At 72.5% G+C, this 56884-nt stretch carries 48 protein-coding genes, 1 tRNA gene, 1 pseudogene and 1 riboswitch (2 of these 51 running past the window's edge); of the genes and pseudogenes, 20 read left to right on the forward strand and 30 right to left on the reverse strand.

Annotated features, from left to right (window positions below):
- A protein-coding gene (locus AY578_RS13075) for an STAS domain-containing protein (RefSeq protein ID WP_019522686.1) crosses the window boundary here: on the reverse strand, nucleotides 1–72 show its 5' portion. The gene continues 306 nt to the left of window position 1, outside the view; only the first 72 of its 378 coding nucleotides appear in the window; it begins with the start codon at nucleotides 70–72; its stop codon lies off the left edge, out of view.
- A gap of 250 nt (nucleotides 73–322) precedes the next feature.
- On the opposite strand from AY578_RS13075, the gene AY578_RS13080 reads away from it, so the two are divergent.
- Nucleotides 323–1237 (forward strand): RNA polymerase sigma factor SigF, encoded by a 915-nt coding sequence (locus AY578_RS13080; RefSeq protein ID WP_026243486.1) that lies wholly within the window; start codon nucleotides 323–325, stop codon nucleotides 1235–1237.
- Nucleotides 1238–1324: 87 nt separating this feature from the next.
- Here the strand turns inward: AY578_RS13080 and hutI are convergent, their stop codons facing one another.
- The 4 genes from hutI to hutU all read right to left on the reverse strand — a co-directional run bounded on the left by hutI (nucleotide 1325) and on the right by hutU (nucleotide 6853).
- Nucleotides 1325–2497 carry an imidazolonepropionase gene (gene hutI / locus AY578_RS13085; protein ID WP_215188728.1) on the reverse strand — a complete coding sequence of 391 codons (1173 nt, stop codon included), beginning with the start codon at nucleotides 2495–2497 and terminating at the stop codon, nucleotides 1325–1327.
- 32 nt (nucleotides 2498–2529) lie between these two features.
- Nucleotides 2530–3873 carry a formimidoylglutamate deiminase gene (locus AY578_RS13090; RefSeq protein ID WP_019522683.1) on the reverse strand — a complete coding sequence of 448 codons (1344 nt, stop codon included), beginning with the start codon at nucleotides 3871–3873 and terminating at the stop codon, nucleotides 2530–2532.
- A complete protein-coding gene (locus AY578_RS13095) occupies nucleotides 3870–5072 on the reverse strand; it encodes an allantoate amidohydrolase (protein ID WP_136239197.1) in 1203 nt (400 codons plus the stop codon). The genes AY578_RS13090 and AY578_RS13095 overlap by 4 nt, the downstream gene beginning before the upstream one ends.
- Nucleotides 5073–5188: 116 nt before the next feature.
- The gene (hutU, locus tag AY578_RS13100; RefSeq protein WP_258902379.1) at nucleotides 5189–6853 is read right to left on the reverse strand and encodes a urocanate hydratase; all 1665 of its coding nucleotides are present in this window, start codon (nucleotides 6851–6853) and stop codon (nucleotides 5189–5191) included.
- Nucleotides 6854–6972: 119 nt separating this feature from the next.
- Between hutU and AY578_RS13105 the strand changes: the two genes are divergently transcribed.
- Complete coding sequence (locus AY578_RS13105) at nucleotides 6973–8370, forward strand: type III PLP-dependent enzyme domain-containing protein (RefSeq protein WP_215047941.1); 1398 nt, start codon at nucleotides 6973–6975, stop codon at nucleotides 8368–8370.
- A gap of 353 nt (nucleotides 8371–8723) precedes the next feature.
- Here AY578_RS13105 and AY578_RS13110 read toward each other — a convergent pair.
- Nucleotides 8724–9307, reverse strand: a pseudogene (locus AY578_RS13110) (hypothetical protein).
- Between the two features lie 147 nt (nucleotides 9308–9454).
- A complete protein-coding gene (locus tag AY578_RS13115) occupies nucleotides 9455–10297 on the reverse strand; it encodes a MurR/RpiR family transcriptional regulator (RefSeq protein ID WP_019522678.1) in 843 nt (280 codons plus the stop codon).
- A gap of 282 nt (nucleotides 10298–10579) precedes the next feature.
- Here AY578_RS13115 and AY578_RS13120 point away from each other — a divergent pair, with 282 nt between their 5' ends.
- On the forward strand, nucleotides 10580–12292 hold the full coding sequence (locus AY578_RS13120) for an LCP family protein (RefSeq protein ID WP_215188730.1): 1713 nt from the start codon (nucleotides 10580–10582) through the stop codon (nucleotides 12290–12292).
- Nucleotides 12293–12405: 113 nt separating this feature from the next.
- Nucleotides 12406–12831, forward strand: a complete 426-nt coding sequence (locus tag AY578_RS13125; protein WP_019522676.1) for a hypothetical protein — start codon at nucleotides 12406–12408, stop codon at nucleotides 12829–12831.
- 525 nt (nucleotides 12832–13356) lie between these two features.
- Here the strand turns inward: AY578_RS13125 and AY578_RS13130 are convergent.
- Nucleotides 13357–14745, reverse strand: a complete 1389-nt coding sequence (locus tag AY578_RS13130) for a cystathionine beta-synthase (RefSeq protein ID WP_019522675.1) — start codon at nucleotides 14743–14745, stop codon at nucleotides 13357–13359.
- Nucleotides 14746–14988: 243 nt separating this feature from the next.
- Between AY578_RS13130 and AY578_RS13135 the strand changes: the two genes are divergently transcribed.
- The 3 genes from AY578_RS13135 to AY578_RS13145 all read left to right on the forward strand — a co-directional run bounded on the left by AY578_RS13135 (nucleotide 14989) and on the right by AY578_RS13145 (nucleotide 18740).
- Nucleotides 14989–16017 (forward strand): SGNH/GDSL hydrolase family protein, encoded by a 1029-nt coding sequence (locus AY578_RS13135; RefSeq protein ID WP_137210459.1) that lies wholly within the window; start codon nucleotides 14989–14991, stop codon nucleotides 16015–16017.
- Between the two features lie 447 nt (nucleotides 16018–16464).
- Nucleotides 16465–17685 carry an acetyl-CoA C-acetyltransferase gene (locus AY578_RS13140; RefSeq protein WP_028959671.1) on the forward strand — a complete coding sequence of 407 codons (1221 nt, stop codon included), beginning with the start codon at nucleotides 16465–16467 and terminating at the stop codon, nucleotides 17683–17685.
- Between the two features lie 278 nt (nucleotides 17686–17963).
- Nucleotides 17964–18740 (forward strand): hypothetical protein, encoded by a 777-nt coding sequence (locus tag AY578_RS13145; RefSeq protein ID WP_019522672.1) that lies wholly within the window; start codon nucleotides 17964–17966, stop codon nucleotides 18738–18740.
- Between the two features lie 84 nt (nucleotides 18741–18824).
- Here the strand turns inward: AY578_RS13145 and AY578_RS13150 are convergent, their stop codons facing one another.
- On the reverse strand, nucleotides 18825–19136 hold the full coding sequence (locus AY578_RS13150) for a hypothetical protein (protein ID WP_086020106.1): 312 nt from the start codon (nucleotides 19134–19136) through the stop codon (nucleotides 18825–18827).
- A gap of 101 nt (nucleotides 19137–19237) precedes the next feature.
- Here AY578_RS13150 and AY578_RS13155 point away from each other — a divergent pair, with 101 nt between their 5' ends.
- Complete coding sequence (locus AY578_RS13155) at nucleotides 19238–19468, forward strand: DUF4287 domain-containing protein (RefSeq protein WP_006135890.1); 231 nt, start codon at nucleotides 19238–19240, stop codon at nucleotides 19466–19468.
- A gap of 102 nt (nucleotides 19469–19570) precedes the next feature.
- Here the strand turns inward: AY578_RS13155 and AY578_RS13160 are convergent, their stop codons facing one another.
- From AY578_RS13160 to AY578_RS13170, 3 genes are all read right to left on the reverse strand, one after another.
- The gene (locus AY578_RS13160) at nucleotides 19571–20482 is read right to left on the reverse strand and encodes a Bax inhibitor-1/YccA family membrane protein (protein ID WP_019522669.1); all 912 of its coding nucleotides are present in this window, start codon (nucleotides 20480–20482) and stop codon (nucleotides 19571–19573) included.
- A 211-nt stretch (nucleotides 20483–20693) separates the two neighbouring features.
- Nucleotides 20694–21869: a 4-hydroxybenzoate 3-monooxygenase gene (locus AY578_RS13165; protein WP_136239203.1), complete on the reverse strand. Its 1176-nt coding sequence runs from the start codon at nucleotides 21867–21869 to the stop codon at nucleotides 20694–20696.
- A gap of 141 nt (nucleotides 21870–22010) precedes the next feature.
- Nucleotides 22011–23423, reverse strand: coding sequence for an MDR family MFS transporter (locus AY578_RS13170; RefSeq protein ID WP_240801092.1), 1413 nt, complete (start codon nucleotides 23421–23423; stop codon nucleotides 22011–22013).
- A 67-nt stretch (nucleotides 23424–23490) separates the two neighbouring features.
- On the opposite strand from AY578_RS13170, the gene AY578_RS13175 reads away from it, so the two are divergent.
- The 5 genes from AY578_RS13175 (at nucleotide 23491) to AY578_RS13195 (ending at nucleotide 27976) form a co-directional block, all read left to right on the forward strand.
- A complete protein-coding gene (locus tag AY578_RS13175) occupies nucleotides 23491–24168 on the forward strand; it encodes a TetR/AcrR family transcriptional regulator (protein WP_202415013.1) in 678 nt (225 codons plus the stop codon).
- 80 nt (nucleotides 24169–24248) lie between these two features.
- Nucleotides 24249–25196 (forward strand): ABC transporter ATP-binding protein, encoded by a 948-nt coding sequence (locus AY578_RS13180; RefSeq protein WP_136239204.1) that lies wholly within the window; start codon nucleotides 24249–24251, stop codon nucleotides 25194–25196.
- On the forward strand, nucleotides 25193–25996 hold the full coding sequence (locus tag AY578_RS13185) for an ABC transporter permease subunit (RefSeq protein WP_019522664.1): 804 nt from the start codon (nucleotides 25193–25195) through the stop codon (nucleotides 25994–25996). Before AY578_RS13180 ends, AY578_RS13185 begins: the two co-directional genes overlap by 4 nt.
- A gap of 25 nt (nucleotides 25997–26021) precedes the next feature.
- On the forward strand, nucleotides 26022–27287 hold the full coding sequence (locus tag AY578_RS13190) for a sensor histidine kinase (RefSeq protein WP_019522663.1): 1266 nt from the start codon (nucleotides 26022–26024) through the stop codon (nucleotides 27285–27287).
- The gene (locus AY578_RS13195) at nucleotides 27284–27976 is read left to right on the forward strand and encodes a response regulator (RefSeq protein ID WP_019522662.1); all 693 of its coding nucleotides are present in this window, start codon (nucleotides 27284–27286) and stop codon (nucleotides 27974–27976) included. Before AY578_RS13190 ends, AY578_RS13195 begins: the two co-directional genes overlap by 4 nt.
- 70 nt (nucleotides 27977–28046) lie before the next feature.
- Here the strand turns inward: AY578_RS13195 and AY578_RS13200 are convergent.
- A tRNA-Leu gene (locus AY578_RS13200) sits at nucleotides 28047–28133 on the reverse strand.
- Between the two features lie 385 nt (nucleotides 28134–28518).
- On the opposite strand from AY578_RS13200, the gene AY578_RS13205 reads away from it, so the two are divergent.
- Both AY578_RS13205 and AY578_RS13210 read left to right on the forward strand, forming a co-directional pair.
- Nucleotides 28519–29289: an ABC transporter ATP-binding protein gene (locus AY578_RS13205; RefSeq protein ID WP_137210464.1), complete on the forward strand. Its 771-nt coding sequence runs from the start codon at nucleotides 28519–28521 to the stop codon at nucleotides 29287–29289.
- 56 nt (nucleotides 29290–29345) lie between these two features.
- Entirely contained in the window at nucleotides 29346–31877 is a 2532-nt protein-coding gene (locus AY578_RS13210; RefSeq protein WP_161107722.1) for an ABC transporter permease, read from the forward strand.
- A 74-nt stretch (nucleotides 31878–31951) separates the two neighbouring features.
- Here AY578_RS13210 and AY578_RS13215 read toward each other — a convergent pair whose 3' ends face one another.
- Together AY578_RS13215 and AY578_RS13220 are read right to left on the reverse strand one after the other, a co-directional pair.
- Nucleotides 31952–33265 (reverse strand): SAM-dependent methyltransferase, encoded by a 1314-nt coding sequence (locus tag AY578_RS13215; RefSeq protein ID WP_028959667.1) that lies wholly within the window; start codon nucleotides 33263–33265, stop codon nucleotides 31952–31954.
- 217 nt (nucleotides 33266–33482) lie between these two features.
- Nucleotides 33483–34871 (reverse strand): NAD(P)/FAD-dependent oxidoreductase, encoded by a 1389-nt coding sequence (locus AY578_RS13220; RefSeq protein WP_078504490.1) that lies wholly within the window; start codon nucleotides 34869–34871, stop codon nucleotides 33483–33485.
- A 538-nt stretch (nucleotides 34872–35409) separates the two neighbouring features.
- Here AY578_RS13220 and AY578_RS13225 point away from each other — a divergent pair.
- Entirely contained in the window at nucleotides 35410–35682 is a 273-nt protein-coding gene (locus tag AY578_RS13225) for a type II toxin-antitoxin system Phd/YefM family antitoxin (RefSeq protein ID WP_019522657.1), read from the forward strand.
- A complete protein-coding gene (locus AY578_RS13230) occupies nucleotides 35679–35948 on the forward strand; it encodes a type II toxin-antitoxin system RelE family toxin (RefSeq protein ID WP_019522656.1) in 270 nt (89 codons plus the stop codon). The genes AY578_RS13225 and AY578_RS13230 overlap by 4 nt, the downstream gene beginning before the upstream one ends.
- A gap of 28 nt (nucleotides 35949–35976) precedes the next feature.
- Here AY578_RS13230 and AY578_RS13235 read toward each other — a convergent pair whose 3' ends face one another.
- The 12 genes from AY578_RS13235 to AY578_RS13290 form a co-directional block, all read right to left on the reverse strand.
- Nucleotides 35977–36924: a Ppx/GppA phosphatase family protein gene (locus tag AY578_RS13235; RefSeq protein ID WP_028959664.1), complete on the reverse strand. Its 948-nt coding sequence runs from the start codon at nucleotides 36922–36924 to the stop codon at nucleotides 35977–35979.
- Nucleotides 36921–37454 (reverse strand): DUF501 domain-containing protein, encoded by a 534-nt coding sequence (locus AY578_RS13240; protein WP_019522654.1) that lies wholly within the window; start codon nucleotides 37452–37454, stop codon nucleotides 36921–36923. The genes AY578_RS13235 and AY578_RS13240 overlap by 4 nt, the downstream gene beginning before the upstream one ends.
- Nucleotides 37455–37483: 29 nt before the next feature.
- Nucleotides 37484–37960, reverse strand: coding sequence for an FtsB family cell division protein (locus AY578_RS13245; RefSeq protein ID WP_019522653.1), 477 nt, complete (start codon nucleotides 37958–37960; stop codon nucleotides 37484–37486).
- Between the two features lie 100 nt (nucleotides 37961–38060).
- Nucleotides 38061–39341 (reverse strand): phosphopyruvate hydratase, encoded by a 1281-nt coding sequence (gene eno / locus AY578_RS13250; protein WP_020700007.1) that lies wholly within the window; start codon nucleotides 39339–39341, stop codon nucleotides 38061–38063.
- Between the two features lie 268 nt (nucleotides 39342–39609).
- Nucleotides 39610–40314 carry a LysM peptidoglycan-binding domain-containing protein gene (locus tag AY578_RS13255; RefSeq protein WP_136239206.1) on the reverse strand — a complete coding sequence of 235 codons (705 nt, stop codon included), beginning with the start codon at nucleotides 40312–40314 and terminating at the stop codon, nucleotides 39610–39612.
- Nucleotides 40315–40318: 4 nt separating this feature from the next.
- A riboswitch (cyclic di-AMP (ydaO/yuaA leader) is annotated at nucleotides 40319–40487 on the reverse strand.
- A gap of 219 nt (nucleotides 40488–40706) precedes the next feature.
- The gene (locus tag AY578_RS13260; protein WP_258902380.1) at nucleotides 40707–41666 is read right to left on the reverse strand and encodes a LysM peptidoglycan-binding domain-containing protein; all 960 of its coding nucleotides are present in this window, start codon (nucleotides 41664–41666) and stop codon (nucleotides 40707–40709) included.
- A 217-nt stretch (nucleotides 41667–41883) separates the two neighbouring features.
- Nucleotides 41884–43152: a cytochrome P450 family protein gene (locus AY578_RS13265; protein ID WP_210635755.1), complete on the reverse strand. Its 1269-nt coding sequence runs from the start codon at nucleotides 43150–43152 to the stop codon at nucleotides 41884–41886.
- 143 nt (nucleotides 43153–43295) lie between these two features.
- Nucleotides 43296–44270, reverse strand: coding sequence for a nucleoside triphosphate pyrophosphohydrolase (locus tag AY578_RS13270; RefSeq protein ID WP_019522648.1), 975 nt, complete (start codon nucleotides 44268–44270; stop codon nucleotides 43296–43298).
- 19 nt (nucleotides 44271–44289) lie between these two features.
- Nucleotides 44290–44937: a SurA N-terminal domain-containing protein gene (locus AY578_RS13275; RefSeq protein ID WP_019522647.1), complete on the reverse strand. Its 648-nt coding sequence runs from the start codon at nucleotides 44935–44937 to the stop codon at nucleotides 44290–44292.
- A 162-nt stretch (nucleotides 44938–45099) separates the two neighbouring features.
- Entirely contained in the window at nucleotides 45100–46593 is a 1494-nt protein-coding gene (locus AY578_RS13280) for a protein kinase domain-containing protein (RefSeq protein WP_202415034.1), read from the reverse strand.
- A gap of 38 nt (nucleotides 46594–46631) precedes the next feature.
- The gene (locus AY578_RS13285; protein WP_137211318.1) at nucleotides 46632–47285 is read right to left on the reverse strand and encodes a hypothetical protein; all 654 of its coding nucleotides are present in this window, start codon (nucleotides 47283–47285) and stop codon (nucleotides 46632–46634) included.
- 180 nt (nucleotides 47286–47465) lie between these two features.
- Complete coding sequence (locus tag AY578_RS13290; protein WP_258902381.1) at nucleotides 47466–49643, reverse strand: N-6 DNA methylase; 2178 nt, start codon at nucleotides 49641–49643, stop codon at nucleotides 47466–47468.
- A gap of 203 nt (nucleotides 49644–49846) precedes the next feature.
- On the opposite strand from AY578_RS13290, the gene AY578_RS13295 reads away from it, so the two are divergent.
- A complete protein-coding gene (locus tag AY578_RS13295; RefSeq protein ID WP_026243482.1) occupies nucleotides 49847–50353 on the forward strand; it encodes a hypothetical protein in 507 nt (168 codons plus the stop codon).
- A 49-nt stretch (nucleotides 50354–50402) separates the two neighbouring features.
- Nucleotides 50403–51182, forward strand: coding sequence for a hypothetical protein (locus AY578_RS13300; RefSeq protein WP_019522642.1), 780 nt, complete (start codon nucleotides 50403–50405; stop codon nucleotides 51180–51182).
- 155 nt (nucleotides 51183–51337) lie between these two features.
- Here the strand turns inward: AY578_RS13300 and AY578_RS13305 are convergent, their stop codons facing one another.
- Nucleotides 51338–52087: an HNH endonuclease family protein gene (locus tag AY578_RS13305; RefSeq protein ID WP_161107740.1), complete on the reverse strand. Its 750-nt coding sequence runs from the start codon at nucleotides 52085–52087 to the stop codon at nucleotides 51338–51340.
- 193 nt (nucleotides 52088–52280) lie between these two features.
- Between AY578_RS13305 and AY578_RS13310 the strand changes: the two genes are divergently transcribed.
- Nucleotides 52281–52466 (forward strand): Rv0909 family putative TA system antitoxin, encoded by a 186-nt coding sequence (locus tag AY578_RS13310; RefSeq protein ID WP_019522640.1) that lies wholly within the window; start codon nucleotides 52281–52283, stop codon nucleotides 52464–52466.
- 78 nt (nucleotides 52467–52544) lie between these two features.
- On the opposite strand, the gene mfd is transcribed toward AY578_RS13310, so the two are convergent.
- Both mfd and AY578_RS13320 read right to left on the reverse strand, forming a co-directional pair.
- Nucleotides 52545–56078 (reverse strand): transcription-repair coupling factor, encoded by a 3534-nt coding sequence (gene mfd / locus AY578_RS13315; protein WP_258902382.1) that lies wholly within the window; start codon nucleotides 56076–56078, stop codon nucleotides 52545–52547.
- Between the two features lie 244 nt (nucleotides 56079–56322).
- Nucleotides 56323–56884, reverse strand: partial view of an ABC transporter permease gene (locus AY578_RS13320; protein ID WP_215049189.1) — the end only. The gene runs 2018 nt beyond the window's last position; 562 of the gene's 2580 nt are visible here — the last part of the coding sequence; its start codon lies off the right edge, out of view; its stop codon occupies nucleotides 56323–56325.

Consider the following 56884-nt stretch of genomic DNA (forward strand, 5'->3'; position numbering starts at 1 on the left):
ACTGGGGCCCTCTTCTCGCACCTCGACCAGAAGCCGGCCCGACTGTGCGCTGCCGACCGTCCCGCGGTCCATGCCGTCTCTCTCTCCCGAGGTCGTGGCTGTTCCTGACGTTCTCGAACATTACGCCTTCCGGCCACGCATCGACACTCTAACAATCACGCACAAACGGACATAACCGTACAGAACGCACTTGCGGCATGCTCCGAGCAGCCGGTAGGGCTAGTACGAACACGTACCCGACACGGCCGGCTTTGGAGGCGCCGCACACCGCAGTGCACGTATTGGCTTCGGCAGCCATATGCCGAGAACGATGGAGGACATCATGTCACCCCGGCTCGACGCATCGCCTACCCATGAAGCGACGTCGACACCCCCTCCGGAACATCTGGATCCCATCGAGCAGGACGACCTGGGAGTCGTCCCGGACGGTCTACTCGCCGGACTCCCGGAGATCCCCCCGTACGACGAGGTGGGCCCGGTCGACGCACGGGCTCTGTCCAAGACGCTGTTCGAGCGCCTGGAGTCGCTCGACGAAGGCAGTCACGACTACTCGTACGTACGCAACACGCTCGTCGAACTGAACCTCGCGCTGGTCAAGTTCGCCGCCTCCCGGTTCCGCTCCCGCAGCGAGCCCATGGAGGACATCATCCAGGTCGGCACCATCGGCCTGATCAAGGCGATCGACCGCTTCGAACACACGCGGGGTGTGGAGTTCCCCACTTTCGCGATGCCGACCATCATCGGCGAGATCAAGCGCTTCTTCCGCGACACCTCGTGGTCCGTGCGCGTACCGCGCCGTCTGCAGGAGCTGCGGCTGGACCTGGCCAAGGCCGGTGACGAACTGGCGCAGCAGCTCGACCGCGCGCCGACGGTGGCCGAGCTGGCGGACCGGCTGGGCATCACCACCGACGAGGTCGTCGAGGGCATGGCCGCGTCGAACGCGTACACCGCCTCCTCGCTGGACGCCCAGCCCGAGGAGGACGACGCCGAGGGCGCCCTGGCCGACCGGATCGGCTACGAGGACCACGGGCTCGAAGGCATCGAGTACATCGAGTCGTTGAAGCCGCTGATCGCCGAACTGCCGTCGCGGGACCGGAAGATCCTGTCGCTGCGGTTCGTCGCCGGCATGACCCAGTCGGAGATCGGCGAGGAGCTCGGCATCTCCCAGATGCACGTCTCCCGTCTGCTGTCCCGCACGCTGGTGAAGCTGCGCAAGGGCCTCACGGTCGAGGAGTGATCCCGGCCGCGTGACGTCCGTCCTCCAGAGGGCGGCCCGGTTCCTCCGGGCCGCCCTCGAGGAGTTTCAGGGTCTTCCCACCGCCTCTCAGACCTCCCGTACGCCCCTGCGCCACACGCCCGTGACCAGCGGGACGCCCGGCCGGTAGGCCAGGTGCACATGGCTGGGGGCGTCCAGCATCACCAGGTCCGCGTACGCGCCCGGGACGAGCCGGCCGACGTCGGTGCGCCGCAGCGCCGCCGCCCCGCCCGCGGTGGCCGCCCAGACGGCCTCGTCGGGCGTCATCCCCATGTCCCGCACGGCGAGCGCGACGCAGAACGGCACCGACGAGGTGAACGACGAGCCGGGGTTGCAGTCGGTGGACAGCGCCACGGTCACCCCCGCGTCCAGCAGCCGCCGGGCGTCCGGCCACGCGGCCCGGGTGGAGAACTCCGCACCGGGCAGCAGCGTCGCCACGGTCGAACTGTTCGCCAGCGCGTCCACGTCGGCGTCGGTGAGGTGGGTGCAGTGGTCGGCGCTGGCCGCATCCAGTTCGACGGCCAGCTGCACACCGGGGCCGTACGAGAGCTGGTTGGCGTGGATGCGCGGATACAGTCCCTTCGCCTTGCCGGCGGTGAGGATCGCGCGGGCCTGGTCGCCGTCGAAGGCGCCCTTCTCGCAGAACACGTCGATCCAACGGGCGTGCGGGGCACAGGCGTTCAGCATCTCGCCGGTGACCAGGGCGACGTAGCCGGCCGGGTCGTCGGCGAACTCGGGGGCGACGATGTGTGCACCCAGGTAGGTCACCTCGTCGGTGCGGGCGGCGGCGATGCGCAGGGCGCGGGCCTCGTCCTCGACGGTCAGGCCGTAGCCGGACTTGGTCTCGAAGGTCGTGGTGCCCTGCCGCAGCGCCTCCGCGAGGTAGCGGGTGAGGTTGGCCTCCAGTTCCGCGTCGCTCGCGGCGCGGGTCGCGGCGACGGTGGTGCGGATGCCGCCCGCGCTGTACGGGCGGCCCGACATCCGGGCGTTGAACTCCTCGGTGCGGTCGCCCGCGAACACCAGATGGGAGTGGGAGTCGACGAAGCCCGGAAGGACCGCGCGGCCGCCGGCGTCGACCCGGTTGTCAGTGGGGGGTGCTTTGCTGGATTCACCGGTCCACACGACGCGGTCGCCCTCGACGACGACGGCCGCGTCCCGGACCAGGCCGAGGGGGTCCGAGTCGCGAAGGGAGGGGTCGTTGGTGACCAGCGTGGCGATGTTCGTGATGACGGTGGCGCTCATGGTGTCCTCGTGGGTCGCGTGCTCATGGGTCGTCAGGCGCGCACGTCCTGGATCGCCCGCGCCAGGGCTCCGGGCACGTCGGGGACCAGCGTGTGCGCCCCGTCGCGCACCACGTGCCGGCCTGCGACGACCGTGTGCCGCACATCGGCGGCCGTCGCGGCGAATACGGCCGTCTCGGCGCCCAGCCGGGGCAGGGGCCCCGCTGTCCTGACCGAGTCCAGCGCGACGGTGGTGAGGTCGGCGCGCGCCCCGGCCTCGATGACGCCGGTGTCGTCCCAGCCGAGCGCCGCGTGCCCGTCGACGGTGGCCGCGCGCAGCAGGGCGGCGGCCGTCCAGTGACCGCGGGTGCGGGTGCGCAGCCGCTCGTTCAGCTCCATCGCGCGCGCCTCCTCGAAGAGGTCGACGACGGCGTGGCTGTCGGAGCCGAGGCTGAGCGGGGAGCCCTCGTTCTGCAGGGCCACGGCGGGTCCGATGCCGTCGGCGAGGTCGCGTTCGGTGGTGGGGCACATGCAGGTGCCGGTGGAGCTTCCGCCGATCAGCGAGACGTCCTCGGCGGTGAGGTGGGTGTTGTGCACACCGGTGGTGCGCGGGCCGAGGACGCCGTGCAGGGCGAGGAGCTGGGTGGGCGTGCAGCCGTGGATCTCGTGGCACGCCTCGTTCTCGGCGGTCTGCTCCGACAGATGCACATGGAGGGGGGCGCGCCGTTCCTCCGCCCACCCGGCGACGGTCGCCAGCTGGTCGGCGGGGACGGCCCGCACGGAGTGGATCGCCGCCCCGATCCGCGCGTGATCCCGTTCCTTGAGAACTGAACAGCGTTGTGCCCAGGCGTCCGCGGTGCCGTCGGAGAAGCGCAGCTGGTGCCGATTCGGCGGCTGTCCGAAGCCGGAGGAGAGGTAGGCGGTGTCGAGGAGGGTGATGCGGATGCCGGCCTCGGCGGCCGCGGCGATCAGCGCCTCGCCCATGGCGTTGGGGTCGGCGTAGGGGGTGCCGCCGGGCGCGTGGTGCACGTAGTGGAACTCGCCGACGGAGGTGATCCCGGCCAGCGCCATCTCGGCGTACACGGCGCGGGCGAGGGCGTGGTAGCTGTCCGGGGTGAGCCGGTCGGCGGTGGCGTACATGACCTCGCGCCAGGTCCAGAAGGTGCCGGAGCCGACCTGGACGGTGGAGCGCAGGGCTCGGTGGAAGGCGTGGCTGTGGGCGTTCGCCAGTCCGGGGAGGGTCAGTCCGCGCAGGATCTCGGCGCCGGGCGGGGGCGCGGGGACGCCGGTGCGGACGGCGGCGATGCGCCCGTCCGACACGTCGAGGGCGACGCCCGGCTCGACATGGGTGCCGAGCCAGGCGTGCTCCAGCCAGTACGTCCGCGGGGTGGCGGTCACGGGGCGGCCAGTCCTTCCAGTACGTCGGCGAGGGCGAGGACCCCGGCCACGCAGTCGTCCTCGGCGGCGAACTCGGCCGGGGAGTGCGAGACGCCGGTGGGGTTCCGTACGAACAGCATGGCGGTCGGGACGCGTCCGGCGAGGATTCCCGCGTCGTGTCCGGCGCCGGTGCCGAGGACGGGCACCTTCAGGGCGGCGTCCTTGCCGAGGATGCGGGCGAGCCGGTCCCGCAGGGCGTGGTCGAACTCGACGACGGGGGTGAAGGACTCGCGTTCCACGTCCAGCTGCACGCCGTGGGCGGCGGCGTGGGCGCGGGCGGCCCGCTCCACCCCGCCGACCACCGCGTCCAGGCGCTCCTGGTCGGCGGCGCGGGAGTCGAGCCAGCCGCGCACCAGGGAGGGCACGGCGTTGACGCCGTTCGGCTCGACGGCCATCTTGCCGAACGTGGCGACCCCGCCCGCCTGTTCGGCCTCGCGGCGGGCGGCGAGGACGGTCTCGGCGTAGGGAAGCATCGGGTCGTGCCGGTCGGCGAGCCGGGTGGTGCCGGCGTGGTTGGCCTCGCCGCGGAAGTCGAACCGCCAGCGGCCGTGCGGCCAGATCGCGGACGCGACGCCGACCGGGTCGCCGGTGAGGTCGAGCGCCCTGCCCTGCTCGACGTGCAGCTCGATGAACGCGCCGATGCGGGCGAGGCGTACGGGGTCGGGGCCGATGGCGTCCGGGTCGTGGCCGGCGGTCTCCATGGCCTGCGGGAGCGTGACGCCGTCGGCGTCGGTGAGCCGGTGGGCCTGCTCGACGGTGAGCGCGCCCGCGGTGAGCCGGGAGCCGACGCAGGCGAGCCCGAAGCGGGCGCCCTCCTCGTCGCCGAAGTTGACGATGCCGAGGGGCTTGGCCGGGCGGACGCCCCGGCGGCGCAGTTCGTCGAGGGCGGCGAAGGCGGAGACGACGCCGAGGGGGCCGTCGAAGGCGCCGCCGTCGGGCACGGAGTCCAGGTGCGACCCGGTGACCACGGCGTCCCCTTCGGCGGGGTCGCCGAGCCAGGCCCACTGGTTGCCGTTGCGGTCCACCTCGTAGGCGAGGCCGCGGCGGCGGGCCTGCTCACGGAACCAGTCCCGGCAGTCGGCGTCGGCCCCGGTCCAGGCGAACCGGCGGTAGCCGCCGCTGGCGGAGTTCCGTCCCACGGGGAGCAGTTGCCGCCACATCTCGTGGAACGAATCAGGCTGTGGGCAGTCGTTCCGCAGGGCGGAACGGGTGGGCACAGCCGAGCCCGCAGTCGGCGACGACCCGACTGCCCCCACCGGAGAGTTGCCGTTCCGGCTCACGCGGGGTCACCCTCACGCATGGGCACCCGCACACCCTTGGCGTCCGCCACCGACTCCGCGATGTCGTACCCGGCGTCCACATGCCGGATGACGCCCATGCCCGGGTCGTTGGTGAGCACGCGGCGGATCTTCTCGCCGGCCAGGGCGGTGCCGTCGGCCACGGTGACCTGCCCCGCGTGGATGGACCGCCCCATGCCGACGCCGCCGCCGTGGTGGATCGACACCCAGGAGGCGCCGGACGCCACGTTGACCATGGCGTTCAGCAGCGGCCAGTCGGCGATGGCGTCGGAGCCGTCGAGCATCGCCTCGGTCTCCCGGTAGGGAGAGGCGACGGAGCCGCAGTCGAGGTGGTCGCGGCCGATGACGACCGGCGCGGACAGTTCGCCGCTCGCGACCATGTCGTTGAAGCGCTCGCCCGCCTTGTCGCGCTCGCCGTAGCCGAGCCAGCAGATGCGGGCGGGCAGGCCCTGGAAGTGGACGCGCTCCCCGGCCATCGTGATCCAGCGGGCGAGGGACTCGTTCTCGGGGAACAGGTCGAGGATCGCGCGGTCGGTCTTCGCGATGTCGGCGGGGTCGCCGGAGAGGGCGGCCCAGCGGAAGGGGCCCTTGCCCTCGCAGAACAGGGGGCGGATGTAGGCGGGGACGAAGCCGGGGAAGGCGAACGCCCGCTCGTACCCGGCGAGCTGGGCCTCGCCGCGGATGGAGTTGCCGTAGTCGAAGACCTCGGCACCGGCGTCCTGGAAGCTGACCATCGCCTCGACGTGCGTGGCCATGGACTCGCGGGCGCGGGCGGTGAAGCCGGCCGGGTCCTTGGCGGCCGCGTCGGCCATGTCCTCGAAGGCCGTGCCGAGGGGCAGGTAGGCCAGGGGGTCGTGGGCGGAGGTCTGGTCGGTGACGATGTCGATCGGTGCGCCCATGGCGAGGAGCTGGGGGACGACCTCGGCCGCGTTGCCGAGGACGCCGATGGACAGCGGGCGGCGGGCGTCGCGGGCCTCGGTGGCGAGCTGGAGGGCGTGGTCGAGGGAGTCGGCCTTCACGTCCAGGTAGCGGTGCTCGATGCGGCGGTCGATGGCGCGCGGGTCGCAGTCGACGCAGATCGCCACGCCGTCGTTCATGGTGACCGCGAGCGGCTGGGCGCCGCCCATGCCGCCGAGTCCGGCGGTGAGGGTGATCGTCCCGGCGAGGGTGCCGCCGAAGCGCTTGGCGGCGACGGCGGCGAACGTCTCGTAGGTGCCCTGGAGGATGCCCTGGGTGCCGATGTAGATCCAGGAGCCGGCGGTCATCTGGCCGTACATGGTGAGGCCGAGCTGCTCCAGGCGGCGGAACTCCTCCCAGTTCGCCCAGTCGCCGACCAGGTTGGAGTTGGCGAGGAGGACGCGCGGCGCCCACTCGTGGGTCTGCATCACGCCGACCGGGCGGCCGGACTGGACCAGCATGGTCTCGTCCTGCTTGAGGGTCCTCAGGGTGCGGACCATGGCGTCGAAGGAGCGCCAGTCGCGGGCGGCCTTGCCCGTGCCGCCGTAGACGACGAGCTTGTCGGGGTGCTCGGCGACCTCCGGGTCGAGGTTGTTCTGCAGCATCCGCAGGGCGGCCTCCTGCTGCCATCCCAGGGCGCTCAGTTCCGTGCCGCGCGGTGCCCGGACGGGGCGGGGTCCTGACATGGGGTGCCTCCAGGGGCCAGGGGACGTCTGTAGATATTCACATCCTCACTGGCTGAATAGAGCTAGTCAATACAGGGGGTGCGTCGGCGCCGCCGTCCGGGGGATGTTTGGCTGGATGCATGCGCGCGAACGAGCAGATGAGTGACAGGGCGGGCGACGTGACGGCCGGGGCCGACCCGCGGGCCGCCGGGCGGGCGGCCCGCCGGGACGCCGCGGTGCGGGCGGCCGTGGAGCAGGGGTTCCTCGACACCGACGCGCCCCTCGTGGGGCTGCTGGACGTCACCGGCATCCGTGAGTCGGCGGCGGACCTGCGGGACGCCTTCGAGGCGGTGACCGCGCCCGGCACGCCGGTGCTGCACGCGTTCGCGGTGAAGGCGAGCCCGCTGGTGCCGGTGCTGCGGCTGCTGCGCGAGGAGGGCATCGGCGCGGAGGTGGCCAGCCCCGGCGAGCTGGCGCTGGCGCGCGCCGCGGGCGTGGAGCCGGGACGCACGGTGCTGGACTCCCCCGCCAAGACGCTCGCCGAGCTGCGGGAGGCGCTGGAGCTGGGCATCGCCGTCAACGCGGACAACCCGCAGGAGCTGGAGCGGATCGACGCGCTGGTGGCCGGCACGGAGGTGCGCTCGCCGCTGGGCATCCGGGTGAACCCGCAGGTCGGGGGCGGTTCCATCGAGGCGCTGTCGACGGCGACGGCCACCTCGAAGTTCGGTGTGGCGCTGCGGGACGAGGGCGCGCGGGAGTGGGTCGTCCAGGCGTACCTGGACCGTCCGTGGCTGACCCGGCTGCACGCCCACACGGGCTCCCAGGGCATCGCGCTGACGATGATGGCGCGCGGGGTCACGGAGACGTACGAGCTGGCGGAGGAGATCAACCGGCGGGCCGGACGGCAGCAGGTCGACACCCTCGACATCGGCGGCGGACTGCCGGTGAACTTCGCCTCCGAGGAGAGCCGCCCGACGTACGCGGAGTACGCGCGGCTGCTGAAGGAGACGGTGCCGGGGCTGTTCGACGGGCGGTACGGGCTGGTCACCGAGTTCGGCCGGTCCCTGCTGGCGAAGCACGGCACGGTGGTCACGCGCGTGGAGTACGCCAAGAGCGCGGGCGGCCGTCCGGTCGCGGTGACCCACGCGGGCGTGCAGGTGGCGACGCGCACGGTGTACGCGCCGGAATCGTGGCCGCTGCGGATCGCGGCGTACGACGCGAAGGGGCTGCCGAAGGAGGGCCCGGCGGTCGTCCAGGACGTGGCCGGCCCGGCCTGCTTCGCCGGCGACCTGCTGGCGCAGGGGCAGGAGCTGCCGCTGCTGGAGCAGGGCGACTACGCGGCCGCGCTGGACACCGGCGCGTACTACTTCGCGCACCACTACGCGTACAACTCGCTCCCGCGCCCGGCGATCGTGGGCTACGCCCAGTCCCCCTCGGGCGAGATCACCTTCGCGACGGTCCGCCCGGCCCAGCCGGTCGAGGAAATCGTCACGGAGTCGGGCGCAGCCCACACGGACGCCCTGACGGGCCTCCGCTGAGCCGCCCGGGCGTGACCGGCCGGGGCGGGGGCAGGCGCTCGTGCTCCCTTCGGGGCCCTGCGCCCCGGACAGCGCCCGCCCGAGAGCCTGGCCGGGTTCCTGCCCACCAGAAGGTGTGCGGGCACGGCCGCACACGAACACGGCGACGCGTGCCTCGTCGCCGACTCTCGCGCACGGCACGACTCACGTGCAGGCACGGCCGCGCCTGACCAGGAGGGTCCGGCCGAGCCATCTCGGCGAGAGGCGGGGACCGCTCGCCGAGGCGGCTCGGCGCACGGCAGCCAGGGCCTGCCGGGTCGGCCCGGCCGTGGGGGCCCGGGCGCGTGGTCCTCACCCGCGCCCGGGCCGGTCGCCTACGCCGCCGTCGCCAGCTTCCGGCGCGCGCCGCCGGGGCCGCGTCGCCCGCTGCGATGCCCGTCGTGCGGTAGGCCTTGACGGCGCGGCCGGCGGGGCGGCCCGCGCCCTTGCGGAGCCAGTCGACGCGGACCCACAGGAGTACGTCGTCGGCGCGCTCCAGGCGGCCGATCCACGCCGCCTTCAGCCACAGCCCCACACCGCACCCGGCGAGCAGCAGTCCGGCCGCGGCGGGCGCCGCGAGGGCCGAGCCGAGCGCTGCGACGAAGGCGAGCAGCAGCCACCAGCGGTGCGCCCGGCGCCAGTTGCGCGCGGTGACCGCGCGGTCCTGCAGCACGTCGTGCCGGCCCGCCCGGGCCGCCGCGCGGGCCAGTTCGCGGTACCGGCCCCGCCGCGTCAGCGCCACCAGCGCCGCGGCCACGAGGAACAGCACGGCTCCGCCGAGCGCGCCGATCCGCAGCCCGGTCAGACCCGGCACGAACGCCCCGGCGCCCGCGGCGACGACTCCCAGCCACCACAGTGGCGCGGCCCCGGCCCGTACGACGACGGCCACCCGGGCCAGCCCCTGTCCTCCGCGCGTCACGTCCAGCCTCCCGTCTTCCGATTCCTGAGGAAGTCCATCTGTGGCAAGTCCCTTACCTGTGGAACGCCTTTGAGGGAAGTCCCTGCCACGGACGCTAGCGGGGCAAGCTGAGACGATTCTGAGAAGACGCGGGGGACGGCTCCCGCGTCATTCCACGAACAGCCCGCGCGCCGCCGCCCGGGTGTCGAACTCCTCGAGCCGCGCCTGCGCGTCGGGCAGGTCGTCGCACATGGCCTCCAGCAGCACCCGCCCCAGCAGCATCGGCGCACACGCGGTGTCGAACACCAGCGCGGTGCCGACGGCGGCCGGCAGCAGCAGGTCGGACATCTTGGCGACGGGCGCGAAGGGCGAGTCGGCGACGGTGACGACGGTCAGCCCCGACTCCTTGGCGTGGACGAGCGCGTCGAGCACCTCGCGCGGATGCCGCGGCAGCGCGAAGCACAGCAGCGCCGACGCCCCCGCCCGCACGGCCCCGTCGATCCGGTCGAGCAGCATGGTGCCGCCCTCGTTGAGCAGCCGTACGTCCGGGTGGACCTTGGCGGCGAAGTAGGCGAAGCCGTGCGCCTGGGCGGCGGCGGCCCGCAGGCCGAGCACGGGCAGCGGCCGGCTCTCCGCGAGCACCCGTCCCGCGCGCCGCACGGGCTCGGGGTCGGCCAGCACCTCCGCGAGATGCCGCAGATTCTCGATCTCGGCCTCGACGGCCTGCTGGTACTCGTTGGACGAGCCGGTGTCCGGGGCCGGTTCGGCCGGCGCGACCTCGCGCAGGTACCGGCGCAGCGCGGGGTAGCCGTCGAAGCCGAGGGCGACCGCGAAGCGGGTCACGGACGGCTGGCTCACCCCGGCCAGCTCCGCCAGCTCCACGCTCGACAGGAACGGCACGTCGGCGGCGCGCCGCACCATGCTGTGGGCGATGCGCCGCTGCGTGGGCGTCAGCCGGTGCCCCTCGAAGAGCGCCTGGAGACGCGCCGCGGGGCTCTCGGTGCCGCTCATGACCTGACTCCCCCTCGGCCGTCCCCGGCCCATTCATCCGTCGTGACTTCTGCATGCCGTTATACAGGCGAACGCCGTACCGCGCCGGGCGGGCGCCGGACCCGGTACGGATCACGCCATGTCGCACCTCCGGGATGCTCTTCCCGGACACGTCCGGATCTCGACGATTTCGCCACGAGGTCCGCGCGTCCGGGAACGGCCGGATAGCGTAAGTCGTCGAACATGTAAGCAATTTGGACTCAGGTGCCCCACAGGGCACAGGGCGCAGGAGTGGGTGGGGGCGTGGACGCGCAGAGTCGTGGGCGGGCGGAAGGGGCCGATCCCGCCGACCAGTGGGTGCTCAATCCGCAGACCGGTGACTACGAACTGAGACTGGACGGCGGGCCGCCGCCGGCACCTCCGGCGCCCTCGGTGCCGCGCCAGCGCACCCCGCAGGCGCCCGGCCCGCGGCCCGGCGGCCCACGCGAGCGCGATCCGGGCCCGCCCGGCCGGGACGGCGACACCGCGCCCGACGGCCCCCGCGACACGCACCGCCGCAAACGCAAGCAGCCGCAGAGGTCCGGCCGGCGCAAGGCGCTGATGTGGACCGGGGGCGTGATGGGCCTGGTGCTCGTCGGCGGCTCGGCGTTCGCGTACTACTGGTGGGACCGCCTGGGCGGGAACATCGACACCGTCGACATCGGCGACGTCGGCAGCGCCACGGTCCTCGGGGACGGCCCGGCCAACATCCTCGTCATCGGCAACGACGTCCGCACCGGCGAGGGCAACGAGGCGTACGGCAACCGGGACAACGTCACCGGGCACGCCGACACCACGCTCCTGTTCCACGTCGCCGGGGACCGCTCCAACGCGACGGTGGTGAGCATCCCGCGCGACCTGATGACCGAGATACCGGACTGCGAGACCCGGCAGTCCGACGGCACGACGAAGACGATCCCCGGCTCGGACGGCACCACCCGGTTCAACGAGTCGTACGGCGTCGAGGGCCGCGACCCCGGCTGCACCATGCGCACGGTCGAGCAGCTGACCGGCCTGGACGTGGACCACTTCATGATGTTCGACTTCAACGCCGTGAAGACGCTGTCCACGGCGGTCGGCGGCGTCGAGGTGTGCCTGGAGGAGCCCCTGAAGGACACCTCGGGCGGCACCAAGCTCGACCTGCCGGAGGGCAGGAGCACCATCCAGGGCGAGGAGGCGCTGTCCTTCCTGCGCAACCGGCACGGTCTGAAGAACGAGAGCGACCTGGACCGGATCGGGATGCAGCAGAAGTTCGTCGCGTCGATGATGCGCCGCCTCAAGGAGGACACGCTCAGCAGCCCGTCGAAGCTGCTGGACGTCGCCGACGCGGCCACCAAGTCCCTCACCGTGGACAAGGGCATCGGCAGTCCCGCCAAGCTGCTCACCCTCGCCAAGGAACTCGGCAAGATCGACCTGAAGAACATCACCCTGATGACGCTCCCGGTGGTCGACAACCCGGACGAGCCGAAGCCCGTCACCGTCGTCCCGGACCCGGTGAAGGCGCCGCAGGTGTTCTCCATGCTCCAGGACGACGTGTCGTTCACCGAGGTGAAGAAGCAGCAGAAGAAGGCCAAGGACAAGCAGGCCGCGCTGCTGAAGGGCGCGCGGGCCGAGGCGTCCGCCGTGCGCGTCGACGTCTTCAACGGCGGCGGCCCGCAGGGCGCGGCCGGGGACACGGTCACCTGGCTGCAGACCAGCCAGGGGGTGTCCCGTTCGGCGAACCAGGGCAACGCACCCGCGAAGGTCACCCGCACCCAGCTCGTCTACGCCCCGGACCAGGCCGATCAGGCGCGCAAGCTCGCCGATCTCATGGGCCTGCCCGCCGCCGCGATGAAGCCCACCGCCAAGGCCGGCGGGGAGGCGCCGATGACGCTGACCCTCGGCCCCGACTTCAAGGGGGCCGGGGTTCCGGTCTCGACGCCCAAGAAGGTCGACGTCCCGCAGTCGAGGGCCGACGAGAAGATGTGCAAGGGCTGAGGCCGGGACGGCGTGCGGCACTTGGGGAACGGCGGTCCGCCCGAGGGCGGGAACGGGGGTTACCCCCAGTGCGGTCCGCCTCCCGCGTGCCTACCTTGTGAGGCATGACCGGAATGGACGCGCGGGACGCCGAGCTGAAGAAGGAACTCCACGCCTCCCTGCAGGCCCGCAGGGAACTGGGCGAGGACTACGAGTCCGCCCTGGTCGACTCGTTCCTGGAGAAGGTCGACCAGCGCATCGACGGCGCCGTGGAGCGCCGGGTCCGCCGGCAGCTCGCCGAGCAGCGGCTGACGTCGGCGCGGGACGCGCGGGAGCCGAAGACCACGGACTCCTGGGGCGAACGGTTCGGCTTCGGGATCGTGTCGCTGGTGCTGGCCGTGCCGCTGTCCGCGATCGGCGGAGGTGTGGCCCACCTGCCCGGCCTGCTGGTCGCCTGGGCGGGGATCGTCGGCGTGAACGTCGTCCAGGCCGTGCGCACCAACCCGGGTCTGTTCGGCGGCCGCCGCCCCGCGCGGGACGACGACGCCTGGGAGGACTGAGCGGCGGAACCGGCGTACGCGCCGGGAAAGAGATGTGCGCGGGGACCGCCGCACCCCCGTTGCCGGGGGGCGGGACGACGGCGGTCCCCGCGAACACGCGCTGCGCCACGGGCGTAGTGCGTTTCACAGGCGTCCATGGAGGTCCGGGAGCCGCTCCGGAGGTCCTTCGACGCCGTGTGAGCCGCCGGCCGGAACGGGGAGCCGCTCCCGTCCCGCCGACATCCACCACTGTGCCGGAGCTGTGTTAACCGAGTGCTGCGCGGGCGTGACGCGCTCGTACCACTTACGGGAAGTCCCGCACGGGACGGACCGCGCTCCTGAGGTCCGGGACCCGGGTGCGGGTCGTCCTGGGTTGCGCGCGCAGTTCCCCGCGCCCCTTCGGGGCGCGTCCACCGCATCCCGCCCAGGGGCGCGGGGAACTGCGCGCCAAGCCCCCCACCCCGCCGCAGACGGCATCGAACCCCATCGCCCCCAGGGGCGCGGGGAACTGCGCGATCGGTCACCCACCCGCCGCGGACGGCTACCTCACGCGCCGGTCTTGGCGAGGAAGGACAGCAGGTCCTGACGGCTCACCACACCCGTCGGCTTGCCCTCCACCAGCACGATCGCCGCGTCCGCCTTGCCCAGCACCGCCATCAGGTCCGCGACCGGCTCACCGGAGCCGACCTGCGGCAGCGGCGCCGACATGTGCTTCTCCAGCGGGTCGTCCAGCGACGCGCTCTTGCTGAACAGCGCGTCCAGCAGCTCGCGCTCCACGACCGAGCCGACGACCTCTGCGGCCATCACGTCCGGGTGGCCGGCGCCCGGCTTGACGACCGGCATCTGCGAGACGCCGTACTCGCGCAGCACCTCGATGGCCTGGCCGACGGTCTCGTCCGGGTGCATGTGGACGAGGGACGGGATGTGGCCGCCCTCCTTGTCGTCCAGGACGTCGGCGACGCGGGCGCTCGGACCGGAGTCCTCGAGGAAGCCGTAGTCGGCCATCCACTCGTCGTTGAAGATCTTGCTGAGGTAGCCGCGGCCGCTGTCCGGGAGCAGCACGACGACGACGTCGTCCTCGCCGAGCCGGGAGGCCACCTCCAGCGCCGCCACGACCGCCATGCCGCAGGAGCCGCCGACCAGCAGGCCCTCCTCCTTGGCGAGGCGGCGGGTCATCTGGAAGGAGTCCTTGTCGGAGACGGCGACGATCTCGTCCGCGACGTCACGGTCGTAGGCGGTCGGCCAGAAGTCCTCGCCGACGCCCTCCACCAGGTACGGACGGCCGGAACCGCCGGAGTACACCGAGCCCTCGGGGTCCGCGCCGATCACCTTGACGCGGCCGTCGCTGGCCTCCTTGAGGTAGCGGCCGGTGCCGGAGATGGTGCCGCCGGTGCCGACGCCCGCCACGAAGTGGGTGATCTTCCCCTCCGTCTGCTCCCACAGCTCGGGGCCGGTGGAGTGGTAGTGCGACAAGGGGTTGTTCGGGTTGGAGTACTGGTCCGGCTTCCAGGCGCCCGGCGTCTCACGGACCAGCCGGTCGGAGACGTTGTAGTAGGAGTCGGGGTGCTCGGGGGCCACCGCGGTGGGGCAGACGACGACCTCGGCGCCGTACGCGCGCAGGACGTTGATCTTGTCCGTCGAGACCTTGTCCGGGCAGACGAAGATGCACTTGTAGCCCTTCTGCTGGGCCACGATGGCGAGTCCGACGCCGGTGTTGCCGCTGGTCGGCTCGACGATCGTGCCGCCGGGCTTCAGCTCGCCGCTCTTCTCGGCCGCCTCGATCATGCGCAGGGCGATGCGGTCCTTCACGGAGCCGCCGGGGTTGAAGTACTCCACCTTGGCCAGGACGGTCGCCCTGATGCCCTTGGTCACGCTGTTGAGCCGCACCAGCGGGGTGTTGCCGACGAGGCTGATCATCGAGTCGTGGAATTGCACCGTTGTCTCCGGATGCTGCAAAAGAGGTGGTCGTGGTGGTGATGCCAGCCTAGGGCCTTTCGTCGGATCGCCCCGGCGCCGGCCGGGAACGCACCGCGCCTCACAGCGACCTGACCCAAACGAAAGACCCCCAGCCCTTCCCGGAGCCGGACCCGGCCGGGTCGTTCACTCCCCGTCGGGATTGGACCACCGTCCGTACGGGGCAAGCACTGGGTGTACGGCTACGAGGAGGTGGCGGCGAGCATGACGGGCTTGTCGAGGGCGCGGGTGGCCCGGCGCATCGCGGCCGGCGCCGCGTACGGCGGCGGGGGGATCGGGCTGGCCGGCGCGGCGGCCGTGGGGGTGCTGCTCGCGGAGATGCAGCTTGCCCGGCGCCGGGTGGGCAACGGCACGACTCCTCACGTGCCCAACGCGGACGGGCTCTACGGGGCCTCCTACACGGTGCCGGGTGAGCCGGCGCTGCGGCTGACGATGCTGGGCGACTCCACGGCGGCCGGGCAGGGCGTGCACCGGGCCGGGCAGACGCCGGGCGCGCTGCTCGCCTCCGGGGTGGCGGCGATCGCCGAACGGCCCGTGGGGCTGTCCACGGTGGCCGTGCCGGGAGCCTGCTCGGACGACCTGGACCGGCAGGTGAGCCGGGCGCTCGCGGACCCGTCGCGGGTGCCGGACATCTGCGTGATCATGATCGGCGCCAACGACGTCACCCACCGCATGCCGCCCACCCGCTCCGTGCGCCACCTCGCCGCGGCGGTGCGGCGGCTGCGGACGGCCGGCGCGGAGGTGGTGGTCGGCACGTGCCCGGATCTCGGCACGATCGAGCCGGTACGGCAGCCGCTGCGCTGGCTGGCCCGCCGCGCCTCACGGCAGCTCGCGGCGGCGCAGACGATCGGAGTGGTCGAGCAGGGCGGGCGCACGGTGTCGCTGGGCGACCTGCTGGGCCCCGAGTTCGCGGCGAACCCGCGGGAGCTGTTCGGCCCGGACAGCTACCACCCCTCGGCGGAGGGGTACGCGACGGCGGCGATGGCGGTGCTGCCGACGGTGTGCGCGGCGCTGGGGCTGTGGCCGGCGGAGGAGGAGCGGCCGGACGCGGCGCGCCGCGAGGGGTTCCTGCCGGTGGCGCGGGCGGCGGCGGAGGCCGCGTCGGAGGCGGGTACGGAGGTCACGGCGGCGATGCCGACGGGGCCTCGGGGCGCGTGGGCCCTCCTGAAGCGGCGTCGGCGCCGCCGGGTGACGGAATCCGAACCGGAACCGTCCACGCAGCCGTCCCCGTGACCCACCTCGCTTCTCCGCGGCGGCGGGTGCGGGTCGTAGGTGCCTGGTCGCGCGGTTCCCCGCGCCTCTGAGGGACGCCCCGGCTGCGGGCAGTCGTGCCTCCCCCAGTGCCTCAAGGGCCTGGGAGGTACCCCGAGGGCGATGGGGGTACCTCCCGCTCGAGCGAAGCCGAGAGTGGGGGAGGGTGGGCGCGGCGGCCCCCCGCCGACGCCGGGCGCGGGACCTCCGTGGCCGATCGCGCAGTTCCCCGCGCCCCTCGACAGGCGCTTCAGTCACGGTCGCCGAAAGCGAAGCCGTCCGAGGCGCCCTGGGGGCCAAAAAGCAAGCGCTTAGAAAGTTGCGGCCCATCTCACACCCCGACACCCGTGACCCCGGTCATACGTACGGGTAACTTCCCAACGGACGCCGCCCCGCGCCCCGCCGCACCCTCTTCACTCTGGAGCCGTGATGCCCGAAGCCGTGATCGTTTCCGCCGCCCGCTCCCCCATCGGCCGCGCCTTCAAGGGCTCGCTCAAGGACCTGCGGCCGGACGACCTGACCGCCACGATCATCCAGGCGGCCCTCGCCAAGGTCCCCGAGCTGGACCCGCGCGACATCGACGACCTGATGCTCGGCTGTGGTCTGCCCGGCGGTGAGCAGGGCAACAACCTCGGCCGGGTCGTCGCCGTGCAGATGGGCATGGACCACCTCCCCGGCTGCACGATCACCCGCTACTGCTCGTCCTCCCTGCAGACCTCCCGCATGGCGCTGCACGCCATCAAGGCCGGCGAGGGCGACGTCTTCATCTCGGCCGGCGTCGAGACGGTCTCGCGGTTCGTGAAGGGCAACTCCGACAGCCTCCCGGACACGCGCAACCCGCTGTTCGCCGAGGCCGAGGCCCGCACCGCCGAGGTCGCCCAGCAGGAGGGCACCACCTGGCACGACCCGCGTGAGGACGGCCTGGTCCCCGACCCGTACATCGCGATGGGCCAGACCGCGGAGAACCTCGCCCGCTGGAAGGGCGTCACCCGCCAGGAGATGGACGAGTTCGGCGTCCGCTCGCAGAACCTCGCCGAGGAAGCCATCAAGAACGGCTTCTGGGAGCGCGAGATCACCCCGGTGACGCTGCCCGACGGCACGGTCGTCAGCAAGGACGACGGCCCGCGCGCCGGCGTCACCATGGAGGGCGTCTCCGGCCTGAAGCCCGTCTTCCGCCCCGACGGCCTGGTCACCGCCGGCAACTGCTGCCCGCTCAACGACGGCGCCGCCGCGCTCGTCATCATGAGCGACACCAAGGCCCGCGAGCTGGGCCTGACCCCGCTGGCCCGGATCGTGTCCACCGGCGTCTCCGGCCTCTCCCCGGAGATCATGGGCCTCGGCCCGGTCGAGGCGAGCAAGCAGGCGCTGCAGCGGGCCGGCCTGACCGTCGACGACATCGACCTGTTCGAGATCAACGAGGCGTTCGCCGCCCAGGTGATCCCGTCCTACAAGGACCTGGGCATCCCGCTGGAGAAGCTGAACGTCAACGGCGGCGCCATCGCCGTCGGCCACCCCTTCGGCATGACCGGCGCCCGCATCACCGGCACGCTCATCAACTCCCTGCAGTTCCACGACAAGCAGTTCGGTCTGGAGACGATGTGCGTCGGCGGCGGCCAGGGCATGGCGATGGTCATCGAGCGCCTGAGCTGATCCCGCGCGCCGCTGCGTCATCGCACCGGCACACCGCGTGAGAAAACGGCCCGGCACCCCCGTCTTCCGGGGTGCCGGGCCGTTCTGTGATCCAAATTCCCCCAGGATGTGACCTACGCCTCGTTGGCAGGGCATTCGCGCAGGTCACGGCAGCCGCGCCGGGCCTGCACACCCCGTCGGACTGTCCGATTCGTGACGTTACGCACTGACAGATGGTTAGTCCGCCCTTCAAGCTGATGTAGGAAGTCGGGGGTCGACTGTGAACCGGGAGTACGTCAGTGAGCGCCATGCCGATCGCCCTGCTGATCACCACGGCCGCCACCGGCGCCGTGGGCGTCGCCGTCCTGCGCAGCGTGCTGGTACTGCGCCGACAGGTCACGGCACTGCACACCGAGCTGGCCAGGAGCCGGGCCACGGACCGTGCCCAGGTCCCGCCCGCCCGCTCGGCAGGACCGGACGAGATACGCGCCGCGGTCGCGGAGGCGCTCGCCGAGGAGCGCGAGCGCGAGCTGGCCGAGGCGCGGGCGTTCTGGGCCGCCCAGGAGGCCCGTGACGCCTCCGACGGCCCGTCCCTGCTGGGGCTGCCCGACAGTGAGCTGTTCCTGCCCCGGCAGGCCGATTTCGCGGGCCTGGAGCCGGCCGTAGAGCCCGGCGCCGACACCGAGGAGTACGCCGGGGACTCCCCCGAACTGGCCGCGGCCCGCCGCCGTCACCCCTCGCACCCGGACTTCGTGCCGCACTCCTCGCCGGTCGTGAGCGACCACGAGCGCACGGTGGAGGTGCTGGAGGAGCTGGCGGCCGCGCGCACCGAGCTGACCGACGTCCGGCCGGGCCCGCTGGGCACCCTGGACGTGTACGTGTTCGCCGACGGCACCACGCTGTGCATGACGCCGGGCCACCGCGAGACCGCGGACCGGCTGGCGGAGGCGCTGCGCGCGGGTGAGACGCCGTTCCTGCTGGGCGGCTCCGGCATCTCCGGGGCGTACACGCTGACGTTCGCGTGCGGCGAGGGCAGCGTCTACATCCTCGCGGACCGCGTCATCGCGTCGCTGTAGTTCCCCGAGGCCCTCGCCGGCTGCCTGACGCCTGCGGCGTTCCGCGGGCGCCCCTGTACCGCCCGGCGCACGACCCTCGCGGGGTCACACACCCGCGCGCTCGCGTGCCTCCTCCACGAGCCGGGCGGCTTCGGCCACTTCCTCGTCGCTTTTCAGCACGAGCGCGAAGTCGTGTCCGGCGACGGTGATCTGATCCGCGGCGGCGAACATGCCGGCGTCCGGCATCTCGCGCGGCTCGGTGCCCGGCTCCTCGACAAGCTGGGTGCGCCGCGCCAACTCCCTGGCCAGGGCGAGCGCCTCGGCCGCCGCCCCCCGCTGCAGCCGGCTCTGGGGCGCGGCCCGCAGACGGTCGGCGAAATGATCCACGGCACGGGTGAAGGGCGTCGTATCAACCACGCGGCGAGCGTACGCGGCGCGGCAGGACTGTTGCCAACGGACGGGTGCTCGGGCACGGTGACCTGAAGGACCGGCTTGTATCCCAGCGTCCGGAGGCGCCGATGTCCCAAGTCTTCTCCGCAGAGACCCATCGCAACATGCTCGCCCGCATCCCGCACTGCACCGGTCGTGAGATCTCCGACTGGCTGCGCACCGTCGACGAAGGCCCGGCGCTCGTCCGCTTCGAGGAGAAGGTCAGCTGGCTGAGGCACGAGTACGACCTGGCGTACGGCCACGCCAAGGCGATCGTGCACGAGTACGACCTGCGGAGGGCGGCGCGCAGGCTGCTCTAGCCGGCGCCCGGCCCGTCCCCTGGAACGGCCCCCGGGACACGGCGAAGGGCCCCGGTGGGAACCGGGGCCCTTCGTCATGCCGTGCGGTCGACGCCGGGGGCGTCAGTCGCTGTTGAGGATCGAGATGAGCCGCAGGAACTCGAGGTAGATCCACACCAGGGTCAGCGTGAGGCCGAAGGCGGCGAGCCAGGCCTCCTCACGCGGGGCCCCGTAGGCGATGCCGTCCTCGACCTGCTTGAAGTCCAGGGCGAGGAAGCAGGCGCCGAGGATGATGCCGATGACGCCGAACAGGACGCCGAGGGCGCCGCTGCGGAAGCCGAGGCCGTCGCCGCCGCCGATCACCGCGAACAGCAGGTTCACGGCCATCAGCAGGACGAAGCCGAGGGCGGCCGCCATGACGAAGCCGTAGAAGCGGCGGTTGACGCGGATCCACCCGGCCTTGTAGGCCACCAGCACACCGGCGAACACCGCCATGGTGCCGATCACGGCCTGCATGGCCGCGCCGTCGGCGATGCGGTTGTCGACGACGCTGGAGACGACGCCGAGGAACACACCCTCGAACGCGGCGTACGTGAGGATCAGCGCGGGCGAGGCCTTGCGCTTGAAGGACTGGACGAGCGCCAGGACCATGCCGATCAGCGCGGCGCCGATGCCGATGCCGTAGGAACGGCCGATGTTGGCGTCGTCGACCGGCAGCAGCGCCCAGGCGAGCGCCGCGGCGACGACGAGCACGCCGAGCGTGGTGCCCGTGCGCATCACGACGTCGTCGATGGTCATCCGGCCGGCCGCGGCGGGGGCCTGCGGCGGGGCGCCGTACTGCTGCTGCTGCGCGTACGGGTTCTGGGCGTACGGGTTGCCCGTCGGCTGTGCGTACGGGTTGCCCGTCGGCTGTGCGTACGGGTTGGCCTGCGTGGCGACTGCGGGGCCCCCGGCCTGCGGCGCGGTGTTGAAGCCCGCGTAGCCGTTGTCGCGGCCGAACCCCCGTCGCGAGAAGACCGGGTTACTGCTCCTCATTTCACTCCTCCATGGCCACTCGGTGCGGCCTTGGCTCAAGAGTAATAGGTAGGCAAAGGAATGACCCTAATGCTTGGGGAGGATCTTTCCCTCGTTGTGCTGCGCAACACGCTACGCGCCGCGGTGATTCCCTTCACTGCGGGTCACGGACCGGTACCGAGCCGGTACCTGCCCGGAACCGGCCGGAGACAGTGGCCGGCCATCCGCGTGATCAGCCGAAGGGGAATCCGGTGTAGCCCTCGGCGAGGTCGGCCGCGGCGGAGCGGGTGGTGGCGATGCGGTCCAGACGGGCGAGCTGCAGCCGGTCCTCGAAGGCGGTGGCGCCGGGGGCGCGGTGCAGCAGCGCGGTCATGTCGTGGGAGAACCGCTCGGCCTGCCAGACGCGGCGCAGGCAGGTCTCGGAGTAGGCGTCGAGCAGTTCGGCGGAGCCGGTGCGCCGTTCGTGTTCCAGGGCGCGGGCGAGGACGACCACGTCCCCGACGGCGAGGTTGAGGCCCTTGGCGCCGGCGGGCGGCACGATGTGGGCGGCGTCCCCGGCGAGGAAGAGGCGGCCGTACCGCATGGGCTCGTGGACGTAGGAACGCATCGGGGTGACCGACTTCTGCGTGACGGGGCCGCGCTCCAGGGTCCAGCTGTCGGCGGTCTCCAGGCGCCGGGCGAGCTCGTCCCAGATCTCCTCGTCGGTCCACTCCTCCGCTTCGGTGCCTTCCGGCACCTGGAGGTAGAGGCGGGAGACGGACGGGGTGCGCATGGACAGCAGGGCGAAGCCGCGGTCGTGGCGGGCGTAGACCAGCTCGTCGTGGGAGGGCGGCACGTCGGCGAGGACGCCCAGCCAGGCGTACGGGTAGACGCGCTCGAAGACGCGGGAGACGGCGGCGGGGACGGCGGCCCGGCACACCCCGTGGAAGCCGTCGCAGCCGGCCACGTAGGCGCACTCCAGCACCTCCTCGCGGCCGCCGCGGCGGAAGCGGATCCGCGGGGCGTCGGTGTCGACGTCCTCCACGGCGAGCACTTCCGACTCGAATAGGACCGGGGGACCGTCGGTCTCGGCGAGGGCGATGAGGTCCTTGCAGACCTCGGTCTGGGCGTAGACGGTGACGCGGCGGCCGCCGGTGAGGTCCGGGAAGTCGATGCGGTGACGGCGCCGGGCGAACCGCAGTTCGATGCCGTCGTGGGGCAGCCCCTCACGGTCCAGCCGCTCCCCCGCCCCGGCCGCCCGGAGCACGTCGGCGGTGCCCTGCTCCAGCACCCCGGCCCGCTGCCGCCGCTCCACGTAGGCGCGGTCGCGGCACTCCAGGACGACGCAGTCGATCCCCGCGAGCCGCAACAGCCGCGCCAGCATCAGCCCGGCCGGCCCGGCCCCCACGATCCCCACGGTGGTATGCATCGCTCGTCCCCCTTCACCCGCGGCCGAACGCGAGTTTCCGGGCGGGGGCGCCCGGGTGTCAACGCCCGGGCGGGAGGCCGGGGTGGGCCGGCCGGCCACCACGGGACCCCGTGCCGCTCACCCCGCGAGCCACCGGCGGCGTCAGCCGCGCGTGCCGCTGCCGCGGGGGACCGTGAAGGACACCAGCACCGCGAGGAGGGTGAAGCCGAGGGCCCACCAGAACGCGTGCTGGAAGCCGAGCGCGGGAGTCGACGCCGTGGTCGTCGCGGCCTGGAGCGTCACCGCGAGCACCGCCGTGCCGAACGAGCCGCCGAGCTGCTGGCCGATGCGGCTGATGACGCTCGCGTGCGGCACCTCGTCGCGGGCGAGCCCTTCGAACGCGAGGGCCATGAGCGTCACCGTCACCGCGCCGAGACCGAGACCGCGGACGAGCAGGAACGCGCTGATGAGCACGAGGTCCGTATGCTCCGTGGCGCCGAGGAACGGGACCGTGCCGATCGTCACGAGCACGAAGCCCGCGACCACGACCCACCGGGACCCGATCGTCTCCGACAGGCGTGCCGCCGGGGTCCGGCTGAGCAGCGTGCCCACGCCCTGCGGGATCAGCAGCAGGCCCGCGACGAGCGGTGTCATGCCGCGCAGCTGCTGGAAGTACAGCGGGATCAGCAGCATGGCGCCGTACAGGGCCACGCCCGACAGGAACAGCAGCAGCGTCGAGGACGCCAGCGGCAGGTGCCGCAGCAGCCGCAGGTCGACGAGCGACTCCGTCCTGCGGCGCAGGGCACGCCGGGTGAAGACGCCGATCGCCGCCAGGCCGGCCAGCAGAGGGACGAGCACGTCCTGGTGCAGGAACCCACCGTCCCTGCTGGCGTCGCTCAGCCCGTACAGCACGGCCGCCAGGCCTGAGGACATGAGGGCGAACCCGGTGACGTCGAGCTTCGCGGGGCGGGTCTCCTCGTCCTTGGGCAGGTACTTCAGCGCGAGGGCGATGCCCGCCATCCCGAAGGGGAGCGTGACGAGGAACAGCCAGCGCCAGTCGAGCCGGTCCAGCACGACCCCGCCGAGCACCGGACCGAGGATCGGGCCCAGCGAGGCCGGGATGCCGATGACGGCCATGATCCGCGCCAGGCCCTTGCCGCCCGCCGCCTGCATCACGAGCGTCGACATCATCGGCATGAGGATGCCTCCGCCCACGCCCTGGAGGACGCGGAACGCGATCAGCGAGGCGGCATCCCACGCGAGGGCGCTCAGCACGGACGCCACCAGGAAGACGAGCAGACCCAGGATCCACAGGCGCCTGCCGCCCAGACGCCGCTGGGCCCACGGGACGACCGGGATGACGACGGCGAGGGCCAGCAGGTAGCCGGTGCTGATCCACTGGATCGTGGACAGGGGGACGTCCAGGATCCCGGCGAGCGGCTCGACCGCCACGGCCACGATGGTCGTCCCGAACAGGACGCCCAGCGCCCCGACGACAACGGTCCAGGCGACCGGCCACACCCCCGGGGCGAGCTCTTCGGCCCTCGTGTCCGCTTCAGGTGCTTTCGTGGTCACTTGAAACCTCTTTAAGAGACACGGTGTATCTTCTCTAGGAGAGTACGTCGGACGAATAGGAAACGCAATGTCTCTTAAAGTTGAGGGTCCCGCAGGGGAGCCGGCTCACGCGCCCAAGCGGCGCCGCCGCGGCGCGGAGCTGGAGAAGGCGCTGCTGGACGCCGCCTGGGCCGAGCTGATGGAGTCCGGCTACGAGACGATGACCTACGACGCGGTCGCCGAGCGGGCGAGCACCAGCCGGGCCGTGCTCTACCGCCGCTGGCCCGCCAAACGCGAACTGGCCCTGGCCGCGGCCGCCTCCCGGCTGGGCGCGGACATCGCCGCGCCCGCCCCGGACACCGGCTCCCTGCGCGGGGACGTCATCGCGCTCATGCACGCCGCCAACGACGCCCGTGCGCGCGTCGCCATCCAGTTGGCCGCGCGCCTGGACGGCGCCGACCGGGACGCACCCACGCTCGCCGACCTGCGCACCAAGCTCACCGAGAGCCGCGGCAGCCGGATGCGGACCGTCCTCGAACGCGCCCGCGACCGGGGCGAGATCGCCACGGCGGACGTGCCGCCACGCGTGCGGAACGCCGCCTTCGACCTGCTGGCCAACGAGGTGCTGGTCACGCAGGCCTCCGCGGCCGACGAGGCGATCGAGGAGATCGTCGACCAGGTGTTCCTGCCCCTCGTCCACGCCGTGGCCGGACCTGGAGGACGCACGGCCGCAGAAGCCCGGTCCCGGCCGGCACCGCGGGACTAGTCCCGCGGTATCCGCGGGCCGCCGAACCGGATACCCCGGGCGGATGCCCGGGCACGGCCCCGTTCCTAGCGTGGTGAAACATGATCGTCGCTCAACATCTGACCAAGCGGTACGGCGAACGGACCGCCGTGGAGGACCTCTCCTTCACGGTGCGGCCCGGCGTCGTCACCGGCTTCCTCGGCCCCAACGGCGCGGGGAAGTCCACCACCCTGCGCATGCTGGTGGGGCTCGACCACCCCACCTCCGGCAGCATCACCGTCGGCGGGCGCCGGTACGCCGACCTGCCCGACCCGCTGCGCCACGTCGGCCTCCTCATCGACGCCAAGGGCGTGCACCGGGGCCGCTCCGCCCACGCCCACCTGCTCGCCCTCGCGCAGACCCACGGCATCCCCGAGTCCCGGGTGCGGAAGGTGCTCGACCTGGTCGGCCTGGGCTCCGTCGCGCACAAGCGGGCCGGGGGTTTCTCCCTGGGCATGGGGCAGCGGCTGGGCATCGCCGCCGCCCTGCTCGGCGACCCCGAGGTCCTCGTCCTGGACGAGCCGGTCAACGGCCTCGACCCCGACGGCGTGCTGTGGCTGCGCCGGCTGCTCGCCGGGTACGCGGCCCGCGGGCGCACCGTGTTCCTCTCCTCCCACCTGATGAGCGAACTGTCCCTGATCGCCGACGACCTGGTGGTGATCGGCCAGGGGCGGCTGCTCGCCGCCGGCACCGTCTCGGACGTGATCGCCTCCGTCGCCCCCGCGTCGGTACACGTGGTCACCCCGGCCGCCTCCGCCCTGGCCACCGTGCTCCAGGGCGCGGACGTCACCGTGACCTCGCTGGACGCGGAGACGCTGGAGGTCCAGGGCCGCCCGGCCCACGAGATCGGCGAGATCGCGAGCGCCCACCGCATCCCCCTCCACGAACTCTCCCCCCGGCGCATCACGCTGGAGGAGGCCTTCATGCAGATCACCCGCAACGCCGTCGAGTACGGCACACCCGGAAGCGCCGCACCCCGGACGTCCGCACCCCTGGAGTCCGTCCGATGACCGCCGCCACCCTGCCCGCGCCGGACCTCGGCACCGCCCGCGTCACCGCCAAGGGGCTGCTGCTCTCCGAATGGACCAAGCTCCGGTCGGTCCGCTCGCTGCTGCTGACCCTCGCCCTGTCCTTCGCCTTCGTGGCCGGACTCAGCGCCTATCTGCTGGTCGAGGGGCAGACGCTCGGCGACAGCGCCGCGGCCGGCATCCCGTTCAGCTTCACCGCCGTCTACCCGCTCGGGGTGCTGGCCCTGGTCGTCCTGGGCGTGCTCGTGGTGACCGGTGAGTACAGCAGCGGCTCGATCCGGGCGAGCGTCGTGGCCGCGCCCCGGCGCACCGGCCTGCTCCTCGCCAAGGCGGCCGTCCTGACCGGCGTGACCACGGCACTCGGCGCGGTCATGTCCGTACTGCTGTACCTGCTCACCCGGATCACCGGGGCGATCCCCTCCGCGGCGGGCATGTCGCTGTTCGACCCGAGGATGTTCTGGGGCGTGCTCGCCGGGACGCTCCTGCTGCCCTTCGGCGCGCTCTTCGGGCTGGTGCTCGGCTCGCTGGTCCGCAACGCCGCGGCCGCGATCACGCTGTACTTCGGCGTGTTCCAGCTCGGCCCGCAGATCTTCCCGGCGTTCCTGCCCGACGGGGTGTCCGGCTTCACCGACTGGATGCCGTTCGCCGCCATGGACGTCGTGCGCGGCGCCGGTCTCGCCGACGGCCCGTACGGCGTCGGCACGGCGGTCGTCGTCCTGGTCACCTGGGTCGCCGCGCTGGGCGGCGTCTCGTGGTGGCTGCTGAAGACCCGCGACATCTGACCCGGAAGGCGACAGACGAGTGCGCATGCGTGTCGCGGACGCCGCGGTGACCGATCCGCTCCAGGGGATGAGCGCCTTCGACCGGCGCCACCCCTGGGGGTGGGACCTCGGCCTGGCCCTGCTCGTCGCCGCCGTGTCCTTCCTCGCGAGCCCGCCGTCCGGTCTGCCCGGCTGGGCGGTGCTCGCCGCCGTGCACGGCGCCGTCGCCCTGCGCCGACGCCGCCCGTACGCCGCCCTCCTGACCGCCTCCGGCGGCACCCTGGTCTCCGCGGCGGGCGCCCTCTCTCTCGACGGGACGCCCACGTGGACGTACCTGGCCGTGTGGGTGGCGCTGTTCGGCGCCGTCCTGCGCGACGGCCGGCGGCACGTGACCGGGACCGCGGCCGGCGTCGTCGCGGTCCTCGCCGTGACCGCCCTCGTCGCCCCGCCCGGCTCCGGAGGGACGCCTCCGCGCGAGCGCTTCCTCCTCGTCCTGGCGGTCACCGCCATGGGCGCCGCCGCGGTGCTGCTCGGCCTGCTCGTGCGCGGCAACCGCGTCCGCCTCGCCGCCGAGCAGGCCGAGATCGCCCGCACCGCGGCGGTCGCCGAACGCTCCCGCATCGCGCGCGAGATCCACGACGTCATCGGCCACAACCTCTCGGTCATCACCGCCCTCGCCACCGGCGGCGGCGTGGCAGCCCGCACCTCCCCGGACGAGGCGGTGCGCGCGTTCGACGCCATCGGCGAGGTGAGCCGCACCTCCGTGCGGGAGGTACGGCACGTGCTGCGGGTGCTGCGCGAGGACGCCGGCGCCGACGGCACGCCCCTGAGCCCGCAGCCCCGGCTCGACGACCTGGCCGACCTCCTCGACGCACTGCGGGACGCCGGGCTCGACGTCGTCCTGCGGCGCACCGGAGACCTGCGCACCCTCGACACCGGCCGGCAGCTCGCCGTCTACCGCGTCGTGCAGGAGTCCCTCACCAACGTGCTCCGGCACGCGGGCCCCGCGCCCCGCGCCCGCGTCGACGTCGAACGCGCGGCGGACGCCGTCACGGTGACCGTCACCGACACCGGCGCCGCGCCGGCCGCCCCGAAGCCCGGCGGCCATGGTCTGCCGGGGATGCGCGAACGCGTCGAGGCGTACGGCGGCACGTTCGAGGCCCGGGCCACGGGCACGGGCTGGCGGGTGCGGGCGCGCCTGCCCCTCGACGACGCCGACGGCCTCGGAACACGCCCGGCGACGGCGCGGGGAACCGAGGAACCGACGACCGATTCCCGGGGGACGGAGGACCGGAGGATGAGAACCCCATGACGGACACGTCCCATGCCGTCCGGGTGCTGATCGCGGACGACCAGCCCCTTCAGCGGATGGGCACGACGATGTTCCTCGCCGGGCAGCCGGACATCGACGTGGCCGGGGAGGCGGGCGACGGCGGCGAGGCGGTACGGCTGGCGCGGGACGTGCGCCCGGACGTGGTGCTGATGGACGTACGGATGCCCCGCCTCGACGGCATCGCCGCCACCCGCCTGATCGTGACGGACCACCGGGGTCCCGAGGACGCCCCGCGCGTCCTGCTGCTGACGACGTTCGACCTCGACGAGTACGTCCTGTCCGGCATCGAGGCCGGAGCGAGCGGCTTCCTCACGAAGGACGCGGAACCGGGCGACCTGCTGTCCGCGATCCGCGCGGTGGCCGCGGGCGACGCGGTGATCGCGCCCAGCGCCACCCGGCGTCTCCTGAGCCGCCTGGCGGCGGGACGCCCGGACCCGGTCCCGCTCTCGGCGGAGGAGCACGCCGGGATCGCCCGGCTCACGGCGCGGGAACGCATGATTCTCATGGCGATGGGAGAAGGACTGACGAACGCGGAGATCTCCCGGCGGCTTCATCTAGCCGAGTCGACGGTGAAGAGCCACGTCGGCCGGATCTTCGGGAAGATCGGCGCCCGCGACCGCGTCCACGCCGTCATCCTGGCCTTCCGGGCGGGCCTGGTGCGGGTCTGACGGGACGCCGGACGCGTCTGTCGACGTCGCGTCCCTCACCTGGGGCGAAGGTCAGGCCGTGCGGCCGTGGTGGTGCCCGGAGCCGGACTTGAACCGGCACGCCCGCTCAGGGGCAGCGAGGTTTAAGCTCGCCGTGTCTGCATTCCACCATCCGGGCAGGCCGTGGGCTCCGCTTCGCGGTTCCGAGCCTATCGGTGACCCTCCCTCCGACTGCGGCGGGATGGACCGATCTTGTCTTATTTTATTGGCGCCTGAGGGTCCATCAGACACCCGAACGCACCGTCAGCACGTGCCACCAGCCTTGCGTGCGACGAGGCCCTCCGCACGCGGAATGACGGAATTTCACCGTCCGAACAGGGCGCCCCACCCGTTCCGGGGACCGACCCGGGTAGGGGGCGTCCGTCATCCCCAGGTATGACCCGGCGTCCGGCGCTCCCTCCCGAGTCGCCCCCCGGAACCGGAGCAGCGGGTGACTCCGCGGCGGCGAAGCCACGGAACGATGGTCGTGTCCTCGAAACACGCCGTCCCACAGGAGCTCATCCGTGACCACCGCCCCCCTCGCCGACCGGACCACCGCCGTGGCCGCACGCGCCACGGAGCTGTCGAAGATCTACGGCCAGGGCGAGACCCAGGTGGTCGCCCTGGACCGCGTCTCCGTCGACTTCCGGCAGGCCGAGTTCACCGCGATCATGGGCCCTTCGGGCTCCGGCAAGTCCACGCTGATGCACTGCGTCGCCGGGCTCGACACCTTCTCCTCCGGCTCCGTGCGCATCGGCGACACCGAGCTGGGCGCGCTGAAGGACAAGCAGCTCACGCGGCTGCGCCGGGACAAGATCGGCTTCATCTTCCAGGCGTTCAACCTGCTGCCGACGCTGAACGCCCTGGAGAACATCACGCTCCCCATGGACATCGCGGGCCGCAAGCCGGACAAGGAGTGGCTGGACACCGTGATCCGGATGGTCGGCCTGGCCGACCGGCTCGGCCACCGCCCGGCCCAGCTCTCCGGCGGCCAGCAGCAGCGGGTCGCGGTGGCGCGGGCGCTGGCGTCCCGGCCCGACATCGTCTTCGGCGACGAGCCCACCGGCAACCTCGACTCCCGCTCCGGCGCCGAGGTGCTCGGCTTCCTGCGCAACTCCGTGCGCGAACTGGGCCAGACGGTGGTCATGGTGACCCACGACCCGGTCGCCGCCGCCTACGCGGACCGGGTGGTCTTCCTCGCCGACGGCCGCATCGTCGACGAGCTGTACGGGCCGACGGCCGACTCCGTGCTCGACCGCATGAAGCGCTTCGACGCCAAGGGCCGCACCAGCTGACCCCGGGCCCGTCGCCCGCTCGCCCCTCCCTCGTACCGTCTGGACAGAGAAGACCCATGTTCCGTACCGCCTTGCGCAACGTCTTCGCGCACAAGGCCAGGTTGTTGATGACCGTGCTCGCCGTGATGCTCGGCGTGGCGTTCGTGTCGGGCACCCTGGTCTTCGCGGACACCCTTTCCAACGCCTTCCGCAACCAGTCGGCGAAGAGCTACGACGACGTCGCCGTCGCCGTCACCTCGTACGCCGACCCGGACAACCCCGAGGAGGCGCCCGGCCTGTCCGGCGAGGACCTCGACCGGATCTCCGCCGTGGACGGCGTCGCCGGGGTGTACGGCCGTGTCGGGGGCTTCGCCGGGGTCGCCGGCCCCGACGGGAAGCTGATCGGCGTCGGATGGTCCAACAAGGGCTCGAACTTCGCGCCCGGCGAGAACGGCAAGGACCCGGCGTACACGTTCACCGAGGGCTCCGGCCCGGTGAAGGACGACCAGATCGCGTTGGACGAGGAGTCCGCGGCCAAGGGCGAGTACGAGGTCGGCGACCGGGTGCGCGTCGCCACCAACGGCCCGGTCAAGGAGTACACGCTCAGCGGTGTGTTCACCACGGAGGACGGCGCCGTCAACGCCGGCGGCAGCCTCGTCCTCTTCGACACCGCCGTCGCCCAGAAGCAGTACCTGAAGCAGGGCTACTTCGAGGAGGTCACCGTCGTCGCGGCCCCCGGCGCGGACGACGCCGGGATCCTCGCCGCGGTCGAGCCGCTGCTGCCGGACACGGCGGAGGCGCGGACCGGCAAGGCGCTCGCGGACGAGCAGGCCGACCAGATCGAACAGGGCATGGGCAACCTCAAGCAGGTCCTGCTCGGCTTCGCGGGCATCGCGCTCTTCGTGGGCGTCTTCCTGATCTCCAACACGTTCACGATGCTGGTCGCCCAGCGCACCAAGGAGGTCGCCCTGATGCGCGCGGTCGGCGCGTCCCGCAGGCAGATCACCCGTTCGGTGCTCGCCGAGGCCGCGGTGGTGGGTCTGGTGGCCTCGGCCGTCGGCTTCGCCCTCGGCGTCGGTCTGGCCGTCGGACTGCGCTCCGGCATGGCGGCGTTCGACATGAAGATGCCTGACGGCCCGCTGGTCCTGTCCGCCACTCCGGTGGTCTCGGCATTCGCGGTGGGCGTGCTGATCACGGTGTTCGCCGCCTGGCTGCCCGGCCGCAGGGCCGCGAAGATCCCGCCGGTCGCGGCGATGAACAGCGTCCACGCGGTGGCCACCACCAAGTCGCTGGTGCTGCGCAACTCCGTCGGTGGGGCCGTCACCGCCCTCGGGGCGGCGGGGATCGTGGCCGGCGCCTCGACCGGCGGCGACGACGGCCGGATGTACATCGGCGCGGGGGCGTTCCTCGCTCTGATCGGCGTGATCATCCTGATCCCGCTGCTGTCCCGGCCCGTGATCGCACTCGTCCGTCCGCTGCTCGTCGGACCCTTCGGCGTGGCCGGCAAGCTGGCCGGCCAGAACGCGGTCCGCAACCCGCGCCGCACCGGCGCCACCGCCTCGGCGCTGGCGATCGGGCTGACGCTGGTGACCGGCCTGTCGGTGCTCGGCGTCACGGTCGGCACCGCCATCGACAAGATGACCACGGACAACATCAAGGCCGACTACATGGTCTCGATGGCCAACGGGGGCGACCTCGACCGGTCCGCGCTGACCGCGCTGGAGAACGCCGCGGGCGTCTCGGCGGTCTCGCCGCAGCAGGACGTCTACCTCCAGACCGACGACGACTACGTCTCCGCCTCCGCGGTCACCCCGGGCGACATCCAGGAGGTCTTGAACGTCGACGTCGTCAGCGGCGACATCGGCTCGCTCGCCGAGGGGCGGATCGCGGTCGCCGAGACCACGGCCGAGAGCAGGGGCTGGAAGCCCGGCGACAGCGTCCCCTTCACCTTCGCCGACGAGAAGAAGGCGACGCTGACGGTCGGCGCCGTCTACAAGGACAGCGAGTTCCTCTCCCCCGTCGTCCTCGACACCGCCGTGGTGAGCGGGCACGAGGCGAAGCCGTACATCCGGCAGATCTTCGTGAAGGTCGACGGCGGCCAGTCCGCGGCGAACGAGAAGGTCCTCGTCGACGCGCTCGGTGACAACCCCGCGATCACCGTGATGGACCGGCAGGACATCCGCGACGAGTTCGGCGGCGCCATCAACACCCTGCTGAACGTCATGTACGGCCTGCTGGCGATGGCTCTGATCATCGCGGTGCTGGGCGTCGTCAACACGCTCGCGATGTCCGTCTTCGAACGGCAGCAGGAGATCGGCATGCTGCGCGCGATCGGTCTGGACCGGCGCCAGGTGAAGCGGATGGTCCGGCTGGAGGCCGTCGTCATCTCGGTGTTCGGCGCGGTGGTCGGCATCGGTCTCGGCACGTTCCTCGGCTGGGCGATCGGCGAGACCGTCGCCGACGAGATTCCGGGGTACGCGCTGGTCCTGCCCTGGGACCGGATCGGGATCTTCGTGGTGCTGGCCGGTCTGGTGGGCGTCCTGGCCTCCCTGTGGCCGGCCCGCAACGCCGCCCGGCTGAACATGCTGAGCGCGATCAAGGCGGAGTGACCTCGTCGCGACGCGGCACACCGAGGGCCGGGCCTCCCCAGGGGAAGCCCGGCCCTTTCGCGTCGTGGTGCGGATCAGGCCGGACCGGGAGCGCCCCACACCCGGGCCCGCAGCGGCAGCCCGGACGCCCCGGACTCAGGGGTGCGCACGGCGACGACCTGGTTGACGCCGATGCGGTTGCGTTCGAAGGCGAGCGCGGAGGCGGCCATGTAGAGCTGCCAGACCCGGGTCCGCCCAGGCCCGGCGAGGGCGACCGCGCGCGCCCACCCGGACTCCAGGTTGGCCACCCAGCGGCGCAGGGTGAGGGCGTAGTGCTCGCGCAGGGACTCCACGTCGCGGACCTCGAACCCGGCGCGCTCCAGCAGGGTGACGGTGGTGCCGAGCGGGGCCAGTTCGCCGTCGGGGAAGACGTAGGCGTCGATGAACTCGTCGACCTGGTACGCCGACTCGTCGCGCTGCGGGCGGCGGGCGATCTGGTGGTTGAGCAGCCGGCCGCCCGGCCTCAGCAGCCGGTGCAGGACGGTCGCGTACTCCAGGTACCGCTCGGAGCCGACGTGTTCGGCCATGCCGATGGAGGAGATCGCGTCGTAGGGGCCGTCCGCGACGTCCCGGTAGTCCTGGACGCGGATCTCGACGCGGTCGGTGAGCCCCTCCTCGGCGATGCGCTTGCGCGCGTAGGCGGCCTGCTCCTGGGAGAGGGTGATGCCGACGACGTTCACCCCGTGCTCGCGGGCCGCGTGGATCGCCATGGAGCCCCAGCCGCAGCCGACGTCCAGCAGCCGCTGCCCGGGCCGCAGGTCGAGCTTGCGGGCGACCAGTTCCAGCTTGTCGTGCTGGGCCTGCTCGAGGGTGGCCTCGGGGGGCGGGGCGGGCCAGTAGGCGCAGGAGTACACCATGGACGGGCCGAGGACGATCTCGTAGAACTCGTTGCCGACGTCGTAGTGGTGGCTGATGGCTCGCTTGTCGCTGCGCTTGGTGTGCAGTCCGCGGCGGGGCCTGCGGACCTCCTCGCGGGGCGGGGCGGGCGGCAGCGGCGGGCCCGCCATCGCGAACAGCCCGCGCACCGCCGAGCGGAACTCCGGGTCGCGCAGGGACTGGGCGAGGGTACGGGCGTCCTCGTCGCGTTCCCAGATGCTCCCGGCGAGCAGGCCGAGCGCGGTGTAGAGGTCGCCCTCGATCGTCAGGTCGCCGGCCACCCAGGCGCGGGCCAGGCCCAGCTCGCCCGGCTTGAACAGCAGGCGGCGCAGGGCGCGCCGGTTCCGCACGACCAGGACGGGGGCCTCCGGGGGGCCGGCTTCCGAGCCGTCCCAGGTGCGGATGCGCACCGGGAGGGGTGCGCCGAGCAACTGCTCGAGGATGCCTTTCAGCCGCATGGCGGCGTCTGCCATGGTGTACACCTCCGTGACCGGATCCCGGAATGTCGTCAACCATGTGAACACCGAGGCGCGGCCGTGGCAGTCCCCGGCGCGCGTCATCTTCGGGCAAAACACGGAAACGCAACCCGCGGGGAGTCACCCATGACATGCCGGAGGGGCCGCCCGCACCACGGATGGCGGGCGGCCCCTTCGGGGGTGGCCTACGGGTGACCTGGGGGACGACCCCGGGTCAGGAGGCCTTGGCCTCGGTCTTCTTCGGCTCCGCCTTGGCGGCGGGCGCCGGGGCCGGCTTGGCGGCCTCGTAGAACTCCTCGCGCGGGGACTCGATCGCGCCCAGGGACACGACCTCGCGCTTGAGGAACATGCCGAGGGTCCAGTCGGCGAAGATCCGGATCTTGCGGTTCCAGGTCGGCATGGCCAGACCGTGGTAGCCACGGTGCATGTACCAGGCGAGCCGGCCCTTGAGCTTGATCTTGAACTTGCCCATCACGATCATCGCGACGCCCTTGTGCAGGCCGAGGCCCGCGACCGCGCCCTTGTTGGCGTGGCTGTACTCCTTCTGCGGGAAGCCCCGCATGCCGGAGATCACGTTGTCGCCGAGGACCTTGGCCTGGCGCAGCGCGTGCTGGGCGTTCGGCGGGCACCAGGCGTTCTCGTTGCCGGCCTTGCGGCCCACGAGGTCCGGGACCTGGGCGTTGTCGCCCGCGGCCCAGATGTAGTCGGTGCCCTTGACCTGGAGCGTCGGCTCGGTGTCGACGTGGCCGCGCGGGCCGAGCGGCAGGCCGAAGCGGGCCAGCGCCGGGTTGGGCTTGACGCCCGCGGTCCACACGATGGTGCCGGCGTCGACCTCGAGGCCGTTCTTCAGCACCACGTGGCCGTCGACGCAGGAGTCCATGGAGGTGGACAGGTAGACCTCGACGCCGCGGCTCTCGAGGTGCTCCTTGCCGTACTTGCCCAGCTTGGGGCCGACCTCGGGGAGGATCTTGTCGGCGGCGTCGACGAGGATGAAGCGCATGTCCTCGCGGGACACCGTCTTGTAGTACTTGGCCGCGTCCCGGGCCATGTCCTCGACCTCGCCGATGGTCTCGGCGCCGGCGAAGCCGCCGCCCACGAAGACGAAGGTGAGCGCCTTGCGGCGGATCTCCTCGTCCGTGGTGGAGTCGGCCTTGTCGAGCTGCTCGAGGACGTGGTTGCGCAGGCCGATGGCCTCCTCGACGCCCTTCATGCCGATGCCCTGCTCGGCGAGGCCGGGGATCGGGAAGGTGCGGGAGACCGCGCCGAGCGCGATCACCAGGTAGTCGAAGGGCAGCTCGTACGCCTCGCCCACGAGCGGGGCGATCGTGGCGACCTTGCGGTCCTGGTCGATGGTGGTGACCCGGCCGGTGAGGACCTCCGCCTTGGGAAGCACGCGCCGCAACGGGACGACGACGTGCCGCGGGGAGATGCTGCCGGCGGCGGCTTCGGGGAGGAAGGGCTGGTAGGTCATGTACGACCGCGGGTCGACGACGGTGACGGTCGCCTCGCCGTAACGCATCTTCTTCTGGATGCGCCGAGCTGCGTACAGGCCTACGTACCCACCGCCTACTACGAGGATCCTGGGACGCTCCGTGGTGCTCATGCCATCGAGTATCCACCCGCCCAAGGGGGGTACCTCGTGCGCCCCTTCACAAGGTCCGGCAGTGCCTGTGCTACCATCCCGCGCTTCTTGATCCAGATCACAGTTCGGATCGGGAACCGGACCCCCGCTTGACACGTTGTCAATGCCGCGTGAGCTGCCTCTCTGCGGTCCGGGGCGGCCCGTGAGGCCGACAGGGCGGTCGACACGAGGGGCCCGCGGGGACCCCTCGCCACCCTCTTCTGAACGTGTTCAAAGGGGTGTTGAGCGCCCGAACGGGTCAATCGGACCCCCTTCTTCGCCCTCCCGGGGCCAATTCCTTGTGAAGAACTTCACGAACTTTCCCGCGGGGGTCCGCCCCGAGGGGTCCGGAGCCCCCCGGGAGTGCCGCTCAAACGCTATCCCGACTGCTCAGCGGAGTGCTACTGGCCGGTAACAAAAGAGAGCCAGGCCACGGCCCAGGCGATCCCGTCGAGGATCGCCCACGAGCGCACTTCCCTCATGGATGCACCGTGTACACGCTGACGCGTACACTGTCCGCATGACTGAGAACACCGTGACCGTACGGGAAGCCCGCGCGCACCTCGCCGATCACATCAACCGGGCCGAGGAGGGCGTCCCGACCGTCATCACGCGCAACGGCGCACCGGTGGCGGCCGTGGTCCCGATCTCGGACTTCGAAGCGCTGGAGGAAGCGGCCGATGTCATGCTGGCACGCGAGGCCGAGGCGGTACTGGCCGAGGGAGGCAGCACCGTGACCATGGCGGAACTGCTGGCGGACCTGTTCACCGAGCACGACGGCGAGGCTGCGTGAAATACGCCTTCCGGTTCACCGCGGCGGCACAGCGCCAGCTTCGGGCGATCAGCCGACCCGACGCCATGCGCATCCTGACCGCGTTGACCGCACTCGGTGACGACCCGTACCGCCAGGACACCGACGTCAAGAAGCTCACCGGCCCGTCGGGCCTCTACCGGCTCAGGGTCGGCAGCTACCGGGTCGCCTACCAGATCAACGACGGTGAGCTCGTCGTCCTCGTCATCAAGGTGGGCGACCGGCGGGACGTCTACCGCAACCTGTGACGCCCCGCCCGGCACCGCCTCAACGCGCCTAGGAGGCGCAACTCCAGGCGATCCCGTCGAGGATGTCGTGCTCCGACACCACGACCTCCTCCGCGCCCGTCCGCTCCATGACCGCCAGCAGCACCAGGGCGCCCGCGCCGATCACGTCGACCCGGCCCGGGTGCATCGACGGCACCGCGGCCCGCTCGGCGTGCGTGGAGCGCAGCAGCCACTCGGTGATCTCGCGGACCCGCTCGCGGGAGACCCGTGAGTGGTGGATGGCCGCCGAGTCGTACTCGGGCAGGTCCTGGGCGATCGCCGACACGGTGGTGACGGACCCCGCGAGGCCCACCAGCGTCCGCGCCTCGCGCAGCGGCACCGCCTCCTCCGCCCGGTCCAGGGCGGCCTCGATGTCCGCGCGCATCGCGGCGATCTGCTCCTCGGTGGGCGGGTCCGTCACGGCCCCGTCCACCACCAGATGGCGCTCGGTCATCCGGACGCAGCCGACATCCACGGAGCGGGCGGCGCGCACATGGTCGTCGCCGACGACGAACTCGGTGGAGCCGCCGCCGATGTCCACCACCAGGAACGGCCGGTGCAGGTCGTCGCGGCCGGTCAGCTCCTTGGTGGCGCCGGTGAAGGAGAACTCCGCCTCCTGGTCGCCGGTGATCACCTCGGGCTCCACGCCCAGGATGTCCACCACTCCGCGCACGAAGTCGTCCCGGTTCTCCGCGTCACGGGAGGCCGAGGTGGCGACGAAGCGCAGGTGCTCGGAGGCGCCGTGCTTCTCGATGATCTCCGCGTACTCACGGCAGGCGGCGAAGGTGCGCTCCAGCGCCTCCGGCGCCAGCCGGCCGGTGCGGTCGACGCCCTGGCCGAGCCGCACGATCGTCATCCGCCGGTCCAGGTCGGTGAGTTCCCCGGTCGCCGGGTCGGCGTCGGCCACCAGCAGACGGATGGAGTTCGTACCGCAGTCGATCGCGGCGACCCGGGTCACTTGGCGTCCTCCTCGGCCGCGGGCGTCACGCAGGGGCCCTTGGCCCACCACTCCGGCAGCATCGCCAGCGCCTCGTCGCCGAGCGGGTTGACGCCCGGTCCGGCGGCCAGCGAGTGCGCGACGAGGACGTGCAGGCACTTCACCCGGTCCGGCATGCCGCCGGCGCTGGGGAAGTTCTTCAGCTCCTCGATCTCGTCGCGGCGCCGGATGTAGTCCTCGTGGGCCGCGCGGTAGGCGGCGGCCAGCTCCGGGTCGGCGGCCAGGCGCTCGGTCATCTCCTTCATCACGCCGTTCGCCTCCAGCGTGCCGATCGCGGAGTTCGCCCGCGGGCACGTCAGGTAGTACAGCGTCGGGAAGGGCGTGCCGTCGGGCAGCCGCGGGGCGGTCTCCACGACGTCCGGCTGCCCGCAGGGACAGCGGTGCGCGATGGCGCGCAGCCCGCGCGGGGGCCGGCCGAGCTGCTGCTTGAAGGCCTCGACGTCCGCGTCGGTGGGCTCGGTGCGCGGCGTCGTGGGCGGAGGGGTGTCCATACGTGTCTTTCTGCGGTGTTCCGTCGGAATCACTGGGCGGCGGCGTCGGCCTTGTCGACGCCGTCCCAGACGTTGGCGTACCAGGGGCGGTCGGCGGCCCGGAGGTCGCCGCGCGTGGTCTCGGCGCCGGCCGGGTCGACGACGATGTAGCCGGTCTCCCCCGGCATGACGTAGTGCAGGCGTCTGCGGATCTCCTGCTCGGCGTACGCGTCGTCCTGCCAGCGGGCCTTGAGGTCGCGCAGCCGTTCGACCCGGCGGCGGGTCTCGTCCTGCTCCTTCTGCAGGTCGGCGATCTCCGCGCGCTGGGAGACGTACTGCCGCATCGGGTAGGCGAGGGCCACCACCAGGGAGCAGAGGACCAGGGCGAGCAGGGCCGCGCGGCCGGTCAGCCGGGAGCGGCGGGCCTGCCTCTTGGTCTGCGAGCGGTAGACCCGGGCCGCGGTCTGCTCACCGATCAGCCGGATCCTGGTCGCGGTGGAGAAACGGTCCCGGTCCTTCACCGCCATGTTCCCGCCTCTCGTTCGCTCTCATACGCGCGTACGTCCCCGCACACGGTACGGGACCGGGTACGGGGACGTACGTACGACGCTTCCTGCGGGGGTGAGGTCAGCCCTTGAAGCGGGGGAAGGCGCTGCGGCCGGCGTACACCGCGGCGTCGTCGAGGATCTCCTCGATGCGCAGCAGCTGGTTGTACTTGGCGACGCGCTCGGAGCGGGCCGGGGCGCCGGTCTTGATCTGGCCGCAGTTGGTGGCGACGGCGAGGTCGGCGATGGTGACGTCCTCGGTCTCGCCGGAGCGGTGGGACATCATGCACTTGAAGCCGTTGCGCTGGGCCAGCTCGACGGCGTCCAGGGTCTCGGTGAGCGAGCCGATCTGGTTGACCTTCACCAGCAGGGCGTTGGCGGCGCCCTCCTCGATGCCGCGGGCCAGGCGCTCCGGGTTGGTGACGAACAGGTCGTCGCCGACGAGCTGGACCTTGTCGCCGAGCTTGTCGGTGATGGTCTTCCAGCCGTCCCAGTCGTCCTCGAACAGCGGGTCCTCGATGGACACGAGCGGGTACGCGTCGACGAGCTCCGCGTAGTACTCGGTCATCTCGGCGGCCGTGCGCTCCTTGCCCTCGAAGGTGTAGACGCCGTCCTTGTAGAACTCGGAGGCGGCCACGTCCAGGGCCAGGGCGATCTGCTCGCCGGGGGTGTAGCCGGCTTCCTTGATGGCCTCGAGGATCAGGTCCAGGGCCTCGCGGTTGGAGCCGAGGTTCGGGGCGAAGCCGCCCTCGTCGCCCAGGCCGGTGGCCAGGCCCTTGCCCTTCAGCACCTTCTTGAGGGTGTGGTAGACCTCGGCGCCCCAGCGCAGCGCCTCGGAGAAGGACTCCGCGCCGATCGGGGCGATCATGAACTCCTGGATGTCCACGTTGGAGTCGGCGTGCGAGCCGCCGTTCAGGATGTTCATCATCGGCACCGGCAGCAGGTGCGCGTTCGGGCCGCCCAGGTAGCGGAACAGCGGCAGGTCGCTGGCCTCGGAGGCGGCGTGCGCGACGGCGAGCGAGACGCCGAGGATGGCGTTGGCGCCGAGCGAGCCCTTGTTGTCGGTGGCGTCCAGGTCGAACATCGCCTGGTCGATCAGGCGCTGCTCGGTGGCGTCGTAGCCGACGAGCTCCGGGCCGATCTGCTCGATGACGGCCAGTACGGCCTTCTCGACGCCCTTGCCCAGGTAACGGCCGGCGTCGCCGTCACGGAGTTCGATGGCCTCGAAGGCGCCGGTGGAGGCGCCGGACGGGACGGCGGCACGACCCGTGCTGCCGTCGTCGAGGCCGACCTCGACCTCGACCGTGGGGTTGCCTCGGGAGTCCAGGATTTCCCGGGCTACGACGACGTCGATGGACGGCACGAGCATCTCCTTCTTGGGATGTGACGCGGGTGAGCGGGGCCGCGGGGGCCCTGCGAGTCCGAGCCTAACCGGCTCCGGGCGTTCGGCCATCTCGCCGCCCGCCTCATGGACAGAACAGAGCGTAGATTGTTTCCGTACGGAACAAAGCCTCTTCGGCAAACCGTGACCGGAATGCATCCGGACATGACCCCGCCCCGGTGCGTACGGGGGAAGAACGCACCGGGGCGGGGAGCCCGTGGGGGGACGGGAGGGACCTCGCGGTCTGCCCTTACTTCAGGTGCAGCTGCTGGCCCGGGTAGATCAGGTCGGCGTCGTCGATGATGTCGTCGTTCAGGTCGAACAGCTTCGCCCAGCCGCCCTTGACGTCGTGCTCCGCGGCGATGGAGCTGAGGGTGTCGCCCTTGACGACCTTGTACTCGCCGTCGCCCTTCTCGACCTTCTTGCCGGTCGGGGTGGTGACGGTCTTCTTCGCCGCCTTCTCCTCGGCCGGGGCGGCCGGGCGCTCGGCGGAGCGGGATGCCTTCTGCTCGGTGCGCTCGGCGGGGGCCTCGGTCTTGGGGGCCTCGGTCTTGGGCGCCTCGGCGGAGCCGCCGTCGTAGGAGGCGTTGGACAGACCCGTGCCGCAGACCGGCCAGGCGCCCTTGCCCTGGCCCGCGAGGACCTTCTCGGCGATCTCGATCTGCTGGGCCTTGGAGGCCTGGTCGGCGGTGGCGGCGTACTGGGTGCCGCCGTACGCGGCCCAGGTGGAGGCGGAGAACTGCAGACCGCCGTAGTAGCCGTTGCCGGTGTTGATGGACCAGTTGCCGCCGGACTCGCACTGGGCGACGGCGTCCCACTCGGACGCGGTGGCCGCGGAGGCGGTGCCGGACGCCATCAGCGGGCCGGCGACGGCGGCGCCGGTGACACCGGCGATGGCGATGGCGCGAGTGGCCTTGGACGGACGACGGTGCTTGCCCTTGCCGGAAAACAGCATGGTTGGATCCCCTCACCGACGCCTACGAGGTGAGCTGTCGGGTTCGGGCCGGTTGAGTTGCCCGGCCACGCCCCTCCCGGGACGCGGCTTCACCCCGAGCCGTACCGGACGTCAACCGTCCGGTCGCGGCACTTACCTGGGTCCCCCGCTCCTGCCTACGGCGCATGACGCGACGACTGTTCCCGTGCTGCCACTGGCAGGATTCGGCGTGGCGGCAGCCGGGGCCCGCGATGGCGAGCGGTCACGACCGTAAGCACGCGATCGGCGGAATTTCAAAGATGATCAGGGCCTCTGAGACCTATCTCTCATGGCCCTTATTACGGACATTCAGCTCTAATCGCTCCGTCAACTGCCGCCGCGCGGGGGTGCCTTCGGCCGCCTGTTTCCGACCGCTATTCGGCCTTTTCGGTGTCCACCAGGAGCCGCTGGCCGGGCAGGATGAGGTTCGGGTCGTCGCCGATGACCTGCTGGTTCTCGACGTAGAGGGCCGTCCATCCGCCGGTCAAGGCAAGGGAGTCGGCGATGGAGGCCAGACTGTCGCCGGTCTGGACGGTGTAGCGGTCGTCGTCGATACCGGCGGGCGTGTCCGCGGAGCGCGAGGCGTGCCGGCCGGACGACGCGGTCCCGGCGTCGGCCGTCGCGCCCTCCTCCGCGCTGGGACCGCGGTGGCGGCCCGAGCCGCTGTCCTCGGACTCGGTGACAGCCGAAGAACCGGTACGCTGCCCCGACTTGTCCGACTCGTCACCTTCAGGGGTGGCGGAGGCGGACGGGGAGGCGTCGGCGCCCGCGCCACTCGTCGCCTTACCGGACGAACCGGATGAACCGGATGAAGCGGACGTCGCCGACGGGGAGGGGGAAGCGGACGAATCACCGGAATCCGCGGAACCGGACGAAGTGCCCGTGCCGCCGAGCCCGAGCAGGGAGTCGTCCCGGTCGTCGTCGGTCGGCACGCCCGGGTCGACGTTCGGGGAAGCGGTGTCCTGGTTCAGGCCCGTGAGGAGGCCGCAGGCGCGCCACTTGCCGACACCCTGGTCGGCGAGGATTCTCTCGGCCACGGTGATCTGCTGATTGCGGCTGGCCGCGTCGGCGCTGGGCGCGAACTCGAGGCCGCCGTAGTTCTCCCAGTCGTCCTGGGTCAACTGCAGGCCGCCGTAGTAGCCGTTGCCGGTGTTCTGGCTCCAGGAGCCGCCGCTCTCGCACTCCGCGACCCGGTCCCAGGTGTCACCGTCCGCCGCGTTGGCGGCGCCCGCGCCGAGGAGCGGGATCGCGATCGCGGAGCCGGTCACGCCGGCGGCGACGAGCAGAGCCGGAGCCTGGCGGGGGCGACGGTGTCGGCCGTTCCCGGAGAGCATGCGGAAGCCTTTCACTCGGCAACAAGAACCGGCACGGGGCGAGCAAAAGCGTGCAGCGCGCCGTACTTGATGGGTGAACGTATAGGCACTCGATCACTTGTCACAAGTTCATGCCGTGCAGATCACATGAAGATCACAGAGTTGAGCATGCTTCAGGTTTCCGCACACCGGCCCCCGGGGAGGGGCAGGAAGGTCAGGTCTGTCCTGAACTCCCCCTTCAGCAGGGAGGGGAGAATTCCACCGGAAGCGTGCGCAGCCCCCGCATGATGAGGCCGCCGCGCCAGCGCAGTTCGGACGGATCGGCGGCGAGGCGGAGGTCCGGAAGGCGCGTCAGGAGCGTGGCGAGCGCGGTCTGTCCCTCCAGGCGCGCGAGCGGGGCGCCCAGGCAGTAGTGGATCCCGTGCCCGTAGCCCAGGTGCTGGTTGTCGCGGCGGCCCAGGTCCAGGGTGTCCGGGTCGGCGAACCGCTCCGGGTCCCGGTCGGCCGCGGCGAGCACGACGAGCACGGGGTCGCCGGTCTCGATCCGCTGCCCGCCGATGACGACAGGCTCCGTGGCGAACCGCCAGGTCGCCAGCTCCACGGGACCGTCGTAGCGCAGGAGTTCCTCCACCCCGGTCTCCAGCAGCCCGCGGTCCCCCTCGGCCAGCGCGCGCTGCAGACGCTCCCGCTGCTCGGGGTGCGTGAGCAGGGCGTAGGTGCCGTTGCCGATGAGGTTGACGGTCGTCTCGAAGCCGGCGAAGAGGAGGATGAACGCCATCGCGGCGGCCTCGTTCTCCGTCAGGTGCTCGCCGTGGTCGGAGGCGCGAATCAGACCCGAGATGAGGTCCTCGCCGGGTTCGGGCTCGGCGGGCAGCGCCTCGCGCTTGCGGTGGATCAGTTCGGCGAGGTACCCGCGCATCTTCTTCACCGACCGCGCGACTCCGCCGCGGGGGCCTCCGCCGTGACGGATCATCATGCCCGCCCAGTCCCGGAAGTCGTCCTGGTCCTCGCGGGGGACGCCGAGGAGGTCGCAGATGGCGTAGATGGGGAGGGGGAAGGCGAAGTCGTGGATGAGGTCGGCGGTGCCGCTCCGGGCGAAACGGTCGATCAGGCCGTCCGTGAGCTCCTGCACCCGGGGTGCGAACTCCGCCACCCGGCGGGGGGTGAACGCCTTGCTGACCAGGCGGCGCAGGCGGGTGTGGTCCGGAGGGTCGATGTTCAGCAGGTGCGTCATGAGATCGGCCTGCCGCTCACCGGGGATGCCGGTCTTGCCCTTCGCGTGGGCGGGCTCGTCGTGGTGCGCGGGGTTCTTCGACAGGCGGTTGTCGGCGAGGGTGTGACGTGCGTCGGCGTAGCGGGTGACCAGCCAGGCGTGCACGCCGCTGGGGAGCTTGGTCTTGTGCACGGGGGCGTGTTCGCGGAGCCAGGCGTAGGCGGGGTAGGGGTTGGTGGCGAACTCCCAGGTGAACAGGTCGGGGGCGGGGGGAGGGGGTGACTGGTCACGCATGGGGTGACCCTAACGGGCGGGGGGTTTCGGCCGTGGGCCCGTGCGGGTGGGTGGGGGCTGGTCGCGCGGTTCCCCGCGCCCCTGAAGGGGCGCCGGGAACTGCGCGAACGGGGGTTCGGGGGCGGAGCCCCCGTAACGGGAGGTCAGGCGTCCCCCGCCTTTTCGCTCGCGCGGATCGCGTCGCGATACACCCGGGCGGCAGCCCGGAGGGCTGCCTCCGCGTCCACGCCCTCCCTCTCCGCCCGCGCGGCCAGCGAAAGCAGTTCGTAACCGACCCCCTCCCCGGAGGGGAGCGGGACGGACAGGCCCGCCGAGCGGGCACGGGACACCAGTTTCGTGGCGAGCGCCAGCGCCGGCTGCCCCACAGGAACCCCGTCCGTGACGGATTCCCTCCGCTTCTCCTCCGCCTTCGTCCGCATCCAGTGCGCCTTGACCTCTTCCGGCGTCCGCGCCGTCTCCTCCCCGAAGACGTGCGGATGCCGGTGGACGAGCTTGGCGACGATGCCGCCCGCCACGTCGTCGATCGAGAACGGCTCCTCCGCGTGCTCCTCGGCGATGCGGGCGTGGAAGACGACCTGGAGCAGCACGTCCCCCAGTTCCTCGCGCAGCTCGTCGCGGTCTCCGTCCTCGATGGCCTCGACGAGCTCGTACGCCTCCTCGATGCCGTACTTGGCGAGGCCCTTGTGGGTCTGCTGCGAGGACCAGGGGCATTCGGCGCGGATGCGGTCCATGACCTGGACCAGGTCGAGCAGGCGGGCGCCGGGGAGGTCGTAGGAGGCGGGGAGGAGTTCCAGCTCGGGCATGGTGACCCGGCCGCTGCCGGCCATCCGCGCCAATCCGTCGGTGAGCGCGGGCTCGCCCTCGCCGGTCGCGACGACGACCACCGTGCGGCCGCCGGCGCAGGCGTCGACGACCTCCTCGGCGGTGGGCGCGGCCTCCTCGACGGCTATCCCCGCCTCCCGCAGGTACGGCAGCTGCGGGTGGGCGCCGTCCGCGCACAGCACCCGGTCGGCGGCGTGCAGCGTCTGCCAGGCGGGCCAGGACAGCAGTCCTGGCGCGACCCGGTGGCTGGTGGTGAGCAGGACGACACGGCCGGGGGCGGGGCTGGTTGCGTTCACCCTTCGAAACTAGCCCACGTCACAGCCCCAGCGGCGGCCCGTCCACAGCGGTGACGTCCTTCACCCACGGGGTCTTGGCGTCGACCCGGCTGCTCTTCTCCGCGTCCCATTCGCCGTAGCGCGGGTTGAGGTCGACGTCGAGCTCCTTGCTCGCATCGGACAGCGCCTTCCAGAACGCGGCACTGCTGGTGTCGGTGCCGAGCTTCTGGGCCAGCTTCTGCGCCGTGACCTGGAGGCGGAGGTTGTCGTCGAGGCGCTGCGGCGGCACGCCGTACTGCTGGAGCCAGGCGGCCTCCAGCGCCTCCGCGCCGCCGGCCTGCTCCTCGAACTCGGCCCGCGTCCGCTGCACCTCGCGGTCGGAGACGGTCACCCCGGCGTCGCGCGCGGCGCGCTCCAGCACCCGGTCCAGCACCATGCTGTGCAGGGTGTCGCGGGTGAGGCCGCCGGTGCGGGCGATGGCCTGCTGGTACTGCGCCTCGTCCGGGACGGCCTCCCGCTGGGCGGCGCGCACCTCGTCGACGCGGTTCTCCAGCTGCGACACGGTGATCCGCTCCCCGCCGACCACGGCCGCCGCGCCGGGGTGCGCGTCGTTCCCGCAGGCGGTGAGGAGAGGGGCCGCCGCGATCGCGGCGGTGAGGAGGAACGCGGTGCGACGACGGCGGTGCAAGGAAACCTCCTGAGGAGAGCTTGTGCGGCGGTGCACAAAGTCTTGCGGTGATCGATGGTAGGCATCGGCCAAGCTCTGGCCAACCCATTCGACCAACGATTCACGGCGACTTCCGGCACCGCCGCGTGCGCCGTCTCCCCCGCGCGGGCCCTGCCGCGGCTGTCAGCGCACCTGCCCCAGCCACTGGAGGGTGCGCCGGATGTCCGCCGCGAGCGGGTGCCCGGGGCCCTGGACGCGCTCGACGTCGTGCAGCAGCCGCACCAGCGTGTCGTGCGCGGCGGCCCGGTCGCCGAGGGCGAGCAGCAGATGCCCGATGCGGCGCCGCACGTCGTGGGCCTGCTGCGGGTCGCCCGCGGCCACGTACTGGTTCTCGTAGTACGGCAGCAGCGCCCGGTACTCGGCGAGGGCGGCCGCCGGGTCGCCGAGCTGCTCCAGGCACTGCGCGGCCTCGTAGCGGTGGCGCAGCGACTGCGGGTCGGCCTGGCCGGCCTCGGCGGCGCGCTCGTCGGCGAGGCGGCGCAGTTCGGGCAGGGCGCGCCGGTACTGGCCGTCGTCGAGGAGCGTGGCCGCGTACTGCTTGCGCAGGGTGCGCACCACCGGGGAGTGCTCGCCGTGCTGGTCGGCGGCGACCGGGAGGATCGAGCCGAGGATGTCGACGGCCTGGGTGATGCGGCCCTCGCCGAGCAGCCGCTTCACCTCGTCGACTGCGGCGGCCACGTCGGCCTTCTCCGCCGTCGGCGCGGGCGGCGCGGCGGGCGCGGGCCGCGGCGCCGGCGTCCTGGCGCGGTCCGGCCAGGGGGCGTGCGGGCGCAGGAAGGGGCGGGTGGGGTCCAGCGGGGCGCCGGTGGGCGTGCCCCGGGAGGGCAGCAGCAGCGCCAGGTGTTCGTAGACCTCCTGCGCGGAGTCGGGGCGGTGCTGCGGGTCCTTGGCGAGCAGCCGCAGCACCAGGGCCTCCAGCGCCTCCGGCACCTCGGGGCGCAGCCGGCGCACCGGCACGGGCGGCTCGTACAGGTGCCGGTGCAGCACCCCGAGCGCGGTGGAGCCGGAGAACGGCACGTCCCCGCTGAGCAGTTCGTGCATCAGCACGCCGAGCGCGTACAGGTCGGTGTACGGGCCGACCGCGCCGCCCATCGCCTGCTCGGGCGCCATGTAGGCGGGCGAGCCGATGGGCGTGCCGGTGTGGGTCAGGCGCGTGGTGTCGGCGTCCATCACGGAGGCCACGCCGAGGTCGAGGACGGTGACCGTGCCGTCCTGCTTCACCATCACGTTCCGCGGCTTGAGGTCGCGGTGGACGATCGGCACCGCGTGCACGGCGCTCAGCACGGCGCACAGCTGCGCGGCGACCGCGACCGCCCACTGCCACGGGTAGGGGTCGTGCTCGGCGAGGTGGTCGCCGAGGTCGGCGCCGTCGACGTACTGCATGACGAGGAACAGCTCCTCGCCCTCGCTGCCCGCGTCGTGCACGGTGACCAGGCCGGGGTGGTCGACCTGCGCGGTCACCCGGCACTCGCGCACGAAGCGGCGGCGCAGCTCGTCGGCCTCGTGTCCCGCCACCTTGTCGGGGCGCAGCAGCTTCACCGCCACGCGCCGGTCCAGCCGCTTGTCGTAGGCCGTCCAGACCTGGCCCATGCCGCCCTGGCCGATGAGCGTGGACAGTTCGTACCGGCCGGCGACGACCCGTCCCGTCGTCACGCTCACCGTCCGCCCTCGTGGTCACCCGGCCGCTGCTGTCCGTCCTGCCGGCGCAGGTAGTCGCTGAGCTCGTCGAGCTCGGCGCGCACCTGGTCGATCCGGGCGGGCGCGGGCCCCTGCGGCGGCTGCGCCTGCGGCGGGGGCACGGGGGTGTGCGGGGCGGTGGAGGGCGGCACGGGGCCGGGGTACGGGGTGTGCGGCGGCTGCGGCTGCGACAGGGCCGTGGGCGTGTAGGGCGAGGCCGGCTGCGGATAGCCGTAGGGGGCGGGGCCGTTCGGCGCGTGGACCGTGGTGGCGTGCGGGGACGGCGGCACCGGGCCGCCGTACGGGTTCTGGCGCCGGGGCAGGCGGATGTCGACGGTCAGGTAGTACGCGCTCGCGCACGCGCCCATCAGGAGCATGACGGCGAGACCCGCGTCGGTCCGCCAGTCCTCCTCGGGGTAGGACCCGATCACGGCGATGCACCCCACGACCAGCGGGATGCTCACCCAGGCCGCTATCCAGTCGAAGACCCGTCCGCGCAGCACCGCGACCCGGAACAGCGGCACGGCGGTCAGCATCCCGCAGCACAGCACCCCTGAGGCCGCGTACAGCACGCGCTGCGTGATGACCGATCCCGAGCTCGGTGGGGGCGGCGGCGCGCCGTGGCCGTACATGCTGCTCCTGGGCTGTGTAGCCGATGTGTGGACTCCGGTGGAGAGTCCGAGCGTATCGGCCCGGGGCGACAACCGGTCCCGTGATGTACCGAACCGTTGTCGTACCGGATGGCGTTCGGGATGGCGTTCGGGATGGCGTGCGGATGCCGTACGGCAGCCGTTCCGGGAGCCGCGCCGCCGTCAGCCGGGGGCGATCGTGCCGTCCGTCAGACCGTCGTACATCCCGCGCACGAGCTGCTCGCCGAGCCGTCCGGCCTCCCTGAGCGCCCTCTCGAACGCGTCCAGGGCGCGGAACCGTTCGCCGTAGCGCCGCTGTTCGTCCGGCGCGAGGCGGGGGAGCTGGAGGCGGCGGACGTCGAGCCGGGTGGCGGTGGACGCGTAGCTGCTGGCCTGGCGGTGGTTGGCGGTGCCGCGCAGGAACCCGGCGAGGAACCACGGGTCGAGCGCGGCCGGGTCGGGGCGCAGCAGCACGAGGTTGCGGCCGAGGACGGCGCCGGCGGTCGCCTCGTCGACGACCCGGGCGACGGCCCCGCCGCCGAGCACGGGCAGCACGACGTCGCCCGGTTCGGTGAGCACCGGCTCCTCCTCGCTCTCCGGGAGCGTCCCGGAGGGCGCCGTCCCGGCCAGCACGTCGTGGTCGGTGAGCACGGGCACGCGCGCGTGGCCGCCGTGTCCGCCGGTGCGCATCACCAGCGCGCCCGCGCGCGCCAGTTCGCCGACCGTGGTGAGCGGGTGCCGCCCGGACGCGGCGGCGGACGGCACGGGCTCCGCGGGCGGCGGGGCCAGTTCGGCGGTCAGCCGCAGCGTCTCGTCGAGCCGTGCCCGTACGTCGGTGAGCCGGCCGGCGCCGTCGGTGTCCGCCGGGGGCGGCAGCCGGCGGGCGGGGGTCAGGTCGACGTCGTCGTCGAGGAGTTCGATGACCGGCACCGAGCGGGCCAGGCCGGGCCGTTCCCCGACACTGCCGTCCCGGTCGAAGACACCCCAGGCGTCGAGCACGGTCTCCCGCACCCCGGGCCAGTCGGGCCCGCCGCGCCCCTCGGCGGTGAACCGTCCGGCGTCGACGAGCAGCACCTCCGGCTGCGCGGGCGTCCGGTCGGGCCGGCGCAGCACCCACAGGTGCAGCGGCACGCTGTACGGGGGCGCCGCCCCGGCGGGCAGCGCGACGACGGCGCGCAGCGCGCCCCGGCGCAGCAGGTCGGCCCTGATCCTGCGGCCGGAGCGGCGGGACGCCACGGCGGGCGGCATCAGCATCACGGCGGTGCCGCCGTCCCTGAGCCGGGCGAGCGCGTGCTGCACCCAGGCCAGCTCGGACTCGGTGCGCGCGGGGAAGCCGTACTCCCAGCGCGGGTCGTAGGCGAGGTCGTCGTGGCCCCAGTTGCGCTCGTTGAACGGCGGGTGGCACAGCACGGCGTCGGCCCGCAGCTCCGGGTACGCGTCGGCCCGCAGGGTGTCGCCGGCGGCGGCGTGCACGGGGGCTCGGGTGTGCAGGGCGAGACGCAGGGCGGTGAGGGCGGCGAGCTCCGGCGAGCTGTCCTGGGCGTGGAGGCGCCGGTCGGGGCGGTCGGCGACGGCGCGGAGCAGGGCACCGGTGCCGCAGGCGGGGTCCAGGACGGTGCCGGGGGCGCCGGCGAGGGCGGCCATGAGGGCGGCGAGGTCGGGCGGGGTGAGCGTGTACTGGCGCGGGTTGGCGTCGAGGTGCCGGCCGAGCAGGAACTCGAAGGTGGGGCGGGCGCCCCGCTCGGCGGCGAGTTCGGCGACGCCGCGCAGGAGGGGGACGGAGGGGAGGAGGCGGGGGGCGGTGGGGATGTCGAGGGCGGGGGTCGCCGGGGTGGCGGCCGGGGGTGCTGGTGTGGCCGGTGTCGCCGGTGCGGCGGGCGCCGACGCGGGCGCGGGCGCGGGCGGGGTGTCCACAGGGTGCTGACCGTTCACGCGTGAGCGGCCGGGGTGGCCCGTCCGGGCCGTCTCGGGCATACGCGGTGTGAGCACCTCCTCCAGCGCCGCGGGGAGCAGCGCGGCGAGCCGCTCGTCGGTGCCGGAGCTGATGTCGAGCCAGACGGGCGGCCGGTCGTGGATCAGCAGCAGCGCGCAGCCGGCGTGCACCAGCGCGGTGACCGGACCGTCGGGATGGCCGGCGAGCTGCTGCCAGACGCGCTCCTTGAGCGGGACCTCGGCGAGCTTGCGGTGGCGCCGCAGCCACTCCTCGACCTCGGCGAGGGCGAACGCGGGGCTGGTCTCGGTGCCGCCGACCGGACGGGGGAAGTCGGCGTGCCGGCGGCGCCAGTTGCTGACCGCGGCCCGGCCCACCCCCGCCAGCCGGGCGATCCCGGCGGCGGTCACTTCAGTCGCGTTGTCCTGCATCCCGGAACCCGCCCCGTTCTCCCGCTGCTCCCTGTGTGGCGACGAGCATACCGAGGACCACGCGAATCGGGGTTCACGCACGTGTACCCACCGATCCTCAGCACTCATGTTGACTCGGTTCACACTTTCTGCTCTGATTGACCCCGCAAACGAGCGGCCGCCGAGAAACAGGGGCGGCCGCCGCCTGGGGAGGGGACATCGTCATGGGTATGAAGAGCAAGATCGCGCTGGGCGCCGTCGTGGGAATCGTCGTCATCGGCGCCGTCTCGGCCAACGCCGACAACACCGACAACGGCGGCACCGGCTCCGCCGACAAGGGCACCTCCGCCTCCGCGGACCGGCAGCCCGGAGGCGGCGCGAAGGACGCGGGGGCCGACGCCGGCCAGGGCGGGGAGAAGCCCGGGAAGACGGACAAGGCCGAGAAGAAGGCCTCGCAGGCCGAGCAGTTCAAGGCGTTCGTGGAGGAGAACGGGACGGCCCAGGAGAAGGAGGCCGTCGCGCACGTCATCAAGGTGCAGGGCGCCGACGAGCAGAACGACATCCTCGACACCGCCGACATCTACACGGACTTCACCGGCGGAATCATGGGCGAGGGCTCGGGCCCGGCCAAGCTCATCGCCTCCGCCTTCGCCGACTGGAAGCAGAGCGAGAACGGCCTCGTCACCGTCTACGACGCCGACGGCGAACTCCTCGGCAACGGTCAGTTCTGACGCCGCCCCACCCCCTACGACCTACGACCCCCGAAGGAACAGAAGCGTCATGCGTCGCACCGCACTCGCCGCGCTCTGCCTCGTCGCCGTGACCGGCGCCGGGCTCACCGGCTGCCAGTCCGGCGAGGACACGGCCGCCGCCGGCTCGCGGCCGTCCTCGGAACAGCCGGAGAGCACGAAGAAGGAACCGTTCGCCGGGCTGTCCGGCGGCGAGATCACCGCGCGGGCGATGGCCGCCACCACCGGCGCCCCCTCCCTGCGGTTCACGGGCGAGATCCCCGACGAGGAGAGCGGGGGCGCCCTCCGCCTCGACCTGGCCCTCGACAAGAAGGGCGACTGCGCCGGCACCCTCGGCATGGGCGACGAGGGCGAGGTCGAGCTGGTCAAGACCGGCGACACCCTCTACGCCAAGTACGACGAGGCGTTCCTGCGTGCCCAGAGCGAGGGCGAGCCGCAGGCGGACGTCGACGCGGTCGTGGACATGATGGCCGGCACCTGGACGAAGATGTCGGCCACCGGCGCGGACGCCGAGGACATCGCGGCCTTCTGCGACCTCGACGAGGTGCTCGGCGACGCGAAGGACGGCAGTTCGGACGCCACCCGGGGCAAGGCGACCACGCTCGACGGCACCCCGGCCCTGACGCTCACCGAGCGGGACGGCGAGGACCGTTACACCTTCTACGTCGCCACCGAGGGCGAGCCGTACCTGCTCCGGCTGGAGAGCACGTCGGCCGCGGACCCGGGGACGGTCACCTTCACCGACTTCGGGAAGCCGGTCCCGGCCGAGAAGCCCAAGGGCGAGATCCTCGACCTGGACGCCCTGGGCTGAGGGGCCGTCACTGTCCGCCATGTCCCGCACCGCCGGCCACCGTCGGGCCGCTCGGCGAGACTCATGACCGTGAAGGTCATGGGCGTCACGGCAGGCAGGCTCCCGCAACCCGGCCACCGGTCTTCCCCGTCACCGGCCGGTGCGCGGCAGGGGTTTCAGACCCCGCACTGCTCCCGCATGGTCTCCTTGTCCGCCTTCGTCACCGGCATCTCGTACTTCACGGCGACCTGGGCGAAGCGGACGGCGTAGGCGCAGCGGATGCCCTTGCTGGGCGGGAGCCAGGACGCCGGGCCGGAGTCGCTCTTGGCGGAGTTGGCGCCGCCGTCGACGGGGAGCAGGTTGAGCGGGTCGTTGGCCAGTTGGCGGCGCTTGGCCTCGGGCCAGCGGGAGGCGCCCATCTGCCAGCTGTAGGAGAGCGGCACGACGTGGTCGATCTGCACCTCGGCGGCCTTCTGCTTGCGCCACTCGATGGTCTTGCCGGTGTAGGGGTCGGCCAGGGTCAGGGAGACGACGACGCAGTCGGAGCCGGAGCGGAAGCGCAGCTCCTGGCCGTCGCGCTGGAGGATGTCGTTGCGGGTGTCACAGCCGTTCCGGGCGAGCGGCACCCCGTCGGCGGTGTCCATCCACGCGTAGCCGTACTCGTCGCGGTCGTAGCCGGTCTTGGGGCCGCGGCCCTTCGTGGCGACCTTGTCGATGAGGGCGGCGGCCTCGGCGCGCTCCTGCGCGTCACGCACGGGGGCGAGGCCGGGCCGGGTGCCGTCGGGGTTGTCCAGCGGGCTCGCCGCGCGCCCGTCGGGGGCCGGCGCCCCGCTGCCTCCGGACGCCGGGACGTCCACGTCGGGTATCGACTCGCACCCCGCGAGGAGAACGACCGCGACGGCCGCCGCCCCTCCCCCGCGCCGCATCCTGCTGCCCCACCCCAGGTCTCGCGTCACCGCGCCCCTCCCTTGTCCTTTTCTCAACCCTGCCCCGGCAGGAGCGGTCCATCCGGAAGCTCACCGTAACGAGCGAGTGGTCCAGACCTGTCGCCGCCCACTTGGGCATGCGACGCGATCCACGCGTATGGTCGGATTTGAGCTATTTCGGAAGGAGCTCTGGATGGGCATCCTCGACAAGTTCAAGAGCAACAAGTCGGCGCAGAAGGCCGCGCACAAGGCCTCCGACGCTGCCGAGAAGAAGATGAACGAGAGGACCGGCGGCAAGTACGAGCAGCAGATCGACACCGCCCAGCAGCAGGCGGAGCGCCGGGCCGGCATGGAGCGCGACCGTCCCGACCAGCCGTAGGGCCTCACACAGACATCAGGGCCGTCCGCGATGCGCCTCGCGCGCACCGCGGACGGCCCTGCCCTTCGAGCAGCCGGCTTACGACCCCAGCACCGAGGTGAGGAACTCCCCCACCCAGCCGAGCAGGTCCCGCCCGACCAGCGGCTTGCCGCCGACCTTCGCGGTCTTCGGGCGCGGCACCAGCAACTGGCGGGACGTCGGCTTGATCACCGAGCCGGGGTAGAGGCGCTTGAGCCGCAGCTCCTGCGACTCGCGCAGCTCCACCGGCGCGAACCGGATGTTGTTGCCCTGCAGCACGATCTCGCCGACGCCGCACGCCCGCGCGAGCATCCGCAGGCCCGCCACCAGCAGCAGGTTCTCCACCGGCTCCGGCAGCTTGCCGTAGCGGTCGACCAGTTCCTCGCGGACGGCCTTGATGTCCTCCTCGCTGTTCGCGGAGGCGATGGCCCGGTACGCCTGGAGGCGCAGCCGCTCGCCGGGCGCGTAGTCGTGCGGGACGTGCGCGTCGACCGGCAGCTCGATCTTCACCTCGAGCGGCGCCTCCTCCTCGACCTCACCCGTCTCGAGCTGACGCCGATAGTCGGCGACCGCCTCGCCGACCATCCGCACGTACAGGTCGAAGCCGACGCCCGCGATGTGCCCGGACTGCTCGCCGCCGAGCAGGTTGCCCGCCCCGCGGATCTCCAGGTCCTTCATCGCCACGTACATGCCCGCGCCCATCTCGGTGTGCTGGGCGATGGTCGCGAGCCGCTCGTGCGCGGTCTCCGTCAGCGGCTTCTCCGGCGGGTACAGGAAGTACGCGTACCCCCGCTCGCGGCCGCGGCCGACGCGGCCGCGCAGCTGGTGCAGCTGGGAGAGGCCGAAGTTGTCGCCGCGCTCGACGATCAGGGTGTTGGCGTTGGAGATGTCGATGCCGGACTCGACGATCGTCGTCGACACCAGCACGTCGAACTTCTTCTCCCAGAAGTCGACGACGACCTGTTCCAGCGCCTGCTCCGACATCTGGCCGTGGGCGGTCGCGATGCGCGCCTCGGGCACGATCTCGCGGAGCCGGGCCGCCGCGCGGTCGATGGACTCGACGCGGTTGTGGATGTAGAAGACCTGGCCCTCGCGCAGCAGTTCACGGCGGATGGCGGCGCCGATCTGCCGCTGGTCGTAGGGGCCGACGAAGGTGAGCACCGGGTGGCGCTCCTCCGGCGGGGTGGTGATCGTCGACATCTCGCGGATGCCGGTGACCGCCATCTCCAGGGTGCGCGGGATGGGCGTGGCGGACATGGTGAGCACGTCGACGTTGGCGCGGAGCTTCTTCAGCTGCTCCTTGTGCTCCACGCCGAACCGCTGCTCCTCGTCGACGATGACCAGGCCCAGGTCCTTGAACTTGGTCTCGGAGGAGAACAGCCGGTGCGTGCCGATGACCACGTCCACCGAGCCGTCCTTCAGACCCTCCAGGACCGCCTTGGCCTCGGTGTCGGTCTGGAAGCGGGACAGCGCCCGCACGTTCACCGGGAACTGCGCGTACCGCTCGCTGAACGTGCCGAAGTGCTGCTGCACCAGCAGCGTCGTCGGCACCAGCACCGCGACCTGCTTGCCGTCCTGGACGGCCTTGAACGCCGCCCGCACCGCGATCTCGGTCTTGCCGTAGCCGACGTCGCCGCAGATCAGCCGGTCCATGGGGACGGACTTCTCCATGTCCTCCTTGACCTCGGCGATGGTGGTGAGCTGGTCGGGCGTCTCCGCGTAGGGGAAGGCGTCCTCCAGTTCGCGCTGCCAGGGCGTGTCCGGGGAGAACGCGTGGCCGGGCGCCGCCATCCGCGCGCTGTAGAGCTTGATCAGGTCGGCGGCGATCTCCTTGACGGCCTTCTTGGCGCGCGCCTTGGTCTTGGTCCAGTCGGCGCCGCCGAGCCGGTGCAGGGTGGGCGCCTCGCCGCCGACGTACTTGGTGATCTGCTCGAGCTGGTCGGTGGGGATGTAGAGCCGGTCGCCGGGCTGGCCGCGCTTGGCGGGGGCGTACTCCACGACCAGGTACTCGCGGGTGGCGCCCTGCACGGTGCGCTGCACCATCTCGATGTACCGGCCGACGCCGTGCTGCTCGTGGACGACGTAGTCGCCCGCCTCCAGCGTGAGCGGGTCGATGGTCTTGCGGCGCCGTGCGGGCATCCGGGCGCCCTCGCGGCCGGACGCCTTCTGGCCGGTGAGGTCGGTCTCGGTGAGCACGGCCAGCTTGAGCGCCGGGGCGACGAAGCCGTGGTCGATGCAGCCGCACGAGACGTGCACCACGGACGGGGTCAGCTCGTCCAGGTCGTTGTCGAGGCGGGCGGCGATGCCCTCGCCGCCGAGCACCTCCACGGTGCGGGCGGCCGGGCCGTGTCCCTCGGTGACGTAGACCGTGCGCCAGCCGTCGGCGAGCCAGCCCTTGGTGTCGGCGAGGGCCCGCGCGGTGTCGCCGCGGTAGGACTCGGGGGCGTGCAGGCCCAGCTTGAGGGTGTCCGCGTCCAGTTCCTCGTCGGCGGCGAACGGCGACACCGTCCACCACATCATGTCCAGCTCGCGGGCCCGGTCCCGGACGTCGGCGAGGGACCACAGGGAGGCCGCGCCGACGTCGATGGGCGCCTCTCCCCCGCCGGCGGTGGCCGCCCACGACGCCTGGAGGAACTCCTGCGAGGTGGCGACCAGGTCGGACGCGCGGGTGCGCACCCGCTCCGGGTCGCACACCACGGTCATGGCGCCCTTGGGCAGCACGTCCAGCAGCAGCTCCATGTCGTCGACGAGGACCGGGGCGAGGGACTCCATGCCCTCCACCGCGATGCCCTCGGCGATCTTCCCGAGCAGCTCGCCCAGCTCAGGGTGGGCCTCGGCGAGCGCCCGCGCCCGCTCGCGCACCTCGTCGGTGAGCAGCAGCTCACGGCAGGGCGGCGCCCACAGTCCGTGCTCGGCGACCTCCAGGGACCGCTGGTCGGCGACCTTGAAGTAGCGGATCTCCTCGACGTCGTCGCCCCAGAACTCCACCCGCAGGGGGTGCTCCTCGGTGGGCGGGAACACGTCGAGGATGCCGCCGCGCACCGCGAACTCGCCGCGCTTCTCCACCAGCTCCACGCGCGCGTACGCGGCGGCGGCGAGGGCGTCGACGACCTCGTTCAGGTCGGCGGTCTGCCCCGTGCGCAGGGAGACCGGCTCCAGGTCGCCGAGGCCCTTGACCTGCGGCTGGAGCACGGAGCGCACAGGGGCGACGACGACGGAGACGGGGCCGGTCTCGGGGTCGTCGGGTCGGGGGTGGGCCAGGCGCCGCAGCACGGCGAGGCGGCGGCCCACGGTGTCACTGCGGGGGCTGAGCCGCTCGTGCGGCAGCGTCTCCCAGGACGGGTACTCCACGACCCCCTGGGGCGGCAGCAGCGAGCGCAGGGCGGCCGCCAGGTCCTCCGCCTCGCGTCCGGTGGCCGTCACGGCGAGCACCGGGCGGCCGGCGTCACGGGCCAGGGCGGCGACCGCGAAGGGACGGGCCGCGGGCGGGCCGACCAGGTCGACGTGCATGCGGTTGCCGTCGGCGGCGGCCGACACCGCTTCCGCGAGGGCGGTGTCCTTGACGACGGCGTCGAGCAGACCGTGCAGGCTCATGCGGGGCGGAATCCCTTCCGGGGCTGTGCAACACGACGGGCCCGACACGCGCAGCGGGCCGGGGGTGTCCAGGGTACGTCGCCCCGCCGACGGTCGCCGGGGCTGTGGACGACGACGGGCCACGCGCCCCGGGAAACACGCTCCGGCGCCGGAAGGCCCCCGTGGGACCTTCCGGCGCCGGACTCCCCGCAACCCCCGTGTGCGGTGAACCCCAGGGCCGCTCCCGTCGGCCGTTCCCCGGCCGCTACTCGGTCGCGATGGCGTTCAGGACGTTCATCCGGCCCGCCCGGAACGCCGGGACCAGCGCGGCGAACAGGCCGACGAACGCGGATCCGGCGAACACCCCGGCGATGGTGGGCCACGGGATGTCGAGGACCTTCAGGCCCTCCAGGGCGAGGAGCTGCTGGGCGGTGGCGCCCCAGCCGAGGCCCAGTCCGAGGCCCAGCAGGGCGCCGAAGAGGGCGATCACGACCGACTCCATGCGGATCATGCGGCGCAGCTGCCGGCGGGAGAGGCCGATGGCCCGCATCAGGCCGATCTCCCGGGTGCGCTCCACGACCGACAGGGCCAGGGTGTTCACCACACCCAGGACCGCCACGACGATCGCCAGCGCCAGCAGGCCGTAGATCATGTTCAGCAGCTGCCCGATCTGGTCCTTCAGGGCCTCCTTGTAGTCGGTCTGGTCGCGCACCTCGTACTGCGGGAAGCGGTCCATGGACTGCTTCAGCGCGGCGTAGGCGGCGTCCTTCCGGCCGTCCTCCGCCGAGGCGAGCACCATCGCGGTGAGCGGCATCTTCTTCTCCGGC

Origin of the sequence: Streptomyces thermocarboxydus, assembly GCF_024760485.1 — a bacterium.
GTDB lineage: Bacteria > Actinomycetota > Actinomycetes > Streptomycetales > Streptomycetaceae > Streptomyces > Streptomyces cellulosae.

What these genes read in the sequence shown, in the direction of transcription:
- AY578_RS13125 (WP_019522676.1), top strand. Translation starts at nt 12,406, where the DNA reads ATGGACGCGCGGGACGCCGAGCTGAAGAAGGAACTCCACGCCTCCCTG.
- AY578_RS13240 (WP_019522654.1), bottom strand. Translation starts at nt 37,454, where the DNA reads ATGGACACCCCTCCGCCCACGACGCCGCGCACCGAGCCCACCGACGCG.
- AY578_RS13160 (WP_019522669.1), bottom strand. Translation starts at nt 20,482, where the DNA reads ATGAGGAGCAGTAACCCGGTCTTCTCGCGACGGGGGTTCGGCCGCGAC.
- AY578_RS13185 (WP_019522664.1), top strand. Translation starts at nt 25,193, where the DNA reads ATGACCGCCGCCACCCTGCCCGCGCCGGACCTCGGCACCGCCCGCGTC.
- AY578_RS13260 (WP_258902380.1), bottom strand. Translation starts at nt 41,666, where the DNA reads ATGCTCTCCGGGAACGGCCGACACCGTCGCCCCCGCCAGGCTCCGGCT.
- AY578_RS13290 (WP_258902381.1), bottom strand. Translation starts at nt 49,643, where the DNA reads ATGCAGGACAACGCGACTGAAGTGACCGCCGCCGGGATCGCCCGGCTG.
- AY578_RS13180 (WP_136239204.1), top strand. Translation starts at nt 24,249, where the DNA reads ATGATCGTCGCTCAACATCTGACCAAGCGGTACGGCGAACGGACCGCC.
- AY578_RS13140 (WP_028959671.1), top strand. Translation starts at nt 16,465, where the DNA reads ATGCCCGAAGCCGTGATCGTTTCCGCCGCCCGCTCCCCCATCGGCCGC.
- AY578_RS13115 (WP_019522678.1), bottom strand. Translation starts at nt 10,297, where the DNA reads ATGAGCGGCACCGAGAGCCCCGCGGCGCGTCTCCAGGCGCTCTTCGAG.
- AY578_RS13265 (WP_210635755.1), bottom strand. Translation starts at nt 43,152, where the DNA reads ATGCGTGACCAGTCACCCCCTCCCCCCGCCCCCGACCTGTTCACCTGG.
- AY578_RS13155 (WP_006135890.1), top strand. Translation starts at nt 19,238, where the DNA reads ATGTCCCAAGTCTTCTCCGCAGAGACCCATCGCAACATGCTCGCCCGC.
- AY578_RS13220 (WP_078504490.1), bottom strand. Translation starts at nt 34,871, where the DNA reads ATGAGCACCACGGAGCGTCCCAGGATCCTCGTAGTAGGCGGTGGGTAC.
- mfd (WP_258902382.1), bottom strand. Translation starts at nt 56,078, where the DNA reads ATGAGCCTGCACGGTCTGCTCGACGCCGTCGTCAAGGACACCGCCCTC.
- AY578_RS13210 (WP_161107722.1), top strand. Translation starts at nt 29,346, where the DNA reads ATGTTCCGTACCGCCTTGCGCAACGTCTTCGCGCACAAGGCCAGGTTG.
- AY578_RS13215 (WP_028959667.1), bottom strand. Translation starts at nt 33,265, where the DNA reads ATGGCAGACGCCGCCATGCGGCTGAAAGGCATCCTCGAGCAGTTGCTC.
- AY578_RS13165 (WP_136239203.1), bottom strand. Translation starts at nt 21,869, where the DNA reads ATGCATACCACCGTGGGGATCGTGGGGGCCGGGCCGGCCGGGCTGATG.
- AY578_RS13135 (WP_137210459.1), top strand. Translation starts at nt 14,989, where the DNA reads ATGACGGGCTTGTCGAGGGCGCGGGTGGCCCGGCGCATCGCGGCCGGC.
- AY578_RS13095 (WP_136239197.1), bottom strand. Translation starts at nt 5,072, where the DNA reads ATGTGGCGGCAACTGCTCCCCGTGGGACGGAACTCCGCCAGCGGCGGC.
- AY578_RS13190 (WP_019522663.1), top strand. Translation starts at nt 26,022, where the DNA reads ATGCGTGTCGCGGACGCCGCGGTGACCGATCCGCTCCAGGGGATGAGC.
- AY578_RS13255 (WP_136239206.1), bottom strand. Translation starts at nt 40,314, where the DNA reads ATGCTGTTTTCCGGCAAGGGCAAGCACCGTCGTCCGTCCAAGGCCACT.
- AY578_RS13105 (WP_215047941.1), top strand. Translation starts at nt 6,973, where the DNA reads ATGCGCGCGAACGAGCAGATGAGTGACAGGGCGGGCGACGTGACGGCC.
- AY578_RS13195 (WP_019522662.1), top strand. Translation starts at nt 27,284, where the DNA reads ATGACGGACACGTCCCATGCCGTCCGGGTGCTGATCGCGGACGACCAG.
- AY578_RS13295 (WP_026243482.1), top strand. Translation starts at nt 49,847, where the DNA reads ATGGGTATGAAGAGCAAGATCGCGCTGGGCGCCGTCGTGGGAATCGTC.
- AY578_RS13310 (WP_019522640.1), top strand. Translation starts at nt 52,281, where the DNA reads ATGGGCATCCTCGACAAGTTCAAGAGCAACAAGTCGGCGCAGAAGGCC.
- hutU (WP_258902379.1), bottom strand. Translation starts at nt 6,853, where the DNA reads ATGTCAGGACCCCGCCCCGTCCGGGCACCGCGCGGCACGGAACTGAGC.
- AY578_RS13285 (WP_137211318.1), bottom strand. Translation starts at nt 47,285, where the DNA reads ATGTACGGCCACGGCGCGCCGCCGCCCCCACCGAGCTCGGGATCGGTC.
- AY578_RS13300 (WP_019522642.1), top strand. Translation starts at nt 50,403, where the DNA reads ATGCGTCGCACCGCACTCGCCGCGCTCTGCCTCGTCGCCGTGACCGGC.
- AY578_RS13080 (WP_026243486.1), top strand. Translation starts at nt 323, where the DNA reads ATGTCACCCCGGCTCGACGCATCGCCTACCCATGAAGCGACGTCGACA.
- AY578_RS13175 (WP_202415013.1), top strand. Translation starts at nt 23,491, where the DNA reads ATGTCTCTTAAAGTTGAGGGTCCCGCAGGGGAGCCGGCTCACGCGCCC.
- AY578_RS13245 (WP_019522653.1), bottom strand. Translation starts at nt 37,960, where the DNA reads ATGGCGGTGAAGGACCGGGACCGTTTCTCCACCGCGACCAGGATCCGG.
- AY578_RS13305 (WP_161107740.1), bottom strand. Translation starts at nt 52,087, where the DNA reads ATGCGGCGCGGGGGAGGGGCGGCGGCCGTCGCGGTCGTTCTCCTCGCG.
- AY578_RS13225 (WP_019522657.1), top strand. Translation starts at nt 35,410, where the DNA reads ATGACTGAGAACACCGTGACCGTACGGGAAGCCCGCGCGCACCTCGCC.
- hutI (WP_215188728.1), bottom strand. Translation starts at nt 2,497, where the DNA reads ATGAGCGCCACCGTCATCACGAACATCGCCACGCTGGTCACCAACGAC.